The sequence below is a fragment of the Streptomyces graminofaciens genome (assembly GCF_030294945.1).
GTDB lineage: Bacteria > Actinomycetota > Actinomycetes > Streptomycetales > Streptomycetaceae > Streptomyces > Streptomyces graminofaciens.
Genome location: NZ_AP018448.1, coordinates 339726 through 396144, shown reverse-complemented (window position 1 = coordinate 396144; position 56419 = coordinate 339726). Strand labels below are relative to the sequence as shown.

General features: G+C 68.5%; 51 protein-coding genes and 11 pseudogenes (1 of these 62 running past the window's edge). 36 read left to right on the top strand and 26 right to left on the bottom strand.

Features of this window, described 5'->3' with window-relative positions; translation table 11 throughout:
• Window positions 1–385: 385 nt before the first annotated feature.
• On the bottom strand, window positions 386–1504 hold the full coding sequence (locus tag SGFS_RS01965) for a fatty acid desaturase family protein (protein WP_286247092.1): 1119 nt from the start codon (window positions 1502–1504) through the stop codon (window positions 386–388).
• A 7-nt stretch (window positions 1505–1511) separates the two neighbouring features.
• Window positions 1512–2567, bottom strand: coding sequence for a ferredoxin reductase (locus tag SGFS_RS01960; protein WP_286247090.1), 1056 nt, complete (start codon window positions 2565–2567; stop codon window positions 1512–1514).
• A gap of 86 nt (window positions 2568–2653) precedes the next feature.
• On the opposite strand from SGFS_RS01960, the gene SGFS_RS01955 reads away from it, so the two are divergent.
• Window positions 2654–3793 (top strand): PucR family transcriptional regulator, encoded by a 1140-nt coding sequence (locus SGFS_RS01955; protein ID WP_286247088.1) that lies wholly within the window; start codon window positions 2654–2656, stop codon window positions 3791–3793.
• Between the two features lie 630 nt (window positions 3794–4423).
• Window positions 4424–4762: a thioredoxin family protein gene (locus SGFS_RS01950; RefSeq protein WP_286247087.1), complete on the top strand. Its 339-nt coding sequence runs from the start codon at window positions 4424–4426 to the stop codon at window positions 4760–4762.
• Window positions 4763–5360: 598 nt separating this feature from the next.
• On the opposite strand, the gene SGFS_RS01945 is transcribed toward SGFS_RS01950, so the two are convergent.
• The 3 genes and pseudogenes from SGFS_RS01945 to SGFS_RS01935 all read right to left on the bottom strand — a co-directional run bounded on the left by SGFS_RS01945 (window position 5361) and on the right by SGFS_RS01935 (window position 6056).
• Complete coding sequence (locus tag SGFS_RS01945; protein WP_286247086.1) at window positions 5361–5489, bottom strand: hypothetical protein; 129 nt, start codon at window positions 5487–5489, stop codon at window positions 5361–5363.
• Between the two features lie 70 nt (window positions 5490–5559).
• Window positions 5560–5721, bottom strand: a pseudogene (locus SGFS_RS01940) (HNH endonuclease); the annotation flags it as partial.
• 152 nt (window positions 5722–5873) lie between these two features.
• The gene (locus SGFS_RS01935) at window positions 5874–6056 is read right to left on the bottom strand and encodes an Arc family DNA-binding protein (RefSeq protein WP_286247085.1); all 183 of its coding nucleotides are present in this window, start codon (window positions 6054–6056) and stop codon (window positions 5874–5876) included.
• A 39-nt stretch (window positions 6057–6095) separates the two neighbouring features.
• On the opposite strand from SGFS_RS01935, the gene SGFS_RS01930 reads away from it, so the two are divergent.
• The 3 genes from SGFS_RS01930 to SGFS_RS01920 all read left to right on the top strand — a co-directional run bounded on the left by SGFS_RS01930 (window position 6096) and on the right by SGFS_RS01920 (window position 10853).
• Entirely contained in the window at window positions 6096–7322 is a 1227-nt protein-coding gene (locus SGFS_RS01930; protein WP_286247084.1) for an RNA-guided endonuclease InsQ/TnpB family protein, read from the top strand.
• A 498-nt stretch (window positions 7323–7820) separates the two neighbouring features.
• Window positions 7821–9287, top strand: coding sequence for a group II intron reverse transcriptase/maturase (ltrA, locus tag SGFS_RS01925; RefSeq protein ID WP_286247083.1), 1467 nt, complete (start codon window positions 7821–7823; stop codon window positions 9285–9287).
• A gap of 312 nt (window positions 9288–9599) precedes the next feature.
• Window positions 9600–10853, top strand: coding sequence for a tetratricopeptide repeat protein (locus tag SGFS_RS01920; RefSeq protein ID WP_286247082.1), 1254 nt, complete (start codon window positions 9600–9602; stop codon window positions 10851–10853).
• 537 nt (window positions 10854–11390) lie between these two features.
• On the opposite strand, the gene SGFS_RS51710 is transcribed toward SGFS_RS01920, so the two are convergent.
• From SGFS_RS51710 to SGFS_RS01915, 3 genes are all read right to left on the bottom strand, one after another.
• The gene (locus SGFS_RS51710) at window positions 11391–11723 is read right to left on the bottom strand and encodes a DUF7639 domain-containing protein (protein WP_434025983.1); all 333 of its coding nucleotides are present in this window, start codon (window positions 11721–11723) and stop codon (window positions 11391–11393) included.
• Window positions 11720–11959, bottom strand: a complete 240-nt coding sequence (locus tag SGFS_RS51705) for a DUF7638 domain-containing protein (protein WP_434025980.1) — start codon at window positions 11957–11959, stop codon at window positions 11720–11722. Before SGFS_RS51705 ends, SGFS_RS51710 begins: the two co-directional genes overlap by 4 nt.
• Window positions 11960–12123: 164 nt before the next feature.
• Complete coding sequence (locus SGFS_RS01915; protein ID WP_286247081.1) at window positions 12124–12957, bottom strand: PIG-L family deacetylase; 834 nt, start codon at window positions 12955–12957, stop codon at window positions 12124–12126.
• 456 nt (window positions 12958–13413) lie between these two features.
• Between SGFS_RS01915 and SGFS_RS01910 the strand changes: the two are divergent.
• The 3 genes and pseudogenes from SGFS_RS01910 to SGFS_RS01900 all read left to right on the top strand — a co-directional run.
• A pseudogene (locus tag SGFS_RS01910) lies at window positions 13414–13942 on the top strand (transposase); the annotation flags it as partial.
• Window positions 13943–14232: 290 nt separating this feature from the next.
• Entirely contained in the window at window positions 14233–14574 is a 342-nt protein-coding gene (locus tag SGFS_RS01905) for a hypothetical protein (protein WP_286247080.1), read from the top strand.
• Between the two features lie 958 nt (window positions 14575–15532).
• On the top strand, window positions 15533–15796 hold the full coding sequence (locus tag SGFS_RS01900; RefSeq protein ID WP_286247079.1) for a hypothetical protein: 264 nt from the start codon (window positions 15533–15535) through the stop codon (window positions 15794–15796).
• Between the two features lie 121 nt (window positions 15797–15917).
• On the opposite strand, the gene SGFS_RS01895 is transcribed toward SGFS_RS01900, so the two are convergent.
• The 5 genes and pseudogenes from SGFS_RS01895 to SGFS_RS01880 all read right to left on the bottom strand — a co-directional run bounded on the left by SGFS_RS01895 (window position 15918) and on the right by SGFS_RS01880 (window position 19503).
• On the bottom strand, window positions 15918–17030 hold the full coding sequence (locus SGFS_RS01895; protein ID WP_434025977.1) for an IS110 family RNA-guided transposase: 1113 nt from the start codon (window positions 17028–17030) through the stop codon (window positions 15918–15920).
• A gap of 225 nt (window positions 17031–17255) precedes the next feature.
• A pseudogene (locus SGFS_RS51700) lies at window positions 17256–17678 on the bottom strand (IS5 family transposase); the annotation flags it as partial.
• A gap of 101 nt (window positions 17679–17779) precedes the next feature.
• Window positions 17780–18130 (bottom strand): annotated as a pseudogene (locus SGFS_RS51695) (IS5 family transposase); the annotation flags it as partial.
• A 53-nt stretch (window positions 18131–18183) separates the two neighbouring features.
• Window positions 18184–19069: pseudogene (locus SGFS_RS01885) on the bottom strand (IS481 family transposase); the annotation flags it as partial.
• A 68-nt stretch (window positions 19070–19137) separates the two neighbouring features.
• Window positions 19138–19503, bottom strand: coding sequence for a VOC family protein (locus SGFS_RS01880; protein ID WP_286247078.1), 366 nt, complete (start codon window positions 19501–19503; stop codon window positions 19138–19140).
• 92 nt (window positions 19504–19595) lie between these two features.
• Between SGFS_RS01880 and SGFS_RS01875 the strand changes: the two are divergent.
• Window positions 19596–20562, top strand: a pseudogene (locus tag SGFS_RS01875) (helix-turn-helix transcriptional regulator).
• 31 nt (window positions 20563–20593) lie between these two features.
• Here SGFS_RS01875 and SGFS_RS01870 read toward each other — a convergent pair.
• The 4 genes and pseudogenes from SGFS_RS01870 to SGFS_RS01855 form a co-directional block, all read right to left on the bottom strand.
• Window positions 20594–20737, bottom strand: a pseudogene (locus SGFS_RS01870) (IS982 family transposase); the annotation flags it as partial.
• Window positions 20738–21438: 701 nt separating this feature from the next.
• Entirely contained in the window at window positions 21439–21822 is a 384-nt protein-coding gene (locus tag SGFS_RS01865) for a DoxX family protein (protein WP_286247077.1), read from the bottom strand.
• A 57-nt stretch (window positions 21823–21879) separates the two neighbouring features.
• A complete protein-coding gene (locus SGFS_RS01860) occupies window positions 21880–22722 on the bottom strand; it encodes an NAD(P)H-binding protein (RefSeq protein ID WP_286247076.1) in 843 nt (280 codons plus the stop codon).
• A gap of 199 nt (window positions 22723–22921) precedes the next feature.
• Window positions 22922–23380, bottom strand: a complete 459-nt coding sequence (locus SGFS_RS01855; RefSeq protein WP_286247073.1) for a nuclear transport factor 2 family protein — start codon at window positions 23378–23380, stop codon at window positions 22922–22924.
• A gap of 135 nt (window positions 23381–23515) precedes the next feature.
• Between SGFS_RS01855 and SGFS_RS01850 the strand changes: the two genes are divergently transcribed.
• From SGFS_RS01850 to SGFS_RS01800, 12 genes and pseudogenes are all read left to right on the top strand, one after another.
• The gene (locus SGFS_RS01850; protein ID WP_286247071.1) at window positions 23516–24406 is read left to right on the top strand and encodes a LysR family transcriptional regulator; all 891 of its coding nucleotides are present in this window, start codon (window positions 23516–23518) and stop codon (window positions 24404–24406) included.
• Window positions 24407–24835: 429 nt separating this feature from the next.
• Complete coding sequence (locus SGFS_RS01845; RefSeq protein ID WP_286247069.1) at window positions 24836–25123, top strand: hypothetical protein; 288 nt, start codon at window positions 24836–24838, stop codon at window positions 25121–25123.
• Between the two features lie 28 nt (window positions 25124–25151).
• Entirely contained in the window at window positions 25152–25682 is a 531-nt protein-coding gene (locus SGFS_RS01840) for a hypothetical protein (RefSeq protein WP_286247067.1), read from the top strand.
• Between the two features lie 167 nt (window positions 25683–25849).
• Window positions 25850–26356, top strand: a complete 507-nt coding sequence (locus tag SGFS_RS51215; RefSeq protein WP_350283962.1) for a phage integrase N-terminal SAM-like domain-containing protein — start codon at window positions 25850–25852, stop codon at window positions 26354–26356.
• A 5-nt stretch (window positions 26357–26361) separates the two neighbouring features.
• Window positions 26362–26934 (top strand): tyrosine-type recombinase/integrase, encoded by a 573-nt coding sequence (locus SGFS_RS51210; RefSeq protein ID WP_350283961.1) that lies wholly within the window; start codon window positions 26362–26364, stop codon window positions 26932–26934.
• Window positions 26931–27257 carry a helix-turn-helix domain-containing protein gene (locus SGFS_RS01830; protein WP_286247066.1) on the top strand — a complete coding sequence of 109 codons (327 nt, stop codon included), beginning with the start codon at window positions 26931–26933 and terminating at the stop codon, window positions 27255–27257. The genes SGFS_RS51210 and SGFS_RS01830 overlap by 4 nt, the downstream gene beginning before the upstream one ends.
• Window positions 27254–28222 (top strand): hypothetical protein, encoded by a 969-nt coding sequence (locus SGFS_RS01825; protein ID WP_286247064.1) that lies wholly within the window; start codon window positions 27254–27256, stop codon window positions 28220–28222. The genes SGFS_RS01830 and SGFS_RS01825 overlap by 4 nt, the downstream gene beginning before the upstream one ends.
• Window positions 28219–29595 (top strand): hypothetical protein, encoded by a 1377-nt coding sequence (locus tag SGFS_RS01820; protein WP_286247062.1) that lies wholly within the window; start codon window positions 28219–28221, stop codon window positions 29593–29595. The genes SGFS_RS01825 and SGFS_RS01820 overlap by 4 nt, the downstream gene beginning before the upstream one ends.
• Window positions 29592–30281, top strand: coding sequence for a hypothetical protein (locus SGFS_RS01815; RefSeq protein ID WP_286247061.1), 690 nt, complete (start codon window positions 29592–29594; stop codon window positions 30279–30281). Before SGFS_RS01820 ends, SGFS_RS01815 begins: the two co-directional genes overlap by 4 nt.
• A gap of 633 nt (window positions 30282–30914) precedes the next feature.
• Window positions 30915–31142: pseudogene (locus SGFS_RS01810) on the top strand (NF041680 family putative transposase); the annotation flags it as partial.
• A 123-nt stretch (window positions 31143–31265) separates the two neighbouring features.
• Window positions 31266–32699 (top strand): FG-GAP repeat protein, encoded by a 1434-nt coding sequence (locus tag SGFS_RS01805; protein WP_286247060.1) that lies wholly within the window; start codon window positions 31266–31268, stop codon window positions 32697–32699.
• 143 nt (window positions 32700–32842) lie between these two features.
• Entirely contained in the window at window positions 32843–33298 is a 456-nt protein-coding gene (locus tag SGFS_RS01800) for a hypothetical protein (RefSeq protein ID WP_286247058.1), read from the top strand.
• 84 nt (window positions 33299–33382) lie between these two features.
• Here the strand turns inward: SGFS_RS01800 and SGFS_RS01795 are convergent, their stop codons facing one another.
• Window positions 33383–33562, bottom strand: coding sequence for a DUF6192 family protein (locus tag SGFS_RS01795; RefSeq protein WP_350284069.1), 180 nt, complete (start codon window positions 33560–33562; stop codon window positions 33383–33385).
• A 136-nt stretch (window positions 33563–33698) separates the two neighbouring features.
• Here SGFS_RS01795 and SGFS_RS51690 point away from each other — a divergent pair, with 136 nt between their 5' ends.
• The 3 genes from SGFS_RS51690 to SGFS_RS51205 all read left to right on the top strand — a co-directional run bounded on the left by SGFS_RS51690 (window position 33699) and on the right by SGFS_RS51205 (window position 35310).
• Complete coding sequence (locus tag SGFS_RS51690; RefSeq protein WP_434025966.1) at window positions 33699–34121, top strand: hypothetical protein; 423 nt, start codon at window positions 33699–33701, stop codon at window positions 34119–34121.
• Between the two features lie 156 nt (window positions 34122–34277).
• On the top strand, window positions 34278–34625 hold the full coding sequence (locus SGFS_RS01780; RefSeq protein ID WP_286247056.1) for a PadR family transcriptional regulator: 348 nt from the start codon (window positions 34278–34280) through the stop codon (window positions 34623–34625).
• Window positions 34626–34719: 94 nt separating this feature from the next.
• On the top strand, window positions 34720–35310 hold the full coding sequence (locus SGFS_RS51205; RefSeq protein ID WP_350283960.1) for an HD domain-containing protein: 591 nt from the start codon (window positions 34720–34722) through the stop codon (window positions 35308–35310).
• A 94-nt stretch (window positions 35311–35404) separates the two neighbouring features.
• On the opposite strand, the gene SGFS_RS01775 is transcribed toward SGFS_RS51205, so the two are convergent.
• On the bottom strand, window positions 35405–36070 hold the full coding sequence (locus tag SGFS_RS01775) for a hypothetical protein (RefSeq protein WP_286247055.1): 666 nt from the start codon (window positions 36068–36070) through the stop codon (window positions 35405–35407).
• 1007 nt (window positions 36071–37077) lie between these two features.
• Between SGFS_RS01775 and SGFS_RS01770 the strand changes: the two genes are divergently transcribed.
• Together SGFS_RS01770 and SGFS_RS01765 are read left to right on the top strand one after the other, a co-directional pair.
• On the top strand, window positions 37078–37359 hold the full coding sequence (locus SGFS_RS01770) for an NAD(P)-binding domain-containing protein (protein ID WP_434028172.1): 282 nt from the start codon (window positions 37078–37080) through the stop codon (window positions 37357–37359).
• A 100-nt stretch (window positions 37360–37459) separates the two neighbouring features.
• The gene (locus tag SGFS_RS01765) at window positions 37460–37660 is read left to right on the top strand and encodes a hypothetical protein (RefSeq protein WP_286247054.1); all 201 of its coding nucleotides are present in this window, start codon (window positions 37460–37462) and stop codon (window positions 37658–37660) included.
• Between the two features lie 69 nt (window positions 37661–37729).
• Here SGFS_RS01765 and SGFS_RS01760 read toward each other — a convergent pair.
• The 4 genes and pseudogenes from SGFS_RS01760 to SGFS_RS01745 all read right to left on the bottom strand — a co-directional run.
• Window positions 37730–38872: pseudogene (locus SGFS_RS01760) on the bottom strand (alpha-amylase family glycosyl hydrolase); the annotation flags it as partial.
• A 513-nt stretch (window positions 38873–39385) separates the two neighbouring features.
• Entirely contained in the window at window positions 39386–39682 is a 297-nt protein-coding gene (locus SGFS_RS01755) for a hypothetical protein (protein WP_286247052.1), read from the bottom strand.
• A 102-nt stretch (window positions 39683–39784) separates the two neighbouring features.
• On the bottom strand, window positions 39785–40843 hold the full coding sequence (locus tag SGFS_RS01750) for an LLM class flavin-dependent oxidoreductase (protein ID WP_286247050.1): 1059 nt from the start codon (window positions 40841–40843) through the stop codon (window positions 39785–39787).
• 459 nt (window positions 40844–41302) lie between these two features.
• Window positions 41303–41980: an SDR family NAD(P)-dependent oxidoreductase gene (locus tag SGFS_RS01745; protein WP_286247047.1), complete on the bottom strand. Its 678-nt coding sequence runs from the start codon at window positions 41978–41980 to the stop codon at window positions 41303–41305.
• 146 nt (window positions 41981–42126) lie between these two features.
• On the opposite strand from SGFS_RS01745, the gene SGFS_RS01740 reads away from it, so the two are divergent.
• Complete coding sequence (locus tag SGFS_RS01740; RefSeq protein ID WP_286247045.1) at window positions 42127–42825, top strand: TetR/AcrR family transcriptional regulator; 699 nt, start codon at window positions 42127–42129, stop codon at window positions 42823–42825.
• Here SGFS_RS01740 and SGFS_RS01735 read toward each other — a convergent pair.
• The gene (locus SGFS_RS01735; protein WP_286247043.1) at window positions 42794–43693 is read right to left on the bottom strand and encodes an alpha/beta hydrolase; all 900 of its coding nucleotides are present in this window, start codon (window positions 43691–43693) and stop codon (window positions 42794–42796) included. The two genes, SGFS_RS01740 and SGFS_RS01735, sit on opposite strands and share 32 nt — an antisense overlap.
• Window positions 43694–44183: 490 nt before the next feature.
• Between SGFS_RS01735 and SGFS_RS01730 the strand changes: the two genes are divergently transcribed.
• Entirely contained in the window at window positions 44184–44693 is a 510-nt protein-coding gene (locus SGFS_RS01730; RefSeq protein ID WP_286247041.1) for an IclR family transcriptional regulator domain-containing protein, read from the top strand.
• Window positions 44694–44721: 28 nt separating this feature from the next.
• Here the strand turns inward: SGFS_RS01730 and SGFS_RS01725 are convergent, their stop codons facing one another.
• The gene (locus SGFS_RS01725; RefSeq protein ID WP_286247039.1) at window positions 44722–45099 is read right to left on the bottom strand and encodes a MerR family transcriptional regulator; all 378 of its coding nucleotides are present in this window, start codon (window positions 45097–45099) and stop codon (window positions 44722–44724) included.
• A gap of 120 nt (window positions 45100–45219) precedes the next feature.
• Between SGFS_RS01725 and SGFS_RS01720 the strand changes: the two genes are divergently transcribed.
• Window positions 45220–46143: an NADP-dependent oxidoreductase gene (locus SGFS_RS01720; RefSeq protein WP_286247038.1), complete on the top strand. Its 924-nt coding sequence runs from the start codon at window positions 45220–45222 to the stop codon at window positions 46141–46143.
• 212 nt (window positions 46144–46355) lie between these two features.
• On the opposite strand, the gene SGFS_RS01715 is transcribed toward SGFS_RS01720, so the two are convergent.
• The gene (locus tag SGFS_RS01715) at window positions 46356–48854 is read right to left on the bottom strand and encodes a family 78 glycoside hydrolase catalytic domain (RefSeq protein WP_286247036.1); all 2499 of its coding nucleotides are present in this window, start codon (window positions 48852–48854) and stop codon (window positions 46356–46358) included.
• A gap of 741 nt (window positions 48855–49595) precedes the next feature.
• Here SGFS_RS01715 and SGFS_RS01710 point away from each other — a divergent pair.
• The 7 genes and pseudogenes from SGFS_RS01710 to SGFS_RS51680 all read left to right on the top strand — a co-directional run.
• Window positions 49596–51152 carry an ABC transporter substrate-binding protein gene (locus SGFS_RS01710; RefSeq protein WP_286247035.1) on the top strand — a complete coding sequence of 519 codons (1557 nt, stop codon included), beginning with the start codon at window positions 49596–49598 and terminating at the stop codon, window positions 51150–51152.
• A 48-nt stretch (window positions 51153–51200) separates the two neighbouring features.
• Complete coding sequence (locus SGFS_RS01705) at window positions 51201–52142, top strand: ABC transporter permease (RefSeq protein ID WP_286247033.1); 942 nt, start codon at window positions 51201–51203, stop codon at window positions 52140–52142.
• A complete protein-coding gene (locus SGFS_RS01700; protein WP_286247031.1) occupies window positions 52139–53929 on the top strand; it encodes a dipeptide/oligopeptide/nickel ABC transporter permease/ATP-binding protein in 1791 nt (596 codons plus the stop codon). The genes SGFS_RS01705 and SGFS_RS01700 overlap by 4 nt, the downstream gene beginning before the upstream one ends.
• A 56-nt stretch (window positions 53930–53985) precedes the next feature.
• A complete protein-coding gene (locus SGFS_RS01695; RefSeq protein ID WP_286259730.1) occupies window positions 53986–54822 on the top strand; it encodes an ATP-binding cassette domain-containing protein in 837 nt (278 codons plus the stop codon).
• A 77-nt stretch (window positions 54823–54899) separates the two neighbouring features.
• Window positions 54900–55496, top strand: coding sequence for a TetR/AcrR family transcriptional regulator (locus tag SGFS_RS01690; protein WP_286247029.1), 597 nt, complete (start codon window positions 54900–54902; stop codon window positions 55494–55496).
• Window positions 55497–55991: 495 nt separating this feature from the next.
• Window positions 55992–56402, top strand: a pseudogene (locus tag SGFS_RS51685) (transposase domain-containing protein); the annotation flags it as partial.
• A pseudogene (locus SGFS_RS51680) lies at window positions 56403–56419 on the top strand (transaldolase family protein) (its annotated part continues 267 nt past the right edge of the window); the annotation flags it as partial. It lies immediately after the preceding pseudogene.

Sequence of the window (56419 nt, the reverse complement as noted above, 5' to 3'; positions counted from 1 at the left end):
CGGATGTCTGGAGAACCGTCCCACTTCGGCTCACCCGCCCACTCCGGCAGCAGCGCAGGGTCGGACACAGGGGCGGCGAGCATCGGTTCCGGCAGTGTCCACGTCACAGCCCATGCCTTCCACCCAGCCCGCCCGTCGGCAAACCGAGTGCGCGTACGCCCCCGACTACCGGCCCGACCACAGCAGGTCAGCGCACTGCAACACCTCGCCGGGGCCTGTGTGCTGAGCTCCTGGCGCACGTCCGGGCAGCGCAGCCGGACACCGGGCTGCCCGGGTCCCGTGTCGTACGGTCTGATGGCGCGGGGCCGCCCACCGTCCGCAACGGATCTCACCGAACCCGGCGGTGCCGCCGGTACGGCCGAAAGATCAGAACCAATACCGGGAATCAGGCCGCGACGAGCTCCTGCTCGCGGTCCGGCGTCTTGACCTTGGGCTTCTTGTTCGGCAGCGAGAGCCGGAAGACCTTGCGCCACGCGGAGAACACCTGCTTGGGCAGCGGCCCGGTGACGTACTCCAGCTCGTACTTTTCGAACAGCGCGCGCACCTTCACCGCGACCTCGGCGTACCGGTTGCTCGGCAGGTCCGGGAACAGGTGGTGCTCGATCTGGTGCGACAGGTTGCCGGTCATGAAGTGCATGGCCCTGCTGCCGCTGATGTTCGCCGAGCCCATCATCTGGCGCAGGTACCACTGGCCGCGCGTCTCGCCCTTGATCGACCGGCGCTCGAAGACCTGCACGCCTTCGGGGAAGTGCCCGCACATGATCACCGAGTGGGACCAGATGTTGCGGACCAGGTTCGCGGTGAACGTGGCGGCGAGCGTGGTGAGGAACGACGGGCCCGACAGCAGCGGGTGGATCACGTAGTCCTTGAGCACCTGCTTGCGGATCTTGCGGCCCACGGCCTTGGCCCGCGCGCGGAACTCCGGGTTGTTGCGGCGGCGCTTGCGCAGGTTCTTGCCGAGCTCCAGGTCGTACGCTGCGATGCCGTACTCGAAGAAGCAGGCGTTGATGAAGTTCCACAGCGGCTGGCCGAGGTGGAACGGGTGCCACTTCTGGTCCTCGTCGACGCGCATGATGCCGTAGCCGAGGTCGTTGTCCTTGCCGATCACGTTGGTGTACGTGTGGTGCAGCTCGTTGTGCGAGTGCTTCCACTGCTCGGACGGCGAGACGTGATCCCACTCCCAGGTGGTGGAGTGAATCTTCGGGTCTCGCATCCAGTCCCACTGGCCGTGCAGGACGTTGTGGCCGATCTCCATGTTGTCCATGATCTTCGCCACGGACAGACCGGCGGTGCCGATGAGCCACGCGGGCGGGAAGATCGAGAACAGCAGCACGCCGCGGCTGACCAGCTCGAGCTTGCGCTGCGCCGAGATGACCTTGCGGATGTAGGCGGCGTCCTTCTCGCCGCGGCTGGCGATCACCTCGTCGCGGATCGCGTCCAGCTCGCGGCCAAGCTCCTCGATCTGCTCCGCGGTCAGGTGGGCGGTGGGGTCGATGGCGGTCAAGGTGCTCCTACCGTTCGATGTCGCAGGGGCCCGCCGCGGCGGACACACAGGTCTGGATGAGGACGCCCGGCTCGGCCTCGGTGATCTCGCCGGTGCGCAGGTCGCGGACGGCGCCCGCCTTGAGCGGCGTGATGCAGCCGAAGCAGATGCCCATGCGGCACCCGGAGGGCATGAGCACGCCGGCTTCCTCGCCGACGTCCAGCAACGGCGTGGCGCCGTCCGCGTCGACGGTCTTGCCGGTGGCGCTGAACGTGACCTCGCCGCCGTCGCCGGCGACGACGATGCTGGGGCGGAAGCGTTCGGTGTGCAGGCGCTCTCGCACGCCGTGCTCGGTCCAGTGCTCTTCGGCGGCGTCGAGCAGGCCCGCGGGCCCGCAGGCCCAGGTCTCGCGCTCGGCCCAGTCGGGCACGAGTTCGTCGAGACGGGCGATGTCGAGCATGCCGTCTGTGTCGGTGTGCACCTCGGTGAGCCGCAGCTTCTTGGCCGCGACCAGGTCGTGCAGTTCGTTGCGGAAGATCACGTCTTGCGGTTGTGGCGCGCAGTGGACCATGACCACGTCGTCGAACTCGGTGTCGCGCAGCATGCCCATCACGGGCGTGATGCCGCTGCCGGCCGTCAGGTAGAGCACTTTGGCGGGCTTGGCCTGCGGCAGCACGAAGTCACCGGTCGCCTGGTCGAGCTGGATCAGCGTGCCCGGTTTCGCCCTGCGGACCAGGTGGTTGCTGACCTTGCCGTCCGGGATCGCCTTCACGGTGATCGTGACGCGGCCGTCCTGGCGGTTCGTCGGCGAGGTGAGGGAGTAGGCACGCCACAGGCGCACCCCGTCTACGTCGACCCCGATCCGCACGTACTGACCGGCCGTGTGGCCGCGCCAGCCCCGCCCCGGCCTGATCACGATGGTCGCGGCGTCCCCCGTCTCGGGGTGCACGGCCTCGATGCGCCCACGCAGGTCAGCGCCCGCACGCAGCGGGCTGACCAGGTCGAGGTAGTCCGACGGCAGCAGCGGCGTCGTGACCATCTCCAGCAGTTTCCACGCCCTGCTGCGGAGGGCTGCACTCGTCATGACTTCAGCTTGCTGCGCCTCAGGGCGTAAAGTCCTGACCGCAGGACGTGAATCTGGTCGGCTGAATTGTTCGCAGGGAACAAAACATGGGGCATGCAATCCGGAGGGCCAGCGAACTGGCCCTGGATGAGACGACGGTCACCGCACTTCGGGCCGCGCTGAAGAGCACCGCCGACGAGGTCGTCCAGGCGATCATCGACGAGGTCCCTCCCTACGCCAACGCCCTTTCGGGCCGCATGGGCGGCACCATCCGCCGAGCTGTCCGCACCGCCCTGGGGCACTATCTGGACCTCGCGAGCGGGAACGCCACAGGCGGCGACGCCGGTGACGCAGCCTACGAGCTGGGCCGCGGCGAGGTCCGCGACGGCCGTTCGATGGACGCTCTGCTCAGCGCCTACCGCGTCGGCGCCCGGGTGGCCTGGCGATGCCTGGCAGCGGGTGCCGTACCCGCAGGTCTGCCCGCCGCCGAGGTCGCCAAGTTCGCCGAGCTGACCTTCGCCTACATCGACGAGCTCTCCGCCGCGAGCGCCGCGGGCCACGCCGACGAACTTGCCGCCCGGGGCAGGGACCACGAGCGCCACCTGGAACACCTGGCCCGCGACCTCCTCGCCGACGCGAACCCGGACGTGCTGTTGGCCTCTGTTCAACGGGCCGGGTGGCAGCCTCCGGTTTCACTGACCGCGGTCCTGCTGCCCGCCGCCCAGGCCCGGCCTGCCTACCGCGCGCTCGACCCGAGCACCCTCGTCCTCGACGATCTGCCGGACGCCACCGGTGTGCTGCTCGTCCCCGATGCCGACCGGTCACGTCTCTTGCGGCAGCTGACCGACCGCATCGCCGTGGTCGGTCCGGCCCGGCCATGGACTCGAGCGTCCGCCTCGTACGCACGAGCCGTACGCGCCCGCTCCCTCTCCTCTGATATCCGCGACACCGAGGACCACTTGCCCGAGCTGGTGCTGAGCGCCGACGTGGAGGCGTTCGCAGACCTGCGTGCCCGAGCCCTCGCACCGTTGCGGACCCTGCCTGTCGCGACGGCACGGCGGCTGGAGGAGACGTTGCGGGAGTGGCTGCTGCACCAGGGCAGGCGGGACGAGGTGGCGGCGGCGTTGTTCGTCCATCCCCAGACGGTCCGGTACCGGATGTCGCAGCTGCGGGAGCTGTTTCCGGATCTCGCATCGCCACACCGGGTCCTTGAACTGACGCTGGCGGTCGGTCTTCGGGCCGGCTGACGCGTACGTCGAGCGACCGCGTCCGGGACCGCGTCCGGGACCGCGTCCGCGACCGCGTCCGCGTCCGCGTCCGCGTCCGCGAGCGGTCCAGGAAGCGGGCCTCGTTCTCGGTGCCATCAGCTGGCTCATGCGGCTCGGGGAAGAGCGGTATTGGCCAGCTGAGACCGGGGTTGATGTGAAGACCGGACAAGGCCTCGGGACCCCGTCGGGGGCGCTGTCTCTGAGAAGCGCGGTGACGGATATGGCTCAACTACGGCTCGCCTACGGCTCGACTGGATCCGGTGGACGATGCGCCCGGCCCGCTCGTCGACGCGCTCATCGAGCATCTGGTCGGTGATCTGGGCCGCTACGCCCTGGGAAACGGCATTCAAGTCGTCGTGGAGGGTGCTGTCCTGGCACGAGCTGACCCACGGGCGCGCGGCGGGCTGCACCTGGGTGACCGGCGGGGCGGCCAGGCCGGGTCACCAAGGGCGGGGGGCTGGGCCGCTCGCGCCGGGGACCACCGTGGTTCTGCGACGGCCCCGTGCCTCCCTTCCGACAGGTCAACCGGACGACCGACCCGGCCGGCCTGGCACACCGCGCGAGGGATGATGGGGGATGGAATGACGGAACGCGAGATCAGGAGCTTCCATGACGAAGCGGGTTCACCGACCCCGTGAGGACGCGGAGTTCAATTTCATCCTCGGGATGAGCGGAGTTCCGGTCCTCGCATACTTCACCGGGACATGGCCCAAGGCAATCGAGCCCTGCCGGGTGATGGACCTCGTCGTGGGTGGCATCGCCGACGACTACACGGGCCGCCTGACGGCCGTCCGCGCCGACATCACGCGTTGTCCGGCCGCAACCGAGCGATACGGGATCACCGGAGCCCCGTCCTACGTGCTGCTGAAGGAGGGAGAGGCGGTGGCGCACGGCACGGGGCCTATGACCATCGCCGAGGTACGGAAGTTCCTGGACGGCCACCTCTGAGCGGCCGCTGCGGAACGTGGCCGCGACGCCCGTCACGTCTCGTCCATGGGAGCTGCGCCGCCTGAGACACCTTGGGGCTGAGACACCCCCACAGGTCACATAACGCAGTCGATCGCCGTCGCGTCCGGCAGCCGCTCGGCTGCGGCCACGATCTCGGGCAAGGCCGGCCCCATGTCCCTGCCCGGCATGAGCGCAGCACCACGGTGCCAGCCTCGACGGACAACGCCCCCTGGCAGTCCAACCCTGCCCCATGCAGGCGCCTTGGCCGGGGCGGAGAGGCCGAGCTCGCGATGGACAACGGACAACACAGAACCCTTTCGACAACTTCGGCTCCGCGGCCCAGCCCGGCCGCAGATCGGGCCAGGGCACGGGAGTGCTCAGCATCGGCTCCGACAACGCCCACGTCACAGTGCATGCCTTCCACCCGGACCATCGGCCGGCCGAGTGACTCTGGAGACACGGCCGCCGTACTGACGCGGGCACGACCGAGGCCCCGCCGCGCTCCGGGGATCGTCAGGCGTTGGCGCGCGCTCCGCGCCTGGGCGGGTAGGGGAGCGGCGCGGATGGCCGCAGTCCGAGGACTGCGGCCATCCGGGATTCACCGGCGGATCCGGATCGTGATGGTGGGAGCCGCAACTGCGAGCAGAGCCAGTCCGACCGGCGCGGAGACCGGCAGGGCGATCATCGTGCCTCCCACGGCGCAGTCCGCCGTGAAACCGAAGGTCACCCACCTCAGGAACCGGCTGGAGTTCGCACTGACTACCTCCGGGAGCTCAGCTCGCGGGCTGGGCCCTCCGGGCCGCGTACTCGCAGCGGAAGGCTTCGACGGGCAGCCAGTCCGCGGGGTCCTCGTCGCTCTTGGAGCGGTTGGAGCTGACCGAGCCCGCGATCAGCGAGGTCGGCCTTCCCTGATCGTTGGCGTACGCCTCGCACCGGGCGGCCGTCCACGCCGACGCCCCGACGGGCAGGGAGCGCCATTCCAACCGTGCTGTATTCGAAACCGTCGGCGGTGTCGGCAAGGTGTCAGCGGCGAGCGCTATGGTGCGTGGCCGTGGACGCTACCGGATTCATTCGCAGTGCTCCGCCCTTCAGGGCGGGGGTGAAGCGAATCTCAAGCCTGCTCTGACCTCGACTGTGTGCACGGATCTGCGCTGTCCACCCCGGCGGTCGCGGCGGCGCGCGCAGCCTCAAGCAGGTGCACGACTTCGGAGTTCAGGGACCGGTGTTCGCGCCTGCCCTGTTCCACGAGCCATGCGTGCAGGTCGTCCGGGATGCGGAGAGAGAAACGGATCATGGCGCCACTCTAGCGCCATGATCCGGTATGATGTGGACCATGCAGCTCAGGTACAGCTTCCGCCTGTACCTGAGCGCCGGTCAGCGCGCGGCGTTGGCGAGGGCGTTCGGGTGCGCGCGGGTGGTCTACAACGACGCCCTCAGGGCTCGGGAGACCGCCCGCAGCGAAGGCATGCCGTTCCCGAAGACCGGCGACCTGTCGAAGCAGCTCATCACCGAGGCGAAGAACACCCCGGAACGGGCCTGGCTCGCCGAGGTGTCGGCGGTCGTCCTCCAGCAGTCCCTGCGGGACCTGGACGCCGCGTACAAGAACTTCTTCGACGGGCTGAAGGGCAAGCGCCCGCGCATGGGCGCGCCCCGGTACAAGTCGAAGCGGGACACCCGGCAGACGGTCCGCTTCACCGCGAACGCCCGCTGGTCGATCACAACCGGCGGGAAGCTGCGCCTGCCGAAGATCGGCGACCTCAAGGTGAAGTGGTCGCGCACGCTGCCCTCCGTGCCGTCCACGGTGACGGTGGTCAAGGACAGCGCGGGCAGGTACTTCGCGAGCTTCGTCGTCGAGACCGGCCCGGAGGAAGTCCTTCCCGAGGTCACGCCCGAGCTGGGCATCGACCTCGGCCTCGGGCACTTCGCGGTCCTCTCCGACGGGACGAAGGTCGACAGCCCGCGCTTCCTGCGCCGGGCCGAGAAGCGCCTGAAGAAGGCGCAGCGGGACCTGTCCCGCAAGGAGAAGGGGTCCAGCAACCGGAACAAGGCCCGGCTGAAGGTCGCCCGCGCACATGCGCGGGTCGCCGACGCGCGCCGCGAGTTCCACCACCAGCTCTCCACGAAGCTGATCCGCGAGAACCAAGCGGTCGCGGTGGAGGACCTGGCGGTGAAGGGACTCGCGCGCACGCGCCTGGCCAAGTCCGTCCACGACGCCGGATGGTCGGCGTTCGTGACGATGCTGGAGTACAAAGCCGCCCGGTACGGGCGCACCTTCGTGAAGATCGGCCGGTTCGAGCCGACCTCCCAGGTGTGCTCGCAGTGCGGCGTCAAGGACGGCCCCAAGCCCCTGCATGTCCGTGTGTGGACCTGCGGGGAGTGCGGGGCGGTCTTGGACCGGGACATCAACGCGGCGGTCAACGTCGCCAAGGCGGCCGGACTGGCCGTGTCAGCCTGTGGAGCGCAGGTAGTGCGCCGTGAAGCGCACGTTGTTCGAGTGGAGGTGCAAGACCACCACCGTCGTCCTGTCGCAGCAGGACGGCTGAAGCTGAGGGCAGCCTGACCCGGGAGGTGCCGGGGAGGGTGGCAAGCGGCCCTGACAAAGCCGGGACGTGCCAGCACTGCCAGATGGTGCGGGTCCGGCAAGCAAGACGGAAAGGAGTACGCGAGGAACCGGCGCTGACGCCCCCTGACTCCACACCAGCTCCAACCTGGTGGATATGGGCTGGAAGCGGTACGTCCCTGCCTTGTACCTGGGGTGGGGAACTTCCCAAGTGGCACCGGACTGTTGCTTGGGGAGGCCACGGTGAAGTGCTGCGGGGTAGCCGTGGCGACGCCGCGGGGGTATAGCCGGACTCCTCCTCCGTCGATCGAACAGCGAGTGAACACGGGAACCGTCCCGGTCCTGACCTCGGACAACGCGTCCAGCGGTGTTCGAGGCTGGGCCCACCGTCGGCCGATCGGGCCGGGACGGGGCGGAGCCGCCGTAGTACTCCGAGCCGGGGAAAGCCCGGCACATGGGGAAGGGCGGCAGCGGAATCGAGAAGGGAAGGAGGCTGCAATGCCGAAAGACGCGCCGCTGAACAGCGACGCACCGGAGGTCCCCATGGGGTCTCACCAGCGGGTATCGGGGATGCAGGCCAAACTTCACCGTTGGGCGACGGCCGATGAAGGCCGCAGGTTCGACGATCTGTTCAACCTCGTATGCGACCCGGCGACGCTGCTTGTGGCGTTCGAACGGGTCGCAGGCAACAAAGGGGCCAAAACGCCCGGAGTTGACGGCCTGACAGTCGTCAACGTCGAGCAGGAGATTGGTCCTTACGGGTTCCTGGAGGACCTTCGCCACGTACTTAAATCGGGTGAGTTCCGCCCGCTGCCGGTACGTGAGCGCAAGATCCCCAAGCCCGGCGGGAGCGGGAAGGTGCGCAAGCTCGGCATCCCCACCGTGACCGACCGGGTGGTCCAGGCCGCCCTGAAGCTGGTGCTGGAACCGATCTTCGAGGCCGACTTCAAGCCGGTCTCCTACGGCTTCCGGCCCCTGCGGCGGGCACACGACGCGATCGCCGAGATCCACTTCTACGGCACCCACGGCTACCGCTGGGTCCTGGACGCGGACATCGAGGCGTGCTTCGACTCGATCGACCACACGGCCCTCATGGACCGGGTGCGAGCACGGGTCAAGGACAAGCGCGTGCTGCGGCTGGTCAAGGCGTTCCTCAAGGCCGGCGTCCTCACCGAGGACAACAACCGCGAGGACACCTACACCGGCACCCCGCAGGGAGGCATCCTCTCCCCGCTCCTGGCGAACATCGCCTTGTCGGCGCTCGATGAGCACCTGACCAGGCCGTGGGAGCCGGGCGGGGAGATGGCTACCCCCTACCAGCGCAGGCGTCGCCGTGCCGCCGGGCGTCCGAACTGGCGCATCGTCCGCTACGCGGACGATTTCGTCGTTCTGACCGCCGGTGAACGCTGTGATGCCGAAGCGTTGCGCGAGGACATCGCCGACGTGCTGCGACCGCTCGGGCTTCGCCTCTCCGAGGCCAAGACGCAGGTGGTGCACATGTCGGACGGGTTCGACTTCCTGGGGTTCCACATCCAGTGGCGCCGCAAGCGAGGAACGGACAAGTGGTACGTCTACACCTTCATCGCTGACCGGCCCATCCGGCAGCTGAAGGACAAGATCCGTGCCCTCACGAGCAGAACGTCGCAGATGAATCCCAGGGACGTGCTGATCAGGCTCAACCAGATCATGCGCGGGTGGGCCAACTACTTCAAGCACGCGGTCGCGAAAGTCACCCTGAAATCCCTCGCCAGATTCGTCTGGCACCGGGTGATCAGCTGGTGGATCGTGCTGCATCGCTGGAGGTGGAAGGACGTCCGCCGACGCTTCACCGACCACAACGGCCGGTGGAAGCCCCTGTCGGCGGACGGGATCGAGCTGTTCAGCCTCCAAGTGGTGACGGTCTCCCGTTACCGCTACCGAGGCGACACGATCCCCGACCCCTGGGCGCTCCTCAACCACGCCTGAACGGCAGAGACCGTGGAGAGCCCGGTGCGTGGAGACACGCACGCCGGGTTCGGCGAGCGGCACGGAGAAACGGACCGGTGGCAACACCGGCACCGCGCTCCGTGCCGACTCAACAGACCGGGACTCGTCCCGGCACAGCGCGGCGAAGCAGGAACCCACCCGACACCGCAGCCCTCAACGGCGCGGTAGGCGGGAATCGCCGTCCTTCAGGGCGGCGAGGATGTCAATGATCTTGACTACCGGGCCCGGACGCGGTCCGACCGCATCCCGCCGGAGCTGGTCTCACGGCTGCTCGAACGCGGCCACGTCGACGTGGTGGAGCTGCAGGCCGGACGCGGGGAGTGGTTCTGCGCGCTGGCGTGGGCGCGGTTGCTGGGTGAGCAGGGCCGACAGGCCGACGCAATGGAGGTGCTCGCCCCGTACCTGGCAACTGGCTGGTGGACGGCCGTTGTCACCGCGGCCGAGCTGCTGGAGGGCTGGGGCCGGGTCGACGAGGCGATCGAGATCACCCGGGTCCGCATGGAGGCCGGACACCCGATGGCGCTGGAGTCCTACACGCGTCTACTCGCCCGGCACGGCCGCGCCGAGGAGGCGTTCACCCTGCTGCGCCCGCACATCGGCGAGCCATCCCTCGGCGTGGTACTGGTCGACGTCGCGGCCGCCGCCGACCGCGACGAGGAAGCCGCCGCGCTGCTCGCCGCCCGGACCGAACACCGGTGTTCCGACTTCCCGTGGTGCTGCCGAGGCCTCGATCGCGACACGGCGATCGGGCTCCTCGCCACGATCCGCGAGCGCCAGGGCCGCACCGACGAGGCGATCGCCCTGCTGCGCAGCGGCAGCACCACGCTGCTCAACAACCGTGAGCAACTGGCCGCGCTGCTGGCACGGCACGGCCGGCTCGACGAGCTTCGGGCAACTGCGGCGACTGACGACTCGAGGTACGCGGTACAACGGCTCGCGAGGTTGCTGGAGGAGCGCGGCGACGTGGAAGGGGCGATCGCGGCATACCGGCAGGCCGACGGACCCGTGGCCCACGACCCCAACGCGGCTTTCGAGCTCGCGCAGCTCCTGGCCCGGCACAACCGGGGGAACGAAGCGATCGACGTGATGCGTGTCCAGGCCGACGCCCGCAACGGTGACGACTGGATCCTCCATACTCTGTCCGACCTTTGCCTCGACCAGGGCCGCCCCGAGGACGGCCTGGGACACCTCGACGCCCTCGCCGCCGCCCGCGGGGGCGAGGAGGACTGGGACCTGTACTGGATACGGCTGCCGCTGATCGCCGCCCGCGACGGCGTCGACGAAGCGATCGCACAGGCCCGCTCCCACCCCGAGGGCGCCACCTCGTACGCGGCGCCGCACATCGCCGCGCTGCTCGCGAGCGCCGGACGCACCGAGGAGGCCGTAGCCGTCCTCGAACGGCACGCCTCCACGAACAGCCATGACTTGGCCGGCTACCTCATCGACCTCGGCCGCGTCGAGGACGCCCTGGCCGTCCTCCAGCAGCGCACCCCCCGGCCGCCCGAGCTGTCGGACGGCCCCTGGCACGACGATCCCCCGTTCTGAGGCCCTGCCCGGTCCGGGCCCGCCGGGTAGCGTCCCGTCACCTGGAGAGCGGTCGTCGACGGGCACAGCGCCCACGGCGCCGACAGCGGGCGAACACGGACCTCCGCCTACAGCCTGGAAATCGTGGTTCGTCGTACATGCAGTTCGGAGCGGACAAGTTCGAGGAGACGGCCGGTCCGGTTGCGGCTTCGGCCGGCGTTGTCACCTCAGAAGGCCGAGTCCACGTCGTCGTAGATCACCGTGGCGTCGTCCGTCGCCACCAGGATCTCTGCCAGCTCGGGATGCTGATCGTATTTGGCGCGCAGCAGGCCTGGCCATAACGGCGGTGCGGTCCTGTTCCCAGCCTTCGCGGCGCGGTGCCTCGGCCGCGATCTTGCGTGCTGCGGCAGCGGTGTCCGCCGTCGCGACGCCGACCTCTGGCTGAGCGACCGACAGGGCCCAGTAGGCGTGGACGACCGAGGGGTAACTGACTATTCCTATGGTGCGTGGGCGACCGAGGGGTAGCTGACCATTCCTATGGTGATCGGGGCGGGGTAGTCATTGCGCAGGCCGAGTTGGCCGGGGTCGGGCACCGGCTTGTTCGGACAGGAGCGGTAGAGGTGGATGGCGGGAGCGTGCGGAACTGCCGGCCCGTCCGCTGAGACGTGGGCTTGCGATCGGCCCTCCAGTGGGCCCGCTCCTCGAAGTACGCGAGGGCCCTGTCGTAGGCCTCTTGTGCGACCGGCGGGTCGATGGCAGGTAGGTCTGGCCTCCGGGCCCTGCCACCAGTACCCGCAACGGCCCGTCCTTACTGTCCATGTCGCCCAGCGCGTATCGGCGCTGGGAGGCCGGGACGGTCAGGAACGCCAAGCGGGCTGCGGCCCGGTTCACCTCTGTCCGATCGGCGAGGAAGGTGTCGACGGCGGCCAGGCAGCGACCCGTCGAGTCGGGGCGCCCGTTGAGCTGGTCGATGGTGTCGCGGATTTCGGCGACGAGCAGTTCTCCTCGAACTCCTCGACGGTGACCAGGCCCCAGCAGTCGATGAGTCTGTCGGCATAGATGAAGAGGTCGGTCAGAATGGCCGATGTACGGGCCGCCCGGCATGGCCCGCACCTGGCCCTGCACACAGGCTGGGGCGCGCACTACTACGGCAACACCCCAGCCGTCGCTCCCACCCTGATGATCAGGGGCCGCCGGAGCGGAACCCACGTGAACGGGCCTCCGGGTGTGCGAGCACACTCGATCGAGCCGTACGGACCATGAGCTCTCTGACCCCCGGCGGCCGGGCGGATCAGCGCAGCCCGGCGAAGAGGTCGCTCTCGGGCACGGCCGCGCCGGTGGTGTCCTGGACACGTACGAAGGTCTCGACGCCCATCAACTCGGTGAACCTCTCCTTGCCCATCCTGAGGAAGAAGATGTTCTCGCCCTGGCTGGCGTGCGCGGCCAGCGCGTCGAACTTCTGGCCGCCGAACGCGGTGGTGTCCACCCAGGTGGTGATCTCCTCGTCGGGGAGTCCGATCTCGGCGATCGCGGCGGCCTCAGCGGGATCCGGCTCCTGCCCGTCCGCACCGAACTCGCGCATGACCTCCCCGAACCGCTGCATCATCGAGCGGGGCGCCGTCGTCCAGTACACCTTCGGTGTCAGCGCGGTCATCGCCAGCGCCGCCATCGTGATGCGGTTGGCCTGGATGTGGTCGGGGTGGCCGTAGAAGCCGTTCTCGTCGTAGGTGACGACCACATCGGGCTGGTAGCGCCGCAAGAGTTCCGCGAGTCGGGCAGCGCCCTCCTCCACGGGCGTCTGCCAGAAGGAGCCGGGGGCGTCATTGGTCGGCCAGCCCATCATCCCGGAGTCGGCGTAGTCCAGCATCTCCAGATGACTGATCTTCAGGACTTCGCAACTTGCCTCGAGTTCTTCACGCCGCATCAAGGCGACGGCCGCCGGATCGTGCCCGGGATCGCCCGGCTTGACACCCCCCGGTCCATCACCGCAACCGCCATCGGTACACGTCACGAGGACCGTGCGAATGCCCTCCGCCGCGTACCGGGCGAGGACACCTCCTGTTCCAGTGGCCTCATCGTCGGGGTGGGCGTGTACCGCCATGAGCGTCAAGGGCCAGTCATTCATGAAACATCCTCCTATGTGAAAGGCCTCGGTCCGAGTCCGCGCCGCGGTGTGAGCGGTCGCCCCTCAATATCTGATGTCGGATGACCGGGCGTACCGCGGACCCGGGGGCTCCGGATCACGTCGGGACGGCCTGTTGGTCACTGTGTTCCCTGCCTGCGCGGCGCCGGTCCTCCTGGCCGGTGCAACAGTGTCGGCAGGACCGGCTGTTCCCGCCGCACACCGGAACACCTCTGGGCCTTGGCCTTCGAGAGAGCGTCGGCACGCTGCACCTGCCCGGGCCGCGGCAGGCCGACGCGCGGATCACGACTCCTGACGGAAGGTCCGCGACCTCCCGTGCGTGTGACGCGGGTCTGTCACACGAGCGGGTCTGGCCCGTAGTCGGTGGTGACGCCGAGTTGCTGTCCTTGATCATGGTCTTGTCGTGAATATCATCCTTATGGGACGGCGTTTTCCGGTCTGTCGGCGCTGCTCGTCGAGGACGTGGTGGACAGCGGTGACTCGGTAGTGGTCACGGCTCGCACTCGGGATGCGGCGGTGTTGTGACCACCGCCGAGTCACCGCCGGTCAGTGACGGACGTGCCGGTCGACGGCCGCCAGGTCATAGTCATCTGCGTGTACGGCGGCTGGTCTGTCCGGCCTGGGCTGCCGACGGCAGACCTTCCGCGAGCAGATTCCCGGACTGCTGGAGCGCCATCAGCGCCGCACGGTGCGGCTTGCCTGGCAGATCTCCCAGGTGGCGCGGGAGTTGTGCGCCGGGCGGCCGCACGCCTCGCAGGCCTTGCTGGCCGTGCCCGTTTCCCGCAGTACCGCGCTGCGCCATCTGCGACGCCTGCCGCTGCCGCAGCAGGCGGTCCGCGGGTGATCGGCGTGGACGATTTCGCCCTGCGCCGGCCGCCACCGCTATGCCACGATCATCGCGGATGCCGAAACCGGTAGACGCGTCGCGGTTCTGCCCGAACGCGAGGGGGCCACCCTGGAGTCCTGGCGCATGCGGGGCTGGAAGCACATTGAGGCGCGGCACGGTTGGAACAGCACGATGGACCGGAAGATGGACGCTGCCATCCTTTTGCGGGGACCTCAATGGCCGCTGCGGTTACTCTACTTACCTCAAACAGTGCCTGCGGGTGGAGAAGTTCCGCACCATCACCGGTACCCCGGCCGGGACCAACGACCTCCTGACTGCCTACAAGGTCGATCAGCCGGCCGTCGCTAGCGCTGCTGCCCGCTGGACGCCGTGTTGGGGGCAGGCCAGATGCAAGGGTGGGGGGCTCCCTGTTGGAGGAACAGACGCCGGCCGAGCAGGCCCTGAGCCGCTCGTACGTCGCTGCTGACGGATTCCGTTTCGACGTCGTCAAGATGTCGGTCGAGCACCATCCGGACCGCAGCGTGACGTTGACGTATTGGTTGACTGTGGGGCGCCAAGGCCACCCGGATGAGCGTTGGGTGGTCGCTCTGCCGTGGGACGACAAGTCCTGGGTGGATGTGCTCACCTCGCCCGCGCCTCCCCCCGACCGACTGCGGCAGCTTGTGCACCTCGTTCGTGCCCACCTGGAAGAGTGGTGGGACACGAAGGGACACAACCGGCAGTCGGCGAAGACGGGACGGCGACTTACCTGACTCTCTCGCTTCCACGTAGCCACCGGATGCCCCTTCCTCCGGCGAAGTCGCGCGTCTGGCGGCTGTGACTTCGAGACCATCCGGTCAGGCCCGTGGCATGGCTCGTTCCGTGAAGTCATGGCTGGGCGACGGAGTCAGCCAGGCGGCCAAAATCACGCCGTAGTCACTCTTCGGTGAGGCGGGCTTCGAGGTCGGCGATGCGCCGGTCCTGGAAGCGGAGGTTGGAGCGGGCGGCCTCGAGCCGTTCGTCGAGGGTGCGGTTGTCAGTGGGCCGGGTCAGCCCTCATCTCGCCGGCTTTTTCACAAGGCCGCGGTCATGGTCGGCTCTTGGCATACGTCGTCGGCCGTGCGCGGCAGTGGCAGTGCGCTGGCCGATCTCGTGCCGCCGAGGGTGCCCCCAGTTTCGCGCTCCTCGGTGGTGGTCGCGAGGGCGCGGCCGTCGGGACTGAACGCCGGTGAAGCCATGTGGTCCGAGGCCCGGTGAGGGGGTGCGGGGTTTGCCCGTGGCCGGGTCACAGAGGCGGGCTGTCCTGCCTCTGCCGCCGGTGGCGAGGGCGCGGCCGTTGGGGCTGAGGGGGCGCGGCCGTTGCGGCTGAAGGCCACCGCGTTCACCTCGTTCGTGTGCCCGTACAAACGGTGGTGCTGCGGGAGGGCTGCCGCGGCCCTCCCACAGGCTTTCGACGGCCCCGGAGGTGTGGTTGTCGCGGTACGCCTTGAACAGCCAGCAGCGAGGCGAGGTCGGGGTTCGTGTAGATGAGGTCGGTGGACTGAGCGGTGAGCTGCCGGGACACTGCCGCTGCCGGGGACGTCAGCGTCCGCCGGGCAATCAGCCCTTGCTCGGCGGACAGCTCCTCCAGAGCACTGGCGCACCGCGTGGTGACGCTTCCGCTGACCCCTCCGGTGCGCCGGTACGCCTAGGAGCTGTCCGGCCGATCATGCTGCTCGTTAGGGTTCTGGTGTGTCGAAGACCAGCGTGAGCAACGAAACCGAGAGCATGCTCTGCCTCTGGGTGGAGCCCTGGGGAACCGATCACTGGATGCGCCCCGGCGAGGGGTTCACTGTCGTGACGGAGTTGGATCCCGAGGAGTCACCGTTCAACGTCGTTGTCCATGCTCAGGGCATCACAGTGTGGGTGAACTCGGCCAACGACGCTGAGGTCGTCGACAAGAACGGCAGCCTCGTGCCATGCGGGCATCAGCGCCCTGCCGATGTGGGATGGTGACGGGACTCACTGCTCTCCAGGACCGCAGCCAGATGACGAGCGAGGCCGCGGTGACGGTGCCGAGGAAGACGTAGCCGCGCTTGATGCCCCTATGGATGTCAAGCAGAGGCTCCTATGGATGTCAAGCAGAGGCTGCGGGGTTACTTCCGCAGTCAGCTGCTGGGTTCGCGGGGAGGATGAGCCGGTAGATCTCTCGTGCGACGTAGCGTTTGAGACAGCGGATGATCTCGCGGCGGGTTTTGCCCTCGGCCAGACGTCGGCGCAGGTAGTCCCGGGAACGGTCCTCCCAGCGCAGACGGCTGAGGACTATCCGGTAGAGGGCAGCGTTGGCTTGTCGGTCGCCGCCGCGGTTCAGTCTGCGCCGCTGGGTCTTGCCTGATGACGCTTCGACCGGACTGCTGCCGCAGAGTGCGGCAAAGGATGCCTCGCTGACGAGGCGCTCGGGGTTGTCGCCGGCAGAGATGAGCAAGGCCGCAGCACTGTCTGGTCCGACACCGCGCACATCCAACAGTCCCGGTGTGCTCACTTGGACCGCCTCGGCTATTCGATTGTTGAGATCGTCGATCTCCACGGTCAGATGTTGGATGCGGCGGGCCAGCAGCCTCAAGATATGGCGGGCTGCCCTGGCCGGCCCGGAGCTCCCCAGGTCGTCCAGTTCGGCGCACCGCTTGAACAGGTGCGGGTTACTCAGCCCGGCCATCGACTCACGCAACGCAGCGTCAGCCGAGACCAGAACGCTCTTGAGCTGGTTGATGGCCTGCGTCCTCGACTTGATCGCAGACCCCTTCGCGAGCTTGAACAGTCGCAGCATCTCCACCGGGCCGTCACTGGTCTTCGCCGCGGCTGTGGCGCGTCCGGAGAGCACGGCGCGGGCGGCCGCCTCGGCGTCGACGGCGTCGGTCTTGCCGTGGCGGCGTCGGGCTGCCTTGTCCGGCTGGTTGACCTCGGTCACCTCGATGCCCTCGGCACGAAGGTGACGGGCCAGGGCGGCTCCGTAGGAGCCTGTGCACTCGACACCGGCCCGCCGCAGCCTGCCAAAAGATCTGGCCCATGCGAGAAGTTGGCGGTATCCCTCGGCCGTCGCCGGGAAACTGCGGCCGTCCAGCGCGGTGCCCAGCACGGTAATTACGGCTGCTGCGTGGATGTCCTTGTGGGTGTCCACGCCGAGCAGGATGTCCTCCTGTGCATCTGCTGCGACAGGACGCGGGGCAGTGGGCTTTGTGATACTGGGCAAGGTCGCCTGTCTCCTGATCACCTCGGGAACCGGTAGCCGTCGCCGGGCGGGGGCGGTCAAGACTGTGACGGTGCCTGTCGCGAAGGCCCCTATCGGGACACGTCCCCTGCCCGGCGGCAGTCAGTACCCGCCCCAGGCAGTGACCGACAGATCAAACTCAAGGCACGAGGCCAGTCATAGCGCGGGTCAGACCACTACCCGGAGCGGCACCTGCTCATCCTCACAGTCATAGCGCGTCGCGACGGCCCGGGAGTTCTTCAGCTTGTTGATAGCCCGTTCGACGGTGTTGCGGTTTTTACCGGTCCTCGTCGAACCCCGGTGGCCGTCCGCCTCGTGATCCCTTGCGCAGGCGGGCGGTCTGGCTGTCGGCCTTCTCCGGGATCGTGTGCCGGATGCCGCGTCGCCGCAGGTACTTACGGCAAGGACCGTTGCTGTAGGCCTTGTCGGCCGCGACGCTGTCCGGCTTCTTGCGGGGTCTGCCCCGTCCGCAGCGGGGGACCCGGATATTCTCCAGCACCGGCACGAACTGGGTGCAGTCGGCCCGCTGCCCCGGTGTGACGATCAGGGACAGCGGGCGGCATCGGCCGTCCGCGCTCAGGTGGATCTTGCTGGTGAAGCCGCCGCGCGAACGACCCAGGCCTTCGCCTCCCGCACCACCTCCACCAGCCGGCCGACGAGGCTCTGCCACGGAGTTTCGTCCTGATGTTCCAGGGTCTCGTCCCCCTTTGAGGCAGCGAGGGCCGGCGGCGGGTCAGTGCGGGCACCGGCCGCGTGCTGGTGTGCGCGAACGATGGTGGAGTCCACAGAATGTCCCAGTCGATTTCGCCGGCTGCATCGGCTGCGGCCTGGACCTGTTGCAGCAGACGCTCCCAGGTGCCGTCCGCAGACCAGAGCCGATGCCGCTCGTAAACCGTCTTCCACGGCCCGAACCGCTCCGGCAGATCGCGCCAGTGCACCCCGGTCCGCACCCGGTGCAGAATCCCGTTGATCACCTGCCGATGATCACGCCACCGCCCGCACCGACCATTGCTCACTGGCAGAAACGGCCGCAGCCGTTCCCACTCCCCGTCTGACAGATCACCGCGTTGACCCCGCCCCATGCACAGGACAACGATCCGACCAGCCGACAGTCACATGATCGGCCGGACAGCTCCTAGATGTATGAGGGCTCGACGTTGGTGACGCTCTCGCGGAGGCGTGCTGCTGGCGGCTTTCCGGCGGCAGCACTATGCGGCCGGTGGTAGTTGTAGTGGATGTTCCACACTGCGATCGCGGCTGACCGGGCGTCCTCGCTGGTGAACTCGCGGGCGTAGAGGACTTCCTCGGCCATGATGCGCTGGTAGCGCTCCACCTTCCCGTTGTGCCGAGGTGTGTATGGCTTGGTTCTCTGATGCCGGGTGCCTTGCCCGATGATGCGGGCGAACTCGCCGGAGCGGTAGCAAGCGCCATTGTCGGTGACGACCCGGTGGATGTGGTTGATGCCGTGGGCGGCGAACCAGACCTTCGCCCGGGCGAGGAAAGCAGCAGCCGTCGCGCCCTTCTCATCGCCCAGCGGTTCTGTGTAGGCGAGCCGTGAGAAACCATCGACGACGGAGTGCAGTTGGACGTAGCCACGCTTCGCCCCGGCCGACTTCGCCCGACTGGCGACCTTGGCCTGTTCGCTGTCCCGGCCGTGGATCCGCCACCCGCCGCCATCAGGGATCCGGCCGACCTTCTTCACATCCAGGTGCACGATGTGTCCGGGCCAGCGGGCGGGTGATCTTCCCCGGCTTCCGGTTGTTCTCACCGCCTGGGTCGATGAAGCGGCGCTCGCCGAGGCCGAGCCGGGTCAGGTGTCGGCTGACAGTTCGCCGGTTGATCACAAAACCGATACTCACAAGTTCGTCAGTGACCCGTTGCGCGGACCACTTGTGCTCGCGGCGCCAGGACTCGATCTGCTCGATGACCCATGCTGGAGTCGCGTTCGGACTCCGGTGCGGACTCGACGGCCGGTCTTGCAATCCCGCATCACCGTGTAGCCGCCAGTGATTTACCCACTTGATCCTCTCGAAGTCGGACGACGGCAGGCGCGACACCTGTCGTGCGCGCCCTGCCGCAGTGCGGCCTTTCAGTCCCGCGGTGCGACGCGGATACGGTTCCCGTCAGGATCGGCTGCGAGGAAGGTCAGCCCGAACCCCGCATCATGAGGCTCGCGCAGGATCGTGACCCCCTTGGACTTCCACTGCTCAAAGATTGCGTTGAGCTCGTCGGGTCCACCGTCGATGGCCAGGCACACCTCACTGGTGCGCGGGACGTCCGGTGACAGATCCTCGAACTGGCCAGACCACACACCGAGGTCAGCGCCCGGCCCGAGGTCGAAGGTGATGTATCCCGAAGTCTCGAACGAGGGGCTCATGCCGAGGAGGTCGCCGTAGAAACGAGCTGCGGCGGGAGCGTCGTTCACGTAGACGATGGACACGACGGATGTGGTCATGGTTGTTCCTTCTCAGAGGTCGTAGGTACGCATCCACCAGCCTGACCGGGATATGCGCCGCATCGTGTCGCAATTCCTGAAAAAATTGGTGTGTGACCCCAGATCGCTTCTTCACCCTGATGCTGCTCCTCGAATCGAGGGATGCCGTGACCACACAGGAACTTGCCTCAGCGCTCGGGGTGTCCCTTCGAACCATCACCCGAGACCTGAACTGGCTCCGCGACGCCGGTCTGCCGGTGACCGCACACCGGGGCCGCCTCGGAGGCGTGACCATGCTGCCCGGGTCCGGGCTCGACCTCACGCGACTCACACCGGGCGAGCGTGATCATCTGTCGCTCACCGGGCTGGATGAGAAGCAACGTGCGGAGCTCAACGCATCGGCCGAAAGCCGGAGCGCGCTTTCCAAGATCGTCGCTACACAGCCGCGTCGAGTTCATGAGCTCCTGCCGCTCACCGACGTAGTGCACGTGGACAGCCGTCCCTGGCGTCAGGCACGAGCTTCCGGTACGACTCCGGCTTCGCTGATCGGCGCAGTGCGGCGAGGTCGCCGGCTACGGATCGAGTACGACAGCCCACGCGAGTCATGCCCACGCGACCTGGTCGTGGATCCCTACGGGCTGTTCGCCAAGGCCGGCATCTTGGTACCTCGTCGCCGACTGTGCCCGAGTGCCACGGATGTACCGACTCGAACGGATCACGACGTGGAAAGAAGTCGACCAGCCACGACGGATCCGCGAGAGCCAGACCCTGGCCACCGTCGCTGCCGCGCTCATTGATCAGTGGGAACACAACCACGCGATAGAGGTCAGCGCCACCATCGACCAGACCCAGATCGAGCGAGCGCAACGGATCTTTGGCCTACGACTCGTCCGGGACGACCATGAAGAATCCGCCACCGGCCACAAGGTAACGATCCGCTTCCTGCATCTGGAGGACGTGCGAGCACTACTGCCGTTCGGGAACGCCATCACTGTGCACGGCCCCACCGAAGCCAGGGCTCACCTCAGCGACCTCGCCACCAATCTTGCCCACCACTATGCGCCGTCACCAACGTCCTGACCCGCAACACCTGGATGATTAATTCCAAGGTCAGTGACCGGACGACTGGTTGGTGGGCGTGGTGGTTGTGCCGGATCGCGGCGGTCAGAACGAGGAGTCGTTGCAGGACGCGGACGGCTACCCCGTCAGGGGTGCGGCCGCCGTGGCGTCCGAGGTCCAGCTGAGCCTTGAGGGTCTGAACGCCCTCAGAGCCGCAGCGGCCGTCGGTCTCGGCGGGGTTTTCGGCGCCGCAGCGGATCACCGGGTATGCGCCAGCCGTCATGCCGTCACCCCCAGGGGCGGCCGCTGTTGAAGTGGGAGGCGGATGGGGCCTGCCTCCCACTCTCGACTGTGCATCGGACGACGGTTGAGTCGGTGCCGCCTTGGGGCGGTGTGGCTGGTGATTCCACGCCGCAGCGCATCGCTGATCAGTGCAAAGAGCGCCCGTCGAGACCTTGGCGGGGTCGCTGGCCCGAGCATGGTCCGGATCACGATCGATGCGAATCCGCTCCTGGTTGGCCGCCGCCCGGCGCCATGAAGAGGTCGAAGCCGGACGCAACCATGCCGTGGCACGCCTGCGGAACGCACCGAGTTGATGGGCCGATGCGTAAGAGCTTGTGGTGCGTGTCGCCTGCTGGCCGGGGTTTCTGCCGCGGCGCGGAGAACCGCTGATGCACAGCCCGCCGGAACGGACACCACCCTATGCCGTCCTGGGGGGGCGCTTCCGACGACATCTGCATCCGGCCAAGGGCAACGAGATCGGCCAAGTGCGGTGGTGCCACGGGTTCGGCGTTGTAGTAGGGCACGGAGCTGACGCCACCTCGGCGCGGGGCGCGGACGTGCGCCTGCAGCCGAGGTGGGACCGACGACACCGGTGCGAGAGACCGACGACCTTTGTCAGCTGCCGAAGGACCAAGAGCCGAAGCGGCCCCACGCGACGAAGACGGCAAGCGCGAGATAGACCGTGTTGAGCAGCACCAGTCTGGACTGGCCGAGGCGACCGTGGGTGATCATGGCGCCTACCACGAGGGCGATCCAGCAGGCGGCCGTCACCGGCACCATGACCGGTGCGATGTCGAGCACGGCGGGCAGGATCAGGCCGACCGCCGCCATGAGTTCGAGGACCCCGAGGGTCTTGATGAAGCCGGTGCTTGCGTCTTGCGTCCATTCCCCGCCGTGCTGCGCGGCCAGACTCGCCTTAGGGATGAAGGTCTTGCTGCTGCCGCCGGCCAGGGCGACCGCGGTCAGCAGTCCGGCGGCGATCCAAAGAGTGAGGTTCATGGGTGAACTCCCAGTCTTGTGTGAAGTGAGTGCGAAGTCGTGGGAATCGGCGGGGAATCAGCCGCCGAAGGCGGGTGCGTTGTCGCGTGCCCAGTCTGCGAAGGTGCGCGCGGGTCGACCCAGCAGGTCTTCCACGGCGCTGGTGGTGGGTCCTGGGCGGTGGACGTAGTCGGCCAGGGAGCCGAGCAGGCGGTCGGGGACCTCCTCGGGCAGTCCTTGCGCGAGCATGCCCTGGCGTATGCGCTCCGGCGGGAGCTCCTGGAAGGACAGTGCCCGGCCGAGGGCGGCACCGATGAGGTGCACCTTCTCAATCTGGTCCAGTGACTGCGGCCCGGTCAGTGTGTGGATCGACCCCGGGGGAACGCTGCCGCGGAGGGCGCGTGCGGCGACGGCCGCGATGTCGGTTTCGTGGATGGGCGAGGTGGCGGCTTGGCCGCACGCGCCGCGCACCACGTCGCCGGACCTGATCTGGGGCGCCCAGGCGAGTGCATTGGCCGCGAAGTCGGCCAGGCGCAGGACCGTCCAGTCCAGGCCGGAGCTGCTGACGAGGTCCTCGGCGCGCTGGAACTGCGCGGCGAAGCGGGCTTCCCCTGCGGGATGCTCCACGGTGGTGGCCGACAGCAGCACCACACGCTGCACGCCCTGTTTGACGGCGAGCCGCAGGAGTTCGCCAAGTCCCGGGCCGGTGGCGCGCGGGCTGATCTGCAGGGCCTCCACTCCCTCTAGCGCCGCCTCGATCCACTGGGGGCGGAACAGGTCGCCGCTGACGGCTTGGACGTCGTCCGGGAGCGCGGCCGAGCCGGGGCCGCGCGTGACCGCGGTGATGGCCGTGCCCTCCTGCAGCAGCAGGTTCATCACCTGACGCCCGACGACGCCGTTGGCTCCAGTGATCAGGATCATGACGGTTCTCCCCTTTGATTGATGCTGATTTCGGTTGATGCGGAGGATGGAGGCATGCGCCGGTCGTCGGTCATGGCGAGCCGGCTGCCCGGGTGGGTCGTGTGCTTGAGAACAGATGTCCACGGACTCGGGGAAGGGCGGTCGCAACACGACGCGGCCAGGTGGTCGATGCACGTCCCGGTCGGCCCATCGGTGGTCGTCAGACGCGCCTGTGCGCCAGGTGTCGGGGCGGTGAGCCCGTAAGCGGGGTGGAGTCGAGGTACTTGACCTCGTAGACGCGTTCGCTGAACTTCCAGCCGTCGGACATGCGCTGGTAGCGGTCGTGATAGAGGGCGTAGTTCAGGTGCGAGGTGCCGTCGTGCATCCGACCGAACTCCTGGATGTACACGCGCCCGACCGCGGTGTCGCCGTCGAGCCGGATGACGCCGGGGTGGACGGTCTGAAAGAAGAACTCCCACAGTCCTTGCCCCCACTCGATCCCCGCGCGGATCTCCTCGCGGCCGACGAACTCCTTGTCGATGTGCGGCCATCGCATGGCGCCCTCGGGCGTGAACAGCGAGGCGACGCGGTCGAAATCGCGCATCATCACAGCGTCGGTGACCTCGGCGCGCAGCGCCTCGATCTCGACGCGATCGAAGACGGCCTGCATAGCGCTCATCGGGCTTCCCTGCCTTATCGATGCGTCGGTCAGGCGTCTGCCGCCTGCCCGGTAGATGATGTGTCCAGCATCGATCCAGGTCAGCGGTGGAACAATGTAGAGTCCGTGGAGCTATCCATAACGTGGGAGTTATGTATGGAGCTGCGCGACATCGAGATCTTCCTGACACTGGCGGAAGAGCTGCACTTCGGCCGCACCGCCGAACGGCTTCATGTGTCCCAGGCCCGCGTCAGCCAGGCCATCCGCAGACAAGAACGACGCCTCGGCGTGGCCCTGTTCGATCGCACCAGCCGACGCGTGGCCCTGACCCCTGTCGGCAGGCGCCTGTGTGAAGACCTCCAGCAGGCCCTCGACCTCCTCCACGCAGGACTCGCCCGCGCCCAATCAGCCGGTCCGGGCGCGGGCCGGACCCTACGGCTGGGCGTCTTCGGCCACGCCGGACACGAACTACGCCCCCTCGTCGACGCGTTCCGCACCCGCTACCCCGGCAGCGACATCCAGTTCGGCGAAATCAACGGCAGCGACGCGTTCACCGCCCTGCGCACCGGAGAGCACGACGCGCACGTGCTGTGGCTGCCCGTCGCCGAACCGGACCTCACTGTCGGCCCCACCGTGCTCACCGGAGGCCGCGTGCTGGCCGTCTCCGCAGATCATCCGCTCGCCCAACGCGGCACCGCGTCCCTGGAAGACCTCGCCGACAACCACGTCGTCGACCTCGGCCCCGAAGCCCCCGAGTACTGGGTCGCCTCCATGGTCCCCACCCGCACCCCGCTCGGCCGCCGTATCCCACGTGGGCCCGCCGCACGGACCTTCCACGAGATCCTCTCCCTGGTCGCTGCTGGACGCTGTGTCCACCCGCTGGGCGAAATAGCCGCGCGCTACAACAGGCCCCCCGGCATCGTCTTCCTGCCCCTCCACGACGCCCCCACCCTCGAATGGGCACTCACCTGGCGCACCACCGCTGACAGCCCTACCATCCGCGCACTGGCCCAAACCGCCGCCGACCTCGGCCCCATCGCACTGTGACAGCGACAACGGGCAGCGAACGGGGGCGCGCGCCCAACCCGGCCGCTACGTCCGCCACAGCCCTCGCCCGCGCGGCCCCGGCGTATTCGGGCGGGGCCGCGGAGCATTCCTCCTGCGGGAGGAATCAGGCCCCCGAGCAGGCCGCAGGAGGTCTGTACGGTCAACGGCGGATCTTCGAGCAGGAAGTGACACCTGCGGTGCCCGGTGACACTCTGGTGCTCACCAAACGCCCGCTGCGCGATGACGTTGCGCTGGAGGAGACGTCCCGGTTCGCCGAGGACTTGTGGGTGCTGACGCCGGCATGGCTGCGGGCCGACCAGAAGACCCTGCGGCTCGACTTCACCCTCCTGCCGCCCCAACTGGTCGAGATCGTCAAGCCCTTGTTCCTCACCCTGCTCGCCCAGGACACACCGCCGGGAGAAACTGCCCTTGGCGATCGACAGCATCCGTACCTACTACACCTGCGTCAGGCGCTTCCTGTGGTGGGTCCACACCCGAGATCGCACCCTGCGGGAGATCGACGGTGAGGGCCTGGACGATTACCACCGGGAGATCATGACGTGGAGGCTGTCCGGCGGGGCGACCCGACGCCACCGCCGAGCAGTACGGATGCTGTGGGCCTACCGCAACGTCCTGCCCGACCACCTCGAACGACCCCCTACGGCGGCCCTTGTGGCGGGCATGGGCACGCGCTCACCGCCGACCTGCCGGAGATAATCTCACCGACCGTATCCATGAGCAGGTCGTGGGGCCGCTGCTGACCTGGGCGATCCGCTGGATCGACGACTTCGCCGACCACGTCCTGGCCGCCGGAGCCGAGCGCGACGCCATCGATGCCCGGCCGCCCGCCGGCCCCGACCTGCCCACCGCCCTGGCGGCACTGCTGGACGACTTCCGCCGCCGCCAGCACCCTCTGCCAGCTGCCCCCGCGCGCCTGGCCTCCGGCCGCCGCGGAGCGCCCTTCCCCAGCACCAGCTACCTCGCCCGGCTGCTGGGCTATCCCATACACCGCCTGGACGAGGCCCGGCCACGGCAGATGATCGCGGACGCCGCCCGGGACGTCGGAGTCGACACGGACTGCCCCCTCGCGCACGCTCCCCAGGGGCAGCTGGACGACCGGTCATGGGTGAAGCGCATCTCGTACTACGACGTCGCCCGCCTGGAGCGACTGCTGCAGGTGACCTGCTGGATCGTGATCGCCTACCTCTCCGGCATACGCGACTCCGAGAACGGGGCGGAGTTGCATCTGATGCAGCACTCCGCAGGGTCCAAGTAAGCGTGAATCGGCAGGTGAGAGGCGTCTGCTCCGTCATCCTCTCGCACCGTGCACGCCATCTACCAGCGCCTCTTGCGCCCCGGCGATGCCATCCCAACAATGTTGCACCTAACGCAACGGAGGTTGGAGTGGCGAAAGCGGCCGATTCGGCGGGTGCGGCACACCTGATGCTTGTAATCGGGATCTCCTACCTGGACCCCGAACCCGCCGTGTTCAAGGCCATGTTGGAGGGGTGGACCAAACAGCAGCGGGCCCGCTTCCTGAAGTGGGAGGGGACCATCAAGCCGCGACTGTCGCTGGTCCGCCGGTTCGCCGAGTTCTCCAACCAGTACCCGTGGCAGTGGCAGCCTGCGGAGTTCGAGGCGTTCATCGACCACCTGCGCACGAAGACGCCGACGTTCACCGTGTCGAGCGGCCGTAACTACCTGAACCACCTGCGGCTGTTCTGCGAGTACATCACCGATCCGCGCTACGACTGGATGTCCGTCTGCCAAGAGCGCTTCGGCCAGGTGCCGGTCCAGATCCTGCACGAGTGGAACACCGTCACCCACGTCAGCGAGTACGAAGGCGACCCGAGCCGGAGGCCGCTGACCTACGACGAGATCCAGGCCTGTTCGACGCCGCCGACGGCCGGGTCGAGGAGATCCGAAAGCGCGGCCGCAAGGGCGCGTTGACCGCGATGCGCGACTCCGCCCTACTCAAGACCTGCTACGCCTACGGCATGCGGCGCCGGGAGAACGTCGGCCTCGATCTCGCCGACCTGAGGCGCAATCCGAAGGCTCCGCAGTACAAGCGCCACGGGGCGGTGTTCGTGCGCTGGGGCAAGTCGTCCAAGGGCAGTCCGCCCAAGCGCCGCACCATCTTCACGGTCCCCGAGATGGACTGGATCGTCGAGGACCTCGACCACTACCTGACCGAGGTCCGGCCCCGGTTCAACGTGGGAAAGCACCCGGCGATCTGGGTCACCGAACGCTCCGGGCGCCTGTCGCGCCGGGCGGCGAACGAAGCCTTCGAAGCCGCGAAGCAGGCCGCCGACCTGCCCGAAGAACTCGAATTGCACTGCCTGAGGCATTCATGTATCACACATTTGACCGAATTTGATTACCCGGAGCGGTTCGTCCAAGACCAGGCCGGTCACGGCTATGCCAGCACGACGGCCCTTTATACGGGTGTCTCGGACGAGTACCGCAATCGGCTGCTGCACAAGAAGTTGGGCCAGCGATTCCCCGGCATCTGGGAGGACCCGAAGTGATCAAGAAGATGGGCTACCGCTGGAATCTGCGCAAGCTCATGGCCGACCGGGAGATGTTCCAGACCACCGACCTGGTGCCGCTGCTGGCCGAGCGGGGCGTCAACCTCTCGCGTGAGCAGGTCTTCCGCCTGGTCACGCAGCCGCCGCAGCGGATGTCGATGGACACTCTCGCGGCTCTGTGCGACATCCTCGACTGCCAGCCCAACGACCTCATCGAGATCCGGGTCGTCAACGAAGAGGTACGCAAGACCGCCGGCGGAGAGACGCCCGGCACGCTTCCGGCCGTGCGCCGGACCTCGATCCGGCGGCCGGAGGGCCTGTGACCGCGCCGTCCCCGACCGCCCTGTCGATCGTCGCCCGCCTTGCGGCGCAGGTCGCCCGCATGGAGGCCGCGACGTCCGCCGCCGTCGGCCAGCTCACGTTGGTGCTGCCGTCGCTCGGCGCCCAGGAGGCCGAGGCCGCGCTGGTGACCGCGGTCCCGATCCCCGTGCGGGGGGCGGCGAAGTTCCTGGAGGAACTGGCCGGACACCTCGCTGCCCAGCCTGACGCGCTGACGTCGGGCAGTTCGCTCTGCCCACCGGTTCTGCTGCGGCTCGCCGAAGTCCTGCACGACGCAGGGCACCCCGTGGTCCGCCCCGGTTGCGCACACTGCGGAAAGATACGAAGCGACCTGCGCCAACTCCGTCCCGAAGGACGGCTCTGCGGCACCTGCGACGCCCGGAGCCGGCAGGCGACATGCGCCCGCTGCGGACGCGAGAACGTACGCATCGCGGCCCGCCGACCCGAGGGGCGCATCTGCCACACCCGCTACCACTCGGACACGGAGATCTTCGAGGAGTGCGCCGAATGCGGCCAGTCCCGAGCTCCGGCCGTCCGCCGCGAGGACGGCCGAGCCCTCTGCAGGGGCTGCTGGAAACGCCCGATGCACACGTGCGTGAGCTGCGGAAAGACCGCAGCAGCTGCCCTCGTTGACGACGACGGGGCACTCTGCCACCTCTGCTACAACCGCCACCGCCGACCACGGCGTCCCTGCGGACGGTGCGGTCAGCTCAAGCGCATCGCCCGCAATGCACGTGACGGTCAACCCGACCTCTGCGACGGCTGCTACCGCGGCCCCGAGGTGACCTGCTCGATCTGCAGCCGGGTCCGCCCCTGCACCAGCCGCGATGCGCAGGCCAGCCGGTCTGCGGCAACTGCTACCGGCGTAATCGTCCAGGAGAGCCATGCGCTCGATGTGGTCGGACCAAACCGGTCAACACGCGGTGGCCCATCGGGCCGGTCTGCATGAGCTGCTACAACGCTGTGCTCCGGTCGCCGGCCGAGTGTTCCCGCGGCACAGTCCAGCCACTGATCGCACGGAACAACGACGGCGCCGGAGTCTGCGGACCCTGCGTCGGCTTCGCCGCCGACTACACCTGCCGTCAGTGCGGCAGGGCCGGCAACCCCCACAGCCGCGGCCGATGCGCTCACTGCGTCCTCGCCGAGCGGGTCAACGCCCTGCTGACCGGTCCCGACGGCATGGTCGCCCCGCAGATGAAACCGCTCGCCGCCGCGCTGGCGGACGCTCCCTCGCCGTTTCCGGCGATCCAGTGGCTCAAGGAGAGCCCGAACACCAAGCTCCTCGCCCAGCTCGCGGCCGAAGGCCACATGCTCAGCCACGAGTTGTTGGACGAGCTCCCGCCCAGCCGGAACCAGCGCTACATCCGTCAACTCCTGTTCCACACCGGCGTCTTGGAGGAACGCCATGAGGACCTCGAACGCATCCCGGGCTGGCTGGAGCACGAGCTCGAGGACAAGTCAGCCGCGCACGCCAACCTCGCCCGCCCGTTCCTGCACTGGTTCCTGCGCCAGCGGGCCGCTATCCGCCGCCACCCCGCCTCCGCCGACCGCGACCTGCGGCGCCGCGTCAGCGTTGCCCTGGACTTCCTGTCCTGGATAGACCAACGCGGCCTGGACCTCGCCGACCTCGCCCAGGAGCACATCGACGACTGGATCGCCGGAGCCACCAGCCAACGTCGCTACCTGATCCGGTACTTTCTGAAATGGACCACGAGCCGTCGGCTCACCCGCGAGCTCACGGTTCCTTCCATCCCGAGGCAGGAGCCACAGAACCTGCTCGACGAGGACGATCGGTGGCCGCTCCTCCAGCGTTGCCTCACCGACGAGGCCCTGCCCACGGATGTCCGGGCGGCCGGCGCGATCACCCTGCTGTTCGGCCCGTCCACAGAACGCCTCTGCCATCTGACGCCCGAGCACCTCAAGTTTGGCGACAAGGACACCCACCTCGTCCTGGGCCGCCATCCCGTCCTGCTGCCTCCACGTCTCGCCGAACTCCTTCGGCGCCTCGCCGAACAGCCCCAGCTGCGGCCGCAGCTCTCGCGAGTCCGCCCAGGCCCTCAATGGCTCTTCCCCGGCATGGTCCCGGGCAAGCCGATCTCGACCCACGGCATGACCCAGAAGCTCAACCGGCACGGCATCCCGGTTCGCACCGCCCGCAACGCGGCGCTGGCCGCCCTTGCTGCTGATCTCCCCAGCCCGATCCTCGCCGACGTGACCGGGATGCACCGCCACACCGCACTCCGCTGGGTCGCCTACGCCCGACGCGACTGGGCCGAGTACCTCGCCGCCCGAGCCGAGGACCAACAGGAGGACAACCGATGACCGACACGACCAGCGACAGCAACGGGCGCACAGCGCAAGAAGTACGCGGGTACCTACTCGCGCACTTGAACGCTGCTATGCGCCGCCCCGGAATGTATGGCGGCGAGACGGCGCTCAGGCTCTACCTCGACGCAGTGGCGTTCGCCGACGCTGCTGAGCAGGTATGGCAGGAGGAGCTGAAGGATCTCCAAACGAGAGTGGCCTTCTCCACTGGAGTGCGCGGAGCCTTCCAAGATCTCTGGGGTGATACGCACGAGGGCTCTGTGGCGTCGGTGTATGCCGAGATTGCACACCGCCAGGGATGGCTGAGACTCGACCGGACCCTCACCTCAAGCGAATACGACGAGATCCGTCACGCCAGCGAGACCTGGTGCCGAGAGGATCGGTTCCTCAGCGATGTCGTCACGGCGTTCGGTCCGCCCTCGGTGCTCTTCGGAGGGACCAACCCCAACTATCCCAAGACACTTGCCTATACGACCGATCGGCGGGACGACGTCCTTCTCTGCTTTCACCTCTGGAACAGTTTCACGAGCCCAAGCCCATCATCGTCGTGCGTCCACGCCGAGCCAATCCTCTGGGCGTTCCGCGCCGGCGGCACCCTGTTCATGGACGGCTTCACCTTCACGCCTGAGGGAACGGCCCGCCACTCGCTGAGCGGCGGCCGTACTCAACCTGAGGGCAGTTGAGGGAATAGTGCACGGTCGGAATAACCCCCTCTCGCCAGTAAACAGGGTGGCCTACGCCAGGCGGGATTGGGCGGAATACCTTGCCGTCAGGGCTGCGGACGATAAACAACAGACTTGGGAAGCGAGAAATAGTAAAGCTACGCTTCCAGGGCATTGGGATCCGGCACGGCTGCATGCAACTGACGCGCGAGAATCGACGGATGCCTCGCCGGAAAAGGGCTATCCCTCACGCCGATGACAATCCGAGTTCAAGCTCAGTAGCCATCGTAAGGCTCGCCTTCAGGCAGCAACGCCTAATGTGGCAAATTTCAATCTGCCCTGGAATGGAATGCATGTTCGCGGCAGTCGAATGCACACGAACCACCCCGTCGCGCCGAAGTTTACCCGGATCACGCTTACCGTTACTTCCCCATGTCCACCGCTTGACGGGGTAGATTCGACCTCGTCGCGGAACCCGGAATCGCTGGTGCCAGCGTAGCCCTCGAACATCTGGACGTACTGGTGGCGGTATTGCAGGGCTCCTGCGATGGTGCCGCCAGGGCGGCGGGCGATGAACCAGGCCAGGGTCCTGCGGAACTGGCGTGTGGTCAGCCGTGGCAGCCTTCCCCGAGGGGTGTCCCATCCGGACGGCCGCGGCCGGCCAGGCCCGAACGCCTCACCCCGGCCCGGGTCCGCCGGGGGTTCAGAAACATCCGAGCCCACCTGCTCTGCCCGGCCCGTGTTCCCCAACCGCGTGGCGCCGGTCCCGGACGGTCGCCCGGGACCAAGAACCGCCCTCCCGCACCCCGCTACGACGTGGGCAGGACCGCCAAACGCCCCGAGACCCTCAGCGCCATCGGCAAGCCCGGTAGGCCCTGGTAGATAAAGAACAAGCTGAGTCCTGTCCACCGGGCGGCCACCTTCTCACAACCCTTCGTACCCCTCATGAGTCACATCCCCATAATCCTTCGCCCTCATTTCCTCCTTCGACTATGGGAGTTCACCGTGCGCGCACGCACCCTGGCCGCCGCCGCCGTGGCGGCACTCACCGCAGCCGGCCTGACCCTGCCGCTCGCCGGGAGCGCCGCGGCTGCAACGACTCCGCGGTTCGACTTCAACGGCGACGGATACGCGGACATCGCGGTCGGCATGCCCAATGCCACGGTGGACGGCAAAGCCAAGGCCGGCTATGTCAGCGTGATCTATGGCGGCCCGCAGAGCCCGAGCCAGTCCACCGGCGTCATCAGCCAGGCCGAGGCCGGCATACCCGGCACGCCCGAGGCGGGCGACCGCTTCGGCTCCTCCGTGGCACCCGTCGACGTGAACGGCGACGGCGTCTTCGAGCTCGTCGTCGGCGCGAGCGGCGAGTCACTCACTTCCGATCAGCTCAAGGACGAGGGCACCATCACCGTCCTGGACGGCTCGGAGTGGAACGTCAAGGGCACCACCGTGGCCAGGGGCGCGTCCGAGTACAGCAGCATCGGCCGGACCATCGCCACGGGCGACTACGACGGCGACGGCGACACGGACCTCGCGTACGGCGAGAACGGCGAGGAGCACGGCGCGCTCCGGTTCCGCCCGGGCCCTCTCACCGCCGACCCGGTGACCACCACCACCCTGCGCCGCTACAGCATGGGCGGCGCCACCCGCGACCTGGCCACCGGCGACTTCGACGGCGATGGCCGGGACGACCTCGCCGCCACCTGGCAGGGCATAGAGGACTCCAGCACCTTCATCACGCGCTGGGACGACCAGGCCAAGCCGGCCCAGTGGTACGCCGACGCCGACCGCGGCAGCGCGCTCGCCGCCGAAGACTTCGACCAGGACGGCACCGACGACCTCGCGATCGGCCTCGTACAGCCCAACCCCGAGTCGGAGAGCACGCATTGCGAGGATCGGCTCGGTGGTGCGGTGCTCCTGCTCAAGGGCTCGAAGACCGCACGGTTCGGCGCCGAGTACGAGTGCATCACCCAGTCGAACCCGGAGGTCGGTGGTGCCGCCGAGGAGGGCGACGACTTCGGCGCCGCGCTGTCCGCCGGCGACCTGAACGGCGACAGCCGACCGGAACTGGTGGTCGGCGTGCCCGGCGAGGACGTGGGCACCGTGAAGGACGCGGGCGGATACGTCACCATGAACGGCACGGAGCAGGGCCTCTACGGCGGTCTCGCCCGCAGCCAGAGCACCCCGAACATGCCCGGCACGGCCGAGGCCGGCGACCGCTTCGGCGCCCAGTTGGCCGTCGGCGACTACAACCGCGACGGCCTGTGGGACACAGCGGTGAGCGCGCCCGGGGAGAACGCCGGTGAGCCCAGGTCGGGTGGCGTCTGGTTCGCGCCGAGCAGCACCGAGGAGACGTACCCGTTGGGCAAGTCGCTGACCCCCTTCGGCTTCGCGCTGCCCCACGGGGCCATCAAGTACGGCGAAGTGCTGGGGCATTAGAGGGCGTTTGATGTAGGCGAATTGCTGTTTATTTCCTATTAGGTTCCTCGCCGGGTGGGTGTGGTCTCATCCGTTATGCGCTTGGCGAGGTTGTCGTTAGAGGCGATGTGGATCATTGCTTCGGGCGGATAGACCTGGTCACGTTGGCGACGATCGCCGTCTCAGTCGTCAATGCGGCACTGTTCGCGCCGAGCGCGAGGGCTGCCGAGAATACCTGGATCAAGATGGAATTCGATCCGGGGGCGGACAAGTGTCTCACTGCCCGCACGAACGAGCTTTCGTCTGGCAGGTGGGGGGTGCGCGGCGAAGAATGCCGTTGGGGGGATCGGTTCCAGCTGTGGGACCGGAGAGGTGCCAACATCGTCAAGGCTTATACGAATCAGTGCCTCGACGGCAACTGGAATGGCGAGGTGTACTACATGGAATACAACGGTGGCGACTATCAGAAATGGAACTACACCCAGTCTGGCCACGGCCTTCTGGTAAAGAACGCAGCCACCGGCCGCTTGCTGTCCACGGATGAGTTCGGGTGGTTTGTGACTACGCAATCGGTTGATATGGGGTGGACTTCACGGTGGGAGTTTTCCGGCGGCGAATAGGCGTCCCGTAGGGCTCGCAGGCGGTCGGACCGCTGCGGATCTGGTACTGGCTCAGCTCGCAAGCCGGGGAGCGTTTGCGCACGGCTATTCACCCCGCAGGATGCGGGCGAGTTCCTCGTCCATGTGGACCTGACCGGTCGACACCGCGGTCTCCATCCAGTCCAAAGTGGCGCGGGCCCGGGCGATGTTCGACAGCAGCACCTCGCGCTCGTCCGCGACCAGTTCGGAGGCGATGGCCGCGAGCGTCCCGCGATGCTGGATCAAGGCTCGGGCCAGGTGGTCCGGGACGCACAGGCGGCGCAGGCCACGAGAGGCGACGGCAAGTTCCCGGTCGCGCTCGTGCAGGAACCAGCGCCGGCTTGTGGCCGATCGGGGTGCGCTGGGCCACTAGCGTGCGCCGATGGTCGACCAACAGTTTGATGTCCCGGCTCGGCCCGTCCGGGCACGCCTTGGGCAGGTCGGGCTCGCGCAGAGCCACCCGGGCCACCGCATCGGCGTCGATCGGGGGCCGTTACGGGCCCAGCGTCCTCAGCGAACCGGCCAGCTGCGGCACATCCGGATCCCGACGATGCGCGAGACGTTCGGCATCGTCACCGGCCTCGTCGTCACCGGCGTCTTCAAGGTCTTCCAACTCGTCTACGCCCTCGTCGGCGGCGGCCCCCTCCACCTCTCCGAGGCCATGGTCAGCTACATGCACGACATCACCTTCACCACCCAGCAGTACGGCTACGGCATGGCCCTGGCGGTGGTGGCGTTCGTGGTGGGCGCGCTCGCCTCCGCGGCCAGGTTCCTCGGCAACCGCCGTAATGGAGAAGTCCGTTGAGCATCGACACCGAGGTCAAGATGCCGCTCGCGTCCCCGGCCGCTTCCGGCGAGACCGCGAGCAGGCCGCGACGCCGCAGCCGCGGCCGCAGCCGGATCGTGGTCTCGGCGGTCGCGCCTCTGGGTAGCCCATATATAGGCTATGTAGAGTACGAGTATGGGTATGCCGCGTATGACCCTGCAGACCCAACTGGTCTTGCAGGCTTTGCTGGAGGATCCCGCCCAGCGGCGCTATGGCCTTGAGCTGTGCGAGCTGGCGGGACTGCCGTCGGGCACGATCTATCCGATCCTCGCCCGTCTGGAACTGGCCGGTTGGGTGGACAGCACCTGGGAGGACCCCGCCGTGCACGAGAAGGCCGGCCGTCCGCGCCGGCGTTTCTACCGGATCACTCAAGAGGGCGTCGAGCAGGCCCGCGACTCCCTCGCGCGCGCCTACCGGTCGAGGAAACGGCCGCTGCCGGGATGGGCAGTGGCCCGCCCGGCCTCCGAAGGGGGAGCGTCATGAAGGCAGACGGCGGTAGCGCCCCGGCGCACCCCCCAACGCGGCAACGCACCGTCCTTCGTGACGTCCTCGCCGTCGTTCGCACTCCACCCCGACGTTGAAACGACGCTCCTCGAACGCGCCTACGGCGGGTCCGCTCTCTGGCATCGGGGGCACATGCGCCACAGCGGAGACTTGGGTCCTTACCCACCGCCTCGCGGTCGCCGCGATCGTCGCCGGCCACCTGCACTTGCCACCACCGGTCGTGTGTGCCGCTCGGCTGCACGACCTTGAGGACACCGCCTGCCCTCCCGGCCGTCTGGCTGACCAATTCGGTCCCGACATCGCTGACTTGGTGGCCGCCGTGCCACTGGGAGCGGTATCGGGATGTGTGATGGCCATGGCGCACGGAGATCTGACCGCCTGGGTGACCGTGTTGCCCGCCGGAGCCGCTCTCCGGGTGGTGGCGATCGTTCTGTTCGTGATCAGTGAGACACCTGCTCGGCGGCTAGGACAGCTCATTGAAGCCTGGCGGGGTCCGTCCGGTCCGGTGCTCCCGCCCTCATCCGGCTTCGGACAACCACTGACAGGTCGGCGGGCCGCGGCAGGTGAGCCGGGAGCCGCAGGGCAGGCACAGGTGGTCGGCTGGGTTGCCGTCACCCGTCCGGTGGAGAAGCTGTTGGCGGCGCAAGAGAGTCCCGGCCGGTGAGGCAGGGACTCTCTTGCTGCTGTGGATCGCGCTGCGGACCGCCCGGCATCCCGCCCGGGACCTCAGCGGCCGGCACGGCTGTGCCGCAGCGGTGTCACGCGCCGGCTGGTGCGGGCTGCTCCTCGGCCTGCGGCGGTGCTGCCTGCTCCGGCACCGCAGATGCGGTGTAGAAGACGGACGAGCCCTGCTTGCTGCGTTGCGCCTGGCTCTTGGCCACCAGCCCTTCGAGGGTGGTGCGCACCACGGTCGTCTTGACGCTGCGGTCGGGATGGGCCTGGCCGAGGGCTGCGGCGATCTCCGCCGCCGAGCGCGGCTCGCTCTGCTCGGAGAGGTGGCCGCGGATCAGCTCGACCAGTGTCGGCTGCGCCGTCTTAGCGGACTGCGCCTTGCCAGCACCCTTGTCGGCATCCTTGTCGGCCGCCGGCTTCCCGGCCGTGCCACGACGGGGTGCGGTGGCGGTCTTCTTCGTCTGTGCCCGCTTGCCTGTGCCGGACTTGGCGGTCTCCTTCGCCGCGCGGGGGGCGGGCACCGTGGTGCTGTCCGACGGAGCCGCAGGCTCTGCGGAAGCCGGTGTTGCGCCGATCGCCTGCTGGATGCTGACCAGCACCGTGTGGTCACGCTGATGGGCTGCCAACTGCTCCTGCAGCGCGGCGATTTCCGCGCCGATCCGCTGTTGTTCCTTGGCATTGCGTTCGAGATCTGCACTCACCTGAGCGCTGTACTGCGATGTCAGTTCGGTAGTGGAAACGTTCTCGGACATGGGGCGCACAACCTTTCCTCGGCCCAAGGCCGGAGTTGAAGACCTGCCACACGTGTGCTTTCCCAGGCTGGTGCCTGCGGGGTGGCAGCGATATCTGGTGCACAGTGCCCTGCCGTAGAGATAGTACGGATAGCCGGAGCGGGCTGTTCCTCGAGCAGGTCTGTGAACTGGCCCCAGCGATCCGGTGACGGGGTTCGCCGACGGGCGGGCTGATGAGGACGCGCGGGCCGCATGGGCAGTTGCCGAACCACCTCGTCGGTCTCCCGGTCGCGGTGCCAGGCTGCGAGTGTGCGCCGAGCAACCGGCCGGTCCAGGGCGGTGAGCCGCAGCACGGTTGGTGCCGCGGCAGGCGGGACCAAGGGGACGCAGTGAAGCGCCCAGCGAGCGGCGCGGCGGCGCGCGCCGCAGACCGGAATCACTGCCACCGCGTTCCACCCCGGGGTCGTCAATTCCAGCATCGGCAGGGGCGCGGCAGGCATCAACCATCTGATCTACAACACCCGTCTCGGTCGCACGCTGATGATCGACAACAAAGAGGGCGCAGCGCCACTCGTGCCCTCGCCACCTCGCTGACCCGCACAGCGTCAACGGCCAGTACTTCCACAGGATGAAGGCCGACTCCCGGACCTCGAAGCAGGCCCGCAGCCCCGAACTCGCCCAGAGGCTGTGGGCGCACACGCAGACCATGCTCGGTCTGAGCAGTAACCGATGAGGAACGGCCCAGGCCGCCGTTCGCAGGGTTCCAGGGCTGCGCAACGACGCGGGAGACGTCTTGCTTCAGCCGTAGATCGCCGGACCCGGCGGCATGGTCTCGGACACATTCGCATCCACGAGCTGTGCGGACAGCCCCGCCTTCAGCAGGTGGACTACTCGGTACGACAACGTGGTGCGGCACCGTACCGCGCCCGGGCCGGCCACGTCGTCTTCGCCGGCTGCGCGCCGCGGCGTAGCCGCGCGGACCCCCGGACCCGCGAAGGGCGCCACCCACCAAGTAGACCGGGTCAGCCCTGGCCCGCCTGGCCGTCTCGGCCGGACTCGACATCCTGCTCAGCAACTCCCGGGGCCCCGAGACCCTCACCGATCTCGTCGGCGACCTCGGCGGACACGCCCGCGCGACCACACCGGCAGAGGCGGCATGTGCCGGGGACCTGGTGGTGGCCATCCCGCTGAAAGCCTACGACCAGCTCCCCGTGGACGCCCTGGCCCACAAGACCTGCCTGGCACCCAGCCCCACACCCGCAGGAGCCACGACCACCTCAGAGGACCGCCAGGAAACCCGAGCCCGATGACACCTCGCCCACCAGCGTCTCCCATCGCCTTCTTCCGGGCTTTCAGAGCAGCACTCCTGAGCTACTCCGACGCGATGAAGGCGGACCCAAGCTCGGGATGATGTCGTCGACGGCTCGACGGCTCGACGGCTCGACGGCTCGACGGCTCGACGGCTCGACGGCTCGACGGCTCGGCGGCTCGGCGGCTCGGCGGCTCGGCGGCTCGACGGAGCGTCTCGCGGACCACCGCGGCGTCGTCGAGTTGGCCGCCCTGCAGGGCGCCGTCGAAGGGGCCAGGGCCTGCCCGATCGGCGGGGAGTAGCACCGGGCAGGCCCTGGCGGATCAGGGGGGAAGACTGCTGGTCCTGGTCGTGGTCCTGGTCGCGGGTGGCTATACCGCGAGCCAGGCTGCCTGGTCCGGCGTCAGCACGCCGTCTTCGACGGGACCGCTGGCCAGCAGAACGGAGCTGTGGTCGGGCAGCGGGTACGCCTCACCGGAGAGGTTCACCACGCATACGAAGCCAGGGTCGCGGCGGAAGGCGAGGACGCCGACGGGGGTGTCGAGCCAGGTCATGGTGCCGTCGCCGAGGGCAGGATTCTCGCGGCGCAAGTGGAGGGCGGTGCGGTACAGCTCCAGCATCGAAGTGTTGTCGCCGGTCTGTGCCTCCACGGTGAGCTGGTTCCAGGTCGCGGGCTGGGGCAGCCAGGGTGCAGCGTAGGCGTCCTCGGGGCTGAAGCCGAACGGCGTCGCCTGTCCGGACCAGGGAATGGGCACGCGGCAGCCGTCGCGGCCTTTGTCGGTGTGGCCGGAGCGTTCCCAGATGGGGTCCTCCAGAACGGACTCGGGCAGGTCCTCGACCTCGGGGACGCCGAGTTCGTCGCCCTGGTAGATGTAGGCGCCGCCGGGGAGGGCGAGCATGAGCAGGGCTGCGGCGCGGGCGCGGCGGGTGCCGAGGTCCAGGTCGACGGCGCCCTGGGGCTGGTAGCGCTCGTTGGGGACCCACCGTGCGACGGTCTTGCGGGCGTAGCGGCTGGTGTGGCGCATGACGTCGTGGTTGGAGAGCACCCAGGTGGCCGGGGCGCCGATGCCGCTGAGCATGGCGAGGGAGTCGTCGATGACCGTACGAAGGTCTTTGGGATCCCAGCTGGCCATGAGGAAGTCGAAGTTGAAGGCGGTGTGCAGGCCGCCGGGGCGGACGTAGGCGGCGAGGCGTTCGGGGGTGTCGGCCCAGGCTTCGGCGACGAAGGCCCGGTCGCCGTCGAACTCGTCGGCGACCTTGCGCCAGGCACGGTAGATGTCGTGGACCTCGTCGCGGTCCCAGTGCGGGTGCTGGACGTGGTGGAGGGGCTGCCTGTGTGCCGTGTCGGGGGGCGGGGGCAGGTCGGGCAGTTCGGGGTCCTTGGCGAGTCCATGGGCGACGTCGATGCGGAAGCCGTCGACGCCCCGGTCGAACCAGAACCGCAGGATGGACTCGAACTCGGCGTGGACATCGGGGTGCTGCCAGTTGAGGTCGGGCTGTTCGGGGGCGTACAGCGGTGACACGATGCCCGCGCGCGATCGTGACCCCCAGCCTGAGCGGGTGCTCCTGGAGCAGGACCTCGGTGCGAGCCTGGGGCAGGGCGGGGGAGTACGGGAAGGGAGTGTCCAATTCCCGGAAGTCGAGCCGCTCCTCGAGCGCGGCGAAACGGCCGCTCGGGATCGGCAGGACCTCGGCGAGGAACGACTTGTGCGCTCCTCGGGAGGCAAGGACCTCGGTGGTGCGGGGTGGATGGAGAGCGCCTTGGAGCGCTCATCGACCTTCGTACGCTCCTCGACGACGGTGACGAGGATCCCGCTCGACCGCAGTTCCGCCCGAGCCATAACCCGACAGGGCCTCCTCCGGCGATGACGATGTGCTGTTTTCTTCCACGAACCTGCCCCTTCTCGGTCGGTGACAGACCAACCCGGTGAAGTTGCGGGCCTGTTCAGTGGGCGATCTTCACGCGGACGCTGTCGATGCGGCGGTAGTGGTCGGCGAGTTCACCGGCGGAGACGGCTGCCGCACCCTCACCACCAGCGGGGTTCCGGACTCTTCGGAACGCGGCGGCTGGGTGCCGGGGCGGAGCCGTCCTGGCGGCCCTGGAAGACCTCCCTGAACCACGGCATGACTGTCGCCGCCAGGGAGGCGTCGGTGGTCGCCTGCACCAACTGCACCAGTTCGTTGGCCACGTTGAGGTCCTCGGTGGTCAGTTCCTCTCCGTCGCGCATGCGGACCAGAGCGTCCCTGAACGCCGCGACGAGACGTGCCGCGTGGGGGTCGAGTGGTACCGGGACGGTGGAGGACGGGTCGTTGGTCGCGTTCATGGCGGTTCTCTCCTCGAGAGTGAGGGATCCCTGAGGGCGGACCTCAGCCGGCGGAAATGCGGCGGGAGCAGGCACGTGGGCGAAGCCAGTCGGTTCTGGTCCTCAGACGGTGTTCGGTCCTGTCGGTGGGGCGAGTTCCTTGCGGATGGCGGGGGCGACCTCGGTGGCGAGGAGTTCGATGGACCGGTGGACCATCGGGGCGGGCATGCCGCCGAAGTCGATCTGGCCGAGGAAGCGGTCGAGGCCGAACAGTTCGTGCTCGCTGAGGATCTTGTCGATGACCTCCTGAGGGCTGCCGGCCACCAGTGCGCCATACGGGCTGGAGACGGCGTCGAAGTCGGCGCGGGAGACGTGCCGACCCCGGCCCGTGGGCGGCTTGGGCCGCAGATACTCCCGGTAGTAAGGAAAGAGGTCATCGCGCGCGCCCTGGGAGGTGGCGCCGACGTAGAAGTGCGTGGAGACGGCGAGCTTGAGCTGCTCGGCCCGGTGGCCCGCTCCGGTACCGACGGCCCGGTAGTGCTCGGCGGCCGCGCGGGCGCGGCGGATGTCCCCGCCGATCAGGCCCAGCGTCATGGGCAGCCCGAGATACCCGGCACGCTCCACACTGGCAGGAGTCCCGCCGACGCCGAGCCACAGCGGCAGTCGGGGCTGCTGGGGGAGAGGCGGGACCGGGAGGCCGCCCAGAGCCGGGCGGAAACGTCCATGCCAGGTGACCTGCTCGGGGTTGTCGCGGATGGCGAGCAGCAGTCGCAGTTTCTCCGTGAACACCTCGTCGTAGTCGTCCAGGCCGATACCGAAGAGGCGGAACGCTTCGGTGAAGGCGCTGCGCCCGGCGATGATCTCGGCGCGGCCGTCGCTGAGCAGGTCGAGGGAGGCGAAGTCCTGGTGGAGGCGGACCGGGTCGGCGGTGGACAGCACGGACACGGCGCTGGTCAGGCGGATGCGGCTGGTGACCTGGGCGATCGCGGCCAGTGGCACGGCGGGGTTGGCGACGGTGAAGTCCGGGCTGTGGTGCTCGCCGAGGCCGAAGACGTCCAGGCCCGCCTGATCGGCGGCGATGGCGTAGGACACGATCTCGCGGGTGCGGCGCCCGGCGTCGTGCAGTGCGTTCGTGGTGGGGTCGGTCTGCAGGTCGGACAGAGAGAGGATGCCGAGTTCCACCGACAGCTCCTGGACGCGATAGGGAAGTCGGACTGGCTGGGGAGTGGGCAGGACGCAGGTTCAGGAGGAACGGGGCCGAAAGGGCCCCACCGAAGCTCACGCTCAGCATCTTGATCACCGCGAGGTCGATGGCGGTTCAGCGGTGTGAGCACGACCGTGGTGTCCATGGAGTGCGGGAGGCTCAGACCGAGGGCGGCGGCGAACTCGGTGACGTCGAGCTCGCACCACCGGGGCCGCGACATCGCTCACTCACCCACGGCAGTTGGGGCTGAGACCGGGACTGCTTGCGGGCTTGGTGGTCTTCAGGACGCCGGTGGCCACGAATGCCGCGGCTGGCAGCGTCCTGCGCGATCTACAGGAACACGCTCGCCGGAGCGCATGCCTTCTCCTTGGCCGCGACGCGGTACGGCATGCCGCACCGCGTCGCGGCCAAGGGGCGGAGCGGGAGCCGACGCGGCCTCAGCCCCTGTAGACGATCTCGCTCTGGTCGCGCTTGGTGGTGTGCAGCTCCCAGTAGACGGAGGAAACCGCCTCGGGCGTGGCGGCCTTGAGCGTGGGGTCGATCGAGGCGCCGCCGAGCGCCACGTCGATGGCGATGTGAGCGGCCTGGATTCCGGTGCCGTCCAGCTCCTTGTGCAGGTTGACGACCCAGTTGCGCAGCGCCGCGGCGGCGGCGTTGACGTTGCCGACCATCGGCAGCGGGTCGAGAGAGCCGGCGCCGGTGGTGTAGAGCAGGGTGCCCGCGCCGGCCTCGCGCATCGCGGGCAGTACCGCCTTGGTGGCGGCCATGGCCCCGTACAGCTGGAACTCGATCTCGTGCTGGATGTGGGAGGGGTCGCTCTCGGCCGGAGTGACCAGCACGGTGGATTCCATGGCGAGCGGGGAGTACTCCAGGACGTCGATGCCGCCGAACCTGGCGGCGGCGTCCTTGAGCGCCTGGGTGAGCGCGTCATGGTCGAGGACGCTCGCGGGGAATGCGGCGGCGGTGACGCCCTCGGCGGTGAGCGTGCCGACGAGACCGTCGAGCTTCTCGCGGTTGCGGGAGATCAGGGCGACGTTGAAGCCCTTGGAGCCGAAGGTGCGGGCGATGGCCAGGCCCATTTGGGGGCCGGCTCCGATGATGGCGATGCTGGTCACAGCGATCCTTTCGCAAGTCTTGGCAGGGAAGCGGCAAGATTCGGATAGGGTTATCCGATTAAAGAACCGGACAGCCCTCTCCGGCTCGCTGAAGCCAGACTAGCACCCAAAATGGATAGGTCAATCCGATTGCTAGACTGGCCGGTATGACCCCTGGCTCCCAGCACCCCGACAACACCGCCGCCCAGCCGCTGCGCAGTGATGCCGAGCGCAACCGGGGGCGGATCATCGCAGCCGCACGCAGGGTGTTCGCCCGTGACGGCCTGAACGCCTCCATGGCGTCCGTGGCCCGCGAGGCCGGCGTCGGCATCGCCACCATGTTCCGCCGCTTCCCCACCAAGGAAGAGCTGGTCGCCGCCGTCTTCGCCGACCGCATGGATGCCTACGCCGACGTGGTCGCCACCGCCCTGGACGACCCCGACCCCTGGAACGGTTTCGTCGGCTACGTCGAGACCGCCTGCTCGATGCAGGCCGCCGACTACGGCTTCGCCGACGTGCTGACCACGTCCTTCCCCACTGCCAAGGCCATGGAGGGGCGCCGTAACGAGGCGCTCGAGGGCATGGTGCGGCTCATCGACCGGGCCAAGGCCGCGGGCCGGTTGCGCGAGGACTTCGACTCCTCGGACATCGTGCTGCTCCACATGGCCAACGCCGGTGTCGTCAACGCCACCGGCGGCGCCGCCCCCGACGCCTGGCGGCGTGTCGTCGCGCTGTTCATCCAGTCCTTGGAGGCCCCGGCCCGAGGCCCTCTGCCCGCCTCGCCCCCGCACGACGACCTCCACCAGGCCATGCTCCGTGCCAGGCCGGCCGTCCTCACCACGCCGGAACCGGACGCGACCGGCTGACCTCAGGTGGGTCCCGCCGTGGCTGGGTGAAGCGCGGCGGCAGCATGCCCGGAAAGGGTGACCAAGGCGGCACGTCCCGCAGGATGGGGCGCACGCACATCCGCGGTCCGAAGAGCCTGGCGAGGGCGCGGGACTCGTTGCAGGTGCGCATCGCACGCCAGCAGCGTTGCCCGCTCTCATCGCTTCGAACAGGAGGCTCCGGTGTTCTCAGCCGTCGCCTCGGTGCGTTCGTCCTCGCTGTGGGCGATCCGCCAGAGGAGGACGGCGACCGCGGCGCGTTGACGTCCGCCGGGCTTCGTGACCGCGCAGCATCGAGACGGTCGGTCTCGGAGCTGCCGGGGTCGCAGGCGATCCTCAGCGCGGCGCGGTGGAACGATCGGTCGCGGGCGAGCAGCGCGACGCCGGCCGCGAGTCCGCCGCCGGCACTGGTACCGGCGACGAGGAGACGCTCGGGGCTGATGCCGAGCTCCGCGGCGTTCTTGGCCGTCCACACCAGTCCGGCGTAGCAGTCCTCGACGGGTGCGGGGTCGGGGTGTTCCGGGGCCAGGCGGTACTCGACCGACACCACGACCGCGCTGCCCTCGATCACGAACGGGAGGAGCCCGTCCACGCCCGTGCGACGGTGCCCTGTGACCATCCCGCCGCCGTGTATGTAGAGGATGCCGCCCTTGGGGCCGCGGTCCTCGGCAGGGCGGAGGATCAGCAGCGTGATGTCCGGCGCGCCTTCCGGGCCGGGGACCTGGCGCTCTTCCACCCTTACCCGGCCGCCCGCCGTCAGGTCCACCGGCTCCATACCGGGAACCCCTTCGGCCACGGTCTGTCGGGCTGTCGCGAAGGTCTCATCGGACAAGTGCGGCAGGGCTGCCATCAAGGCCTCCGCGACGGGCGCCAGTTCCGCGTCGAAAGGCGGTCGGGTGGTTGTGGCGCCGAAGATTTCCGCTGCCGTCTGGTCTGCCTTTGTTCTCTCCTCCGGGAAAGGGCTGGGAACGAGTTCCTCCACTTTCGGATCCCGGACAACGCCGAGGAACCCGCAGATGGCGGTAGCTTCTGCTGCCCGCCCCGCCGTATGGCGGGTGGGCAGTCGGGCGAGGAATCTGGAGCGGGCGAGGAATCTGGAGCGGGCGAGGAACTGGAGCGGGTGACGAGAACCGAACCGCGCTCTCGGCTTGGGAAGGTGAGGGCCTCGTGTCGCCACCGGGATAGGCAGAGTCGGGTCGGCAGGGCCGGGGACACGGCGCATACGCGGCTTTCAGATCTTCGGACAGGACGAGCGCTGACAACATCAGGAATCGCTCAGGAACTGTCCAGGGTCCTGGTCTCGGCTGGCGGGCCGGCCGCCGTGCCACGCTGATGCGGAGGTGTCTTGGACCGGGTGGCGCGCATCAGCATGGAGACGATCGACACGAACAGCCCGAAGGCCTACTTCGACGAGGTCGTACCCGTCTCTCCCATCGGCTTCCGCTCGCACATGCTGCTCGGGGCCTCGGGGCCGGGCCTACATCGTTTTCTCTCCCGAGCGGGAGCGGGAAGCGGTCCTGCGCCGCCTCCGCGAGCACGACGCCCCCGGGAACGAGTACGCCCACGACGCTGGATGGCTGCGCCGTCTGCTGGCGACCACTCGGTCACGTGGGTACAGCGTGCGGGCACCGGAGTACGACTTCGACGGCCGCAACTCGATCGCCGTTCCGATCCGTGTGCACGGAGAGGTGCTGGGGTGCGTCATCGTGACCTGGCGCAGGACGGTCATGTCCGCACAGGAAGTGGCGCGTCGTCACCTGGATGACCTGCAGGACGCGGTGCGCCGGATCGAGGAAGAGGTCGCGGCTGAGGCCCCACGACGACTGGGCGGCCCCGGCGCGGGCGCGTGAGACCCGATGGTTCGTCCGTCGCCGCAGGTCAGTCGACCGCTGCCACCCGCAGCGCCTCGCGATGGGTTCGGGCAGTGCTCACCAGCGCGTCGAGAGCGTCCCGAGTGCGTACGAGGTCGGCGATGTGCCGGGTCAACCGGTCGTGCTCCTGCTCCATGCGCTCCAGCGCGGCGTCGGAGTTGCTCTCACTGGGTGCGTCGACGCACGGCAGCAGTTCCGTGATCGTACGGCTGGACAGCCCGGCGGCGAACAACCGTTGGACGAATTCGACCCGCTCCACGTCGATGTCCGTGTAGTGCCGCTGCCCGCTGGCACTACGGGTGCTGGTGAGCAGACCCTGCTCCTCGTAGTAGCGCAGGGAGCGGACGCTGACGCCGGAACGGGATGCCAGCTCGCCGATCCGCATGTCGCCCCCACCTTGTGACCCTCGACACGGGTCTTGCCTCTGACACCAATGTGAGGTTCTAGCGTAACGGTCGTGCCCGAGCCCCGGGCGTCATGGATCAAGAGAAATGGTGAGAGGCGTATGCGAGCGGTTGTCGCCCGGCGCTACGGCGGCCCCGAGGCCCTGGAACTGATGGAGATCGACAAGCCGGAGCCCGGTGCCGGATCGGTGCTGATACGGGTGAAGGCCGCGGGGGTCAACCCGGTCGACCGGCACGTCGTCGCAGGCCACCTCGACTCGATCCTGGAGGTGAGCCTTCCGCTGGTGCCGGGCTTCGACGTCGCGGGCGTGATTGAGGCCGTCGGCCCGGGCGTCACGGAGTTCTCCGCCGGTGACGAGGTTTTCGGCTACGTCCGGACGGAGCAGGTTCAGCACGGCACCTACGCGGAGTTCGTCGCCGCGCCCGTGCACACCATCGCGCGCAAGCCCGCGTCGCTGACCTGGCAGCAGGCGGCCGGCCTCCCGCTCGTCGGGCTCACCGCGTTGCAGTCGCTGTCCCGGGTGGGTGCCCGGTCGGAGGAGACGGTCCTGGTGCACGCGGCAGCTGGCGGTGTCGGTTCCGTGGCCGTGCAGATCGCCTTGGCCAGGGGCGCCCGGGTCATCGGTACGGCCAGCGAACGCAACCACGAGTTCCTGCGCTCCCTGGGCGCCGAACCCGTCGTCTACGGCGATGGCCTGGCCGAGCGCGTGCGGGAGCTGGCTCCCGAGGGTGTGGACGCCGCCGTGGACTGCGTGGGTGGTGACGCCGTGGTTGTCTCCCAGGAACTGCTGAAGGACCCCTCCCGGGTCGCCTCGATCGTCGACCCCGAGGTGACTCAGCGCGGCGGACACCAGGTATGGACGCAGCCCGATCCCTCGGACCTCGCCGCCCTCGCGAGCCTCGCAGATGCCGGCGACCTCACCGTCCACATCGACCGCGTGCTGCCCTTGGCGGAGGCCGCCGACGCCTTCCGCCTCAGCGAGACCGGACGGGTCCGCGGCAAGATCGTGCTTGAGATCGGCTGACCATGGGGGTGGTGCGATGAAAGGGGTGGTTCGTAAGCGCGGTCTCTTCCGTGCGGGAATCCTGGACCGGCTGACCGTCGGCAGTAACCTCACAGAGACCGGAACCGACTCGTACCGCCTTTCTCACACTTGTGCGCAGCAGGCAGCGACCAACACAGGGTGACCTGAGGTTTCACACTGAGACCTCGCCGGTGACTTCGACCATGACCTCGTCATCGATCTGCAGTGAAGGCCAGCCGGAGGTGCCCGGCGCCGTGCCGCCGCTCCTGCCCGTCGGGCAGCACCAGTACGTACGGCAACGGGCTGTCCACCTCGATGCCCGCGGCGTCGAATGCGACCGACAGCAGGCCTGCCGGAGTCGGCGCCGCGCCCTCGACCCGTTCCAGCAGGCCGTAGGCGGGGGCGACACGGGCACGGCCGAAGCCCGGTTCGCCTGGGGTGACGCCGAGGACGTGGGTGACCAGGTCGCGGGTGGGGGTCGAACTCCAGCCGTGGACCGGTGATCCCCAGTCCCAGCACTCACCGAAGGTGTCGTAGCCGTCGCGGAGGAAGGCGCTCCAGTCACGCATCGCACCGATCAGCTCGGCGGTTCTTCCGGCGACGGCCGCCGCGTCGTGGACCAGGTAGCTGAGGAAGGGCTGGGCCCGGACGACCTCTTCCTCGGCGTCCCAGTCGACGCGCCGGACACCGCGCAGTTCGTCCCCGATCTTCCGGTCGTCGTAGGCGCCGTCGCCACCGATCCAGGACCGGGTGACCAGACGCTCGGGGTCCATGACGCGGTCGATGATCCGCTGGTGGCGGTGCGTGGGAGCGAGACCCGAGACGATGGCGGCGGCGCCGGCCGCCTGGGAGGTCGCGGGCTGAGGTGTGCCTTGCACGATGTGGTCCAGGTAGGTTCCGCGCCGCTCGTCCCAGAACATCTCGAAGCCGTCGCGGACCCGCTCCCACAGGCCGTTCGCCCAGGCCGCGTCGCCGTGGTTGCCGAGCAGGACGCTGATGTCGGCGTATTCGCGCAGGCCCCGCGCCCACAGGGCGGTGACGACGGAACTCGCGCCGGTGGCGAACACGCTCGACCAGTCCACCAGGTTCCACTCGGGTACGTCGCTGAGTACGCCGTCGCCGGTGAAGTGGGGCAGGTACCAGGCCAGAATCCGCCGTGCGGTGGGGGCGAGTTCCGCCAGCAGGTCGCGGTCGGCGGTGTAGCGGTAGAGGTTGTGGACGCCGTGCAGCCAGTGCAGGGACCAGTCCGGGATGGTCGTACCACCGCTCTGCTCGATCTCGCCGACCACGCTCATCGGCAGGATGCCGTCCGGGCGCGGTGAGTTGCCCAGTTCCACGTACCGGCGGGCGAGCCGCCAGTCGGTGGAGGTGGTCAGGTGCACCATCTGGTGCACCACGCCATCCCCGACCCAGGCGCGCTGCTCGCGGGTCGGACAGTCGGTGAAGGCGTCGTGGGAGTTGAGCTCCACGGTGCGTACCCCGGCCGTGTAGAGGGCGTCCAGTTCGGGATCGCTGCTGCGGAAATACGCGTTCCCGGCGCGGGGGTAGAGGTGTTCCCGCACCTCGATCCCGTTGACGCGGACCGGGCCGTCGCCGCTGATCAGGGCGTGCAGATAGCGGAAGCCATTGACCTCCAGGGCCTCGAAACGGTCCGAGTGGCCACGGGCGGTGTATCGGGCACCGGTGTTCGGGGACGACATCGGCTCCGGCACACCGGGTCTGTGCGGTGACTCCCGGTACATCAGGTCGACCCGTGTGCCCCGAGGCGCGTCCAGGTCAACCGTCAGGAAGCCGCAGACGATCCGCCCCATGTCGACGACCAGGTGCTGGTCTTTGCCCGGGCCGGGAGCCAGTTCCACCGGGAACACGGCCGTGGTGGGAGCCGGACACGACGGATCGCCGAGGTGGGCGCGGACTCGGGCGACCGGATGAGGATGGACCGCCGCGGTCTCGGCCGACGGGGCCGCCGCGACCATGGCCGGGGTGAGCCGGGCACCGCCGAGCGGTCCGATCGGGCGGGGGAGGAGCGGCCCGTAGGGGTCGGTGGGCGGCCGACTTCGGGCCAGGGCGCCCATGTGGAGGGCGGGGGTGATGTGCGCGGGGCGCCAAGCGGCATCGGGCGCTCCGGTCTTCCAGTCGTGGGGAAGCATGCGCGCGTCGAGGCATTCGACGGGGAGGCCGTCGATTCCTTCGGCGGCGGCGATGTGCCAGGCGCCGGGGTCCAGCACCTGCCAGGTGTCGTCCGTCACCAGCAGCCGGTCACCGAGATCCGCTTCGAGGACGAGCACCGCGTCCCGGCCGAGGGTCGCGTTCGCGACGGCCGGCTGCCAGAAGGAGTTGGCCTGGCCGTAGTAGGTGACCAGGACGACCAGGGTGTTCTCGCCCTGCCGTGCGAGCGGCGCCAGATCCAGATCGTCGTAGTGCAGCCGCCGGGGCTGCGAACGTACGGGGCCGCGCCCGGCCTCCGCTCCGTTGAGGTGGACGACGTAGCGGGCGTCGGCGGTGATCCGGGCCGGTATGGAGTCCGGCACCGCAGTCAGGGTGAACGACGTGCGGAACAGATACCGGCCGAACGGGGCGCGGGAGACCGGGTGGCCGAAGCCCGCCAGTTCGGGTTGTTGCGCCTTCGGCCCGATCCAGTGCCCCTGCCAGGACGGGTCCCGCAGGACCACGGGGGAGGTGCGCGAGGGAGACGGGACGGCAGCGTGCATGGCGCACCTTTCAGGACAGCCTCGTCAGGACAGGTGAAGCAGGCACAGTAGAGCACACCTCCCAACTAGTTGGTAGGGGACGTGGCAGGGCTTTGCAGGGAGGAAGGCCGAACGGAGTCCAGACTTATGAATCGATTCACACCTGCCCGTCGGCCTGACGGAGGGGGTGGAGGTATGCCCAGACCCCCACCCCGTCGACGTGTCGACGATTGCCCTCGTGGCGCGGCTTTTGGGGGCCTGCTGCAGGCTCGTGCGGCTGGAAAACGCCTACTTTGGCGCGCTCCATTCGGTGCCTGAACGGTGGCCGCATTGCGGTCTGAGAGGTTAAAACGTTTCAGGCAGAGGGCTTGCCTGTGTCCGCTGGGGCAGCTACGTTACGGCCACATCTCGCACCGGCAGGATCGGCTGAGCGCGAGCTGTCGGTGGGGTCGACAGGTCCGCGAGCGGCACGTCCGCCCGTCCGGGTCGCCCACGCTTCGCTATCGCGTTTCGCCGCATCAGGGGACCCCTCATGTCCGAACGCCAAGAAGTCTGAACCCGAACCGGCACCCTCCACGGGTTGCTGTGGAGTCCGGCCGGTAGGCCGGAGCGCCGCCCTGTCCTGCCGCCGGTCCCGCCTTTCGCTTCGGGTGTCTCCCGGCACCCGCCGGGTGGGCCGCCGTCGGCGGTTTCGATCCGCACCCGTCCGACCCGACCTCGTCAACCTTCCTCTATACGTTTACCAATGCAAAGGAGCATTTCATGGTGGGCATGGATCGCCGCTCGTTCGGCAAGGGCATGCTGGGACTCGGCTTCGGGGCCCTCGTGGCGGGATCGGCGGTCGGCTGCACCAGCGCGACCGGCGCCGCCGGCAGCGGTACCGGCGGCACCGCCGGATCGAAGACGCTGAGCCTGGCGCTCGACATGGCCTACGGCTCATTCGACCCGGCCAAGCAGCAGAGCGCCTTCTCCCTCGTCCTGCCCTGGCAGGCATGCTTCGACACGCTGCTCAGATACGAGCCCGACGGCACCGTCTCCCCGAACGCGGCCGAGAGCTACACGTTCAACGACGACAAGACGGAACTGACCCTCGTGATCCGCTCCGGGATGAGGTTCACCGACGGCTCGGCGGTCGACGCAGCCGCGGTCAAGGCTTCGCTTGAGCACATGAAGAATGGTGGGGGTTCCGACGCCGGCCGTCTGGCCGACGTCACCGTCACCGTCAAGGACGCCTCGACGGTGGTGCTGACCACACCGAAGCCGAAGGGGCTGCTGCCGACGTTTCTCTGCCTGGCCCCGGGCATCATCTCCAGCCCGAAGTCGCACACCGCCAAGAACCGCGACACCACTCCCGTCGGCTCCGGCCCGTACAAGCTGGACGCGGCGGCCACCACCACGGGCTCCACCTACACCTTCGTGCGCAACGAGGACTACTGGAACAAGGCCGCGTACGCCTACGACAAGATCGTCATGCGGCAGATGACCGACATCACCGCCCGGGTCAACGCCCTCAAGTCCGGTCAGATCAATGCCGCTCCGATCAGCTCGCAGACCACGACCGAGGTCCAGTCGTCCGGCCTGACCCTGCTGAAGAACGAAGTGAACTGGGCGGGGCTCTTCCTCGGCGACCCGGAGGGCAAGGTCATCCCCGCGCTGAAGCACGTCGAGGTGCGCCGGGCCATCAACATGGTCTTCGACCGCCAGGCGATCCTGAAGGCGCTCTTCCAGGGCCAGGGCAAGGTCACCAACCAGATCTTCCACAACGGCAGCCCGGCCTATCTGGCCGGCCTGGTCGACCGCTACGCGTACGACGTGGCGAAGGCCAAGAAGCTGATGAAGAAGGCCAGCTACGCGGACGGCTTCAGCTTCGAGCTCCCCGCCATCCCCGGCCTGGAGTTCGCCACGCCGCTGATCACCCAGCAGCTGGGACTGCTGGGCATCAAGGCCAAGCAGGCGAAGATAGCCGCCAACCAGGTCCTCCCCGCGCTGTTCAGCGGCAAGTACCCGATCTTCTTCACCTTCATGGAGTCGCGCACCCCGCTGTGGGACCTCGTCCAGACCGTGGCGCCCGAGGCGGTCTGGAACGTCACCCACACGGCCGACCCCCGGCTGCAGCGGCTGCTGGACAAGGCCCAGGTGCTCGACGGCGCCGCGGCCGCCGAGAACGCACAGGCGGCCAACGAGTTCCTCGTCGAGCAGGCCTGGTTCTGCCCGTGGGTGCTGCCGACCAACTTCTACGCGACGGACAAGACGACGTCCGCGCGGCCGTACCTGGGCAGCGTCGTCCCGTATCTGCGGAGCTTCAAGCCGGCCGCCTGACAGGCGGCCGGCGGAAGAACGAGGAAGTACAGCGAGGAAAGGGAAACCATGCTGAGGTTCGCGGTGCGGCAGCTGCTGTCGGGCATCGTCCTCACGGTCGTTGTCACAGCTGTCACCTACGCGCTGGTCTTCAGTGACGGCACCGGGATCGCCCGGCGCGTGCTGGGCCAGAGCGCCACCCAGGCACAAGTCACCGCCAAGGTCACGGAGCTAGGTCTCGACCAGCCTGTAGCCGCCCAGTACCTCACGTGGCTCGGGGGGCTGGTCCGGGGAGATCTGGGCGCCAGCTACTTCACCGGCGAGCCGGTGACGAACATGCTGGCCACCCGGGTCCCCGTGACGCTGGCGGTCATCGTGCCCGCGCTGCTGTTCACCATGATCCTCAGCGTGCTCGTCGGGGTCACCGCCGCCGTGCGCGGCGGCGGGCTGGACCGCTTCCTTCAGGTGGCAGGCGTCGTCGGGGCCGCGATCCCGAACTTCGTGGTCGCGATCGTGCTGGTTTTCGCCTTCGCGATCGCCCTTCGGGCCTTCCCGGCCACCGGCTACGTCTCGCCGGACATCGATCCGGTCGGCTGGGCCCGTTCGCTGGCCCTGCCGGTGCTGGCCGTACTGATCGGTTCGGTCGCCGGGGCCGCCCAGCAGTTCCGCGGAGCCGTCATCGACGTTCTGGAACAGGACTTCGTCCGCACGCTCCGGTCCCGGGGCATCAGCGAGCGAGCCGTGATCTTCCGCCATGTGCTGCGCAACGCGGCCGGACCGGGCCTGACGATCCTCTCGCTCCAGACGGTCGCCGTGATGGGCGGCGTCGTGATCATCGAGCGGGTTTTCGCCCTGCCGGGCATGGGGCTGCTCGCCAACGATTCCGCGGTTCAGGGCGACATCCCGGCCGTCATGGGATCGGTGCTGTTCAGCATCGTCGTCGTCCTCATCGTCAACATCGCCGTCGACCTGTTGGTCGGCTGGCTCAATCCGAAGGCGCGCGTGTCATGACGGTCAAACGACTATTGCGCAATCCCCTGGGCCTGGTCGGTTCCGTGGCACTCCTGCTGATCGTGCTGTTCGGCCTCTGCTCCTCCTTCCTCGCTCCGCACGACCCGAACGAGGCACGGCTGGAGCTGACCAACGCTCCCCCCATGACCAGCGGCTACCTGCTCGGCGGTGACCAGTCCGGACGGGACGTCCTGTCCCGGCTGATGCACGCCACGCTCGGAACCCTGACCGCCTCCTCGGTCATGTTGCTGGTGGCGCTGGTGCTCGGAGTCACCTCCGGCCTGGCCGCCGGCTACTTCGGCGGCCGTCTCGACACCGTGGCCTCCTGGGTGTCCAACACGGTCATGGCACTTCCGGGCCTGGTGCTGCTGATCGCGCTGTACTCGGTGATCGGGCCGTCGACCCTGACCTCGATGGCGGTGTTCGGTGTGCTGATCGCCCCCTCCTACCACCGGCTGGTCCGCACGCTGGTGCTCGGCGTACGGCGGGAGCTGTACGTGGACGCCGCCAAGGTGGCGGGCCTGACCGACGCACGGATCATCTTCCGGCACGTGCTCCGCGCCGTCCGGGCACCGGTCGTCGTGCAGAGCTCGTTCGTCCTGAGCGCGGGCATCGCCATCCAGGCCGGACTGGAGTTCCTGGGACTCGGCGACCCGACGGCGCCCTCTTGGGGCGGAATGCTCCAAGACGCGTTCAACAACATCTACGTGGCTCGGCTCAACGTGCTCTGGCCCGCGCTCCTGATCACCGCGACCACCCTGTGCCTGGTGCTCGTCGGCAACGCGCTGCGGGACGTCCTGCAGACCGCGCACACCCAGGCCCGGCCGCTGCACCCCAAAGCGGTCGCGCGGCTGCGTGCCGACCACCGTCTCTCCGCCGGGAGTATCGAGTCCGAAGCCGCTGTGAGGTCCATCGCCTCCGACTCGGTGTCGACAGCTGCCTCGGGGTCCGCCGTCTCCGACTCGGTGTCGACGGACGTGCTGCTGAGCGTGCGTGACCTGGTTATCGGATATCCCACCACTGACGCGCGGCTGAAGACTGTCGTCCACGGCGTCAGCCTGGAGCTGCGGCGCGGCGAGGTCCTCGGCCTCGTCGGCGAGTCGGGCTCGGGCAAATCGCAGACGGCCTTCTCCGTCCTCGGCATCCTGCCGCGCCAAGCGGTCGTCCTCGGTGGTGCCGTCACTTTCGACGGCCTCGACCTGCGCGACGGCAAGGTCCTGCGCGAGGTGCGAGGCAAACGCATCGGCTATGTGCCGCAGGAGCCGATGTCGAACCTCGACCCGTCGTTCACCGTCGGCGCGCAGCTCAGCCACGGCCTGCGAGCCGTCAAGGACATCAGCAGGGCCCAGGCACGCCGGGAACTCACGGAACTGCTCGGCCGGGTCGGCATCAAGGACCCGCGACGCACCTTCGACGCCTATCCCCACCAGATCTCCGGCGGTATGGCGCAGCGCGTCCTGATCGCCGGTGCCGTCGCCGCCGAACCGGACCTGATCATCGCGGACGAGCCCACCACCGCCCTGGACGTCACCGTGCAGGCCGAGGTGCTCGACCTGATACGCGCCCTCCAGCAGGAACGTGGGATGGCAGTCCTCCTGGTGACGCACAACTTCGGCGTCGTCGCCGACATCTGTGACCGCGTCAGTGTGATGAGACAGGGAGCCGTAGTGGAGACCAACGACACCGAGAGCCTGTTCCACGCGCCGCGGGAGGCGTACACGCGGACGCTGCTCGATTCGATGCTGGACGGCTCCGTCGTCCGCGAGCCCTGGACGAGGTCGGCATGAACGAGCACGGCGTGAACGAGCACGGCGTGAACGAGCACGGCGTGAACGCGTGCCGGATGGACGAACCCGGCATGAACGACGACGCGCTGCTGAGCGTCTCGGATCTGCGGGTCGCCTATCCGGGGCGGGGGTGGCGGTCCCGGCCCGTTGAGGTGCTGAAGGGCGTCTCTCTGAACATCCGGCCCGGTGAGACGCTCGGTCTGGTGGGCGAGTCCGGCTCCGGTAAGACCACGGTTGGCAGGGCCGTTCTGGGCCTCGCGCCGGTGACCGGCGGATCGATCAGGCTGGGCGGGGTCGAGTTGACCACGCTGAGTACGAAGGAGCGCCGCCGCACCGCTCAGAACGTCCAGGTCGTCTTCCAGGACCCCTACTCCTCGCTCAACCCGTCCATGACCATCGAGGAGATCCTGATCGAACCCCTGCTCCGGCAGGGCCGGGAGACGGGCCGTGACCGGGTGCGCCGACTGCTGGACCGGGTCGGGCTGCCCGCCGACGCCGGGCAGCGGCTCGCGAGGGAGTTCTCCGGCGGCCAGCGGCAGCGCATCGCCATCGCCCGGGCGCTGGCCCTCAGGCCCGGACTGATCGTCTGCGACGAACCCACCAGCGCGCTCGACCTGTCCACCCAGACGACGGTGCTGGACCTGTTCCTCGAGATCCAGCAGGACACGGCGTGCGCCTACCTCTTCATCAGCCACGACCTGGCCGTGGTGCGCCGGATGAGCCATCGGGTCGCGGTGCTGCTGCACGGCGAGATCGTCGAGGAGGGAGACGCCGACCAGGTGTGCGATCGGCCACAACACCCGTACACCCAACGCCTGCAGTTGGCCGCACCCGTGGCCGATCCCGTACGTCAACGTGAGCGCCGACTGGCCCGGCAGCCAGTCCGACAGTGAGCGGCACGGCCGGGGAGCCCGGACCGGCGTGGAACCCTGCACAGCTGTGATTGATCAGGCCCATATCATGGAGCGACATGGACAGAAACGGCCGCTCCGGCGGCGGATCCGGCGCCGGGCGCGAGCGCATCCTGAAGGCGGCGCTGGACGTGTTCTCCGCGCGCGGTTTCCGTGCCGGGAGCCTCAATGACATCGCCGAGGCAGCAGGCCTGACAAGGGCCGGACTGCTCCACTACTACCCGAACAAGCAGGCCGTCCTGCTGGCTCTGCTGGAGCAGCGGGACGCCGAGTTGCACGTCGTGCAGCCTGACCTCGGCCTGACGTTGCTGGAAATCCTGGAGAACCTGGACGCGTTCACCGCTCAGGTGGTCGGCGACCGGGCGCTTGTCCAGCTCGCGCACATCCTCACGGCGGAAGCCTCGGGTGAGGAACACCCGGCCAGGGAGTGGGTGGCCAGGCGGTACGCGACCCTGCGCGGTGTATTGGCGGATGCGGTACGGCGCTCCATCGAGGTCGGCGAGCTGCGTGCGGACGTGGACCCCGAGGTTTTCGCCGCACTCGTCCTGGCTGTCGGCGAGGGAGCGGAGAACCAGTGGCTGGTGAACCCGGAGGCCGTGGATCCGGTGATGGTCACCCGCCAACTGCGGCTGCTGTGCGAAGCAGCCCGACCCTGATCCCGCGCCACCGGCAGCGCGCGCCGGACAAGCCAGGCGAGCCTTGAGGAATGCGCCTGGCTTCAGAAGACGTATCTCAACAATCATGGAACGTGCGGGTCGAACAGGTTTCTCGCTGGGGCGATTTTCCCGTTGTGCGCGCATGAAGGACCTCTCGGTAGCTCGGGGATGCGAATCTGACCGAGCAATGTGTGGAGGCCCTAGTGTCGTTGTTGTACGCGGTCGAGCCCGTCCAGTTCAACTCGGCTGCACCATCGCGTGATTGCCCCACGCATGTGTACGCCAATGCGGCCGATCATCCGGGCCGGGTGCACCGGTAGCTGTCGGACATGACGGACGCGGAGTGGGCAGCCGGAAGGCCATTGTCACCTCCAGATGCTGGACCAATGCCACGAAGTTAAGAGCCCAGCGGCGGTGCCAAGCGTGGAGGGAGGCAGAAGGGGACTCTGCTATCCAGGGGATCGACCAAGATCTTCCTGAGAAAGCGGCGGCCCAGTGGCTCAGTCTGTCACGGGCGGAACCGATGACGTGTTCGCGCCTGGTCATGCCGGTGAGTTAACGCAGGTCATCCCGCCCGAGTTGGTAGATGCGGCACTGGACGAGAGCGGGGCTCGCGAGCGACGACTTCGGAGCCTCCCCTCTCGCGGCGGGGTGTACTTCGTGCTCGCGCTCGGGCTGTTCGAGCATCTGGGCACCGGACTGGTGTGGAGCAAACTCGGGGCCGGCCTGGCCGCCCGGGTGCCGCAGCCTTCGGAGAAGGCACCTTGCGATCTGCGTCGGCGGGTCGGGGTGGCCCCTCTCGAGCGGCTGTTCGACGTGTTGGCCGGCGCGCTGGCCCAGCCATCAACACCCGGAGTGCACTGCCGCACGGTGGCCTTCGACGGCTGCGGGAGCCTGTCCGTCCCCCGCGAGCGGATCACCTC

Coding starts and splice junctions, on each gene's coding strand:
- SGFS_RS01950 (WP_286247087.1), top strand. CDS start 4,424: ATGACGAAGCGGGTTCACCGACCCCGTGAGGACGCGGAGTTCAATTTC.
- SGFS_RS01865 (WP_286247077.1), bottom strand. CDS start 21,822: ATGAACCTCACTCTTTGGATCGCCGCCGGACTGCTGACCGCGGTCGCC.
- SGFS_RS01700 (WP_286247031.1), top strand. CDS start 52,139: ATGACGGTCAAACGACTATTGCGCAATCCCCTGGGCCTGGTCGGTTCC.
- ltrA (WP_286247083.1), top strand. CDS start 7,821: ATGCCGAAAGACGCGCCGCTGAACAGCGACGCACCGGAGGTCCCCATG.
- SGFS_RS01860 (WP_286247076.1), bottom strand. CDS start 22,722: ATGATCCTGATCACTGGAGCCAACGGCGTCGTCGGGCGTCAGGTGATG.
- SGFS_RS01690 (WP_286247029.1), top strand. CDS start 54,900: ATGGACAGAAACGGCCGCTCCGGCGGCGGATCCGGCGCCGGGCGCGAG.
- SGFS_RS01815 (WP_286247061.1), top strand. CDS start 29,592: ATGACCGACACGACCAGCGACAGCAACGGGCGCACAGCGCAAGAAGTA.
- SGFS_RS01775 (WP_286247055.1), bottom strand. CDS start 36,070: ATGTCCGAGAACGTTTCCACTACCGAACTGACATCGCAGTACAGCGCT.
- SGFS_RS01820 (WP_286247062.1), top strand. CDS start 28,219: ATGAGCTGCTACAACGCTGTGCTCCGGTCGCCGGCCGAGTGTTCCCGC.
- SGFS_RS01880 (WP_286247078.1), bottom strand. CDS start 19,503: ATGACCACATCCGTCGTGTCCATCGTCTACGTGAACGACGCTCCCGCC.
- SGFS_RS01740 (WP_286247045.1), top strand. CDS start 42,127: ATGACCCCTGGCTCCCAGCACCCCGACAACACCGCCGCCCAGCCGCTG.
- SGFS_RS01935 (WP_286247085.1), bottom strand. CDS start 6,056: ATGATCCGTTTCTCTCTCCGCATCCCGGACGACCTGCACGCATGGCTC.
- SGFS_RS51690 (WP_434025966.1), top strand. CDS start 33,699: ATGGTCGACCAACAGTTTGATGTCCCGGCTCGGCCCGTCCGGGCACGC.
- SGFS_RS01695 (WP_286259730.1), top strand. CDS start 53,986: ATGGACGAACCCGGCATGAACGACGACGCGCTGCTGAGCGTCTCGGAT.
- SGFS_RS01715 (WP_286247036.1), bottom strand. CDS start 48,854: ATGCACGCTGCCGTCCCGTCTCCCTCGCGCACCTCCCCCGTGGTCCTG.
- SGFS_RS01855 (WP_286247073.1), bottom strand. CDS start 23,380: ATGAGCGCTATGCAGGCCGTCTTCGATCGCGTCGAGATCGAGGCGCTG.
- SGFS_RS01960 (WP_286247090.1), bottom strand. CDS start 2,567: ATGACGAGTGCAGCCCTCCGCAGCAGGGCGTGGAAACTGCTGGAGATG.
- SGFS_RS01755 (WP_286247052.1), bottom strand. CDS start 39,682: ATGAACGCGACCAACGACCCGTCCTCCACCGTCCCGGTACCACTCGAC.
- SGFS_RS01765 (WP_286247054.1), top strand. CDS start 37,460: ATGTCGTCGACGGCTCGACGGCTCGACGGCTCGACGGCTCGACGGCTC.
- SGFS_RS01915 (WP_286247081.1), bottom strand. CDS start 12,957: ATGAATGACTGGCCCTTGACGCTCATGGCGGTACACGCCCACCCCGAC.
- SGFS_RS01930 (WP_286247084.1), top strand. CDS start 6,096: ATGCAGCTCAGGTACAGCTTCCGCCTGTACCTGAGCGCCGGTCAGCGC.
- SGFS_RS01955 (WP_286247088.1), top strand. CDS start 2,654: ATGGGGCATGCAATCCGGAGGGCCAGCGAACTGGCCCTGGATGAGACG.
- SGFS_RS01850 (WP_286247071.1), top strand. CDS start 23,516: ATGGAGCTGCGCGACATCGAGATCTTCCTGACACTGGCGGAAGAGCTG.
- SGFS_RS01705 (WP_286247033.1), top strand. CDS start 51,201: ATGCTGAGGTTCGCGGTGCGGCAGCTGCTGTCGGGCATCGTCCTCACG.
- SGFS_RS51215 (WP_350283962.1), top strand. CDS start 25,850: ATGCTTGTAATCGGGATCTCCTACCTGGACCCCGAACCCGCCGTGTTC.
- SGFS_RS51210 (WP_350283961.1), top strand. CDS start 26,362: ATGCGCGACTCCGCCCTACTCAAGACCTGCTACGCCTACGGCATGCGG.
- SGFS_RS01725 (WP_286247039.1), bottom strand. CDS start 45,099: ATGCGGATCGGCGAGCTGGCATCCCGTTCCGGCGTCAGCGTCCGCTCC.
- SGFS_RS01780 (WP_286247056.1), top strand. CDS start 34,278: ATGGGTATGCCGCGTATGACCCTGCAGACCCAACTGGTCTTGCAGGCT.
- SGFS_RS01720 (WP_286247038.1), top strand. CDS start 45,220: ATGCGAGCGGTTGTCGCCCGGCGCTACGGCGGCCCCGAGGCCCTGGAA.
- SGFS_RS01735 (WP_286247043.1), bottom strand. CDS start 43,693: ATGGCAGCCCTGCCGCACTTGTCCGATGAGACCTTCGCGACAGCCCGA.
- SGFS_RS01710 (WP_286247035.1), top strand. CDS start 49,596: ATGGTGGGCATGGATCGCCGCTCGTTCGGCAAGGGCATGCTGGGACTC.